The sequence below is a fragment of the Streptococcus sp. k-628 genome (assembly GCF_013277475.1).
Taxonomy (GTDB): Bacteria; Bacillota; Bacilli; order Lactobacillales; family Streptococcaceae; genus Streptococcus.
Map to the genome: position 1 here is coordinate 1 of NZ_VMMZ01000009.1, position 56,930 is coordinate 56,930.

Annotated in this window: 60 protein-coding genes, 1 tRNA gene and 3 pseudogenes (1 of these 64 running past the window's edge); 43 read left to right on the forward strand and 21 right to left on the reverse strand. The window is 41.8% G+C overall.

The window, feature by feature from the left end; translation table 11 throughout:
- Positions 1–361: 361 nt before the first annotated feature.
- Together HT730_RS01510 and HT730_RS01515 are read right to left on the reverse strand one after the other, a co-directional pair.
- Positions 362–434, reverse strand: a tRNA-Lys gene (locus HT730_RS01510).
- A gap of 264 nt (positions 435–698) precedes the next feature.
- Positions 699–1,970 carry a replication-associated recombination protein A gene (locus HT730_RS01515; protein WP_049523920.1) on the reverse strand — a complete coding sequence of 424 codons (1,272 nt, stop codon included), beginning with the start codon at positions 1,968–1,970 and terminating at the stop codon, positions 699–701.
- A 115-nt stretch (positions 1,971–2,085) separates the two neighbouring features.
- Between HT730_RS01515 and HT730_RS01520 the strand changes: the two genes are divergently transcribed.
- The 9 genes from HT730_RS01520 to HT730_RS01560 all read left to right on the forward strand — a co-directional run bounded on the left by HT730_RS01520 (position 2,086) and on the right by HT730_RS01560 (position 9,855).
- Entirely contained in the window at positions 2,086–2,556 is a 471-nt protein-coding gene (locus tag HT730_RS01520) for a DUF3013 family protein (RefSeq protein WP_049523921.1), read from the forward strand.
- A gap of 18 nt (positions 2,557–2,574) precedes the next feature.
- Positions 2,575–3,642 (forward strand): M50 family metallopeptidase, encoded by a 1,068-nt coding sequence (locus HT730_RS01525; protein ID WP_049523922.1) that lies wholly within the window; start codon positions 2,575–2,577, stop codon positions 3,640–3,642.
- Between the two features lies 1 nt (position 3,643).
- Positions 3,644–4,072, forward strand: a complete 429-nt coding sequence (locus HT730_RS01530; protein ID WP_173306585.1) for an NUDIX hydrolase — start codon at positions 3,644–3,646, stop codon at positions 4,070–4,072.
- Positions 4,069–4,542: a GNAT family N-acetyltransferase gene (locus tag HT730_RS01535; protein ID WP_173306586.1), complete on the forward strand. Its 474-nt coding sequence runs from the start codon at positions 4,069–4,071 to the stop codon at positions 4,540–4,542. Before HT730_RS01530 ends, HT730_RS01535 begins: the two co-directional genes overlap by 4 nt.
- A gap of 137 nt (positions 4,543–4,679) precedes the next feature.
- Complete coding sequence (gene prmA / locus HT730_RS01540) at positions 4,680–5,630, forward strand: 50S ribosomal protein L11 methyltransferase (protein ID WP_173306587.1); 951 nt, start codon at positions 4,680–4,682, stop codon at positions 5,628–5,630.
- A 1-nt stretch (position 5,631) separates the two neighbouring features.
- Entirely contained in the window at positions 5,632–6,375 is a 744-nt protein-coding gene (locus HT730_RS01545; RefSeq protein ID WP_173306588.1) for a 16S rRNA (uracil(1498)-N(3))-methyltransferase, read from the forward strand.
- Positions 6,376–6,385: 10 nt separating this feature from the next.
- A complete protein-coding gene (pepF, locus tag HT730_RS01550; protein WP_173306589.1) occupies positions 6,386–8,182 on the forward strand; it encodes an oligoendopeptidase F in 1,797 nt (598 codons plus the stop codon).
- Between the two features lie 19 nt (positions 8,183–8,201).
- Complete coding sequence (locus tag HT730_RS01555) at positions 8,202–9,002, forward strand: deoxyribonuclease (protein WP_173306590.1); 801 nt, start codon at positions 8,202–8,204, stop codon at positions 9,000–9,002.
- A gap of 61 nt (positions 9,003–9,063) precedes the next feature.
- Positions 9,064–9,855, forward strand: a complete 792-nt coding sequence (locus HT730_RS01560; RefSeq protein ID WP_173306591.1) for a DUF2785 domain-containing protein — start codon at positions 9,064–9,066, stop codon at positions 9,853–9,855.
- A gap of 107 nt (positions 9,856–9,962) precedes the next feature.
- Here HT730_RS01560 and HT730_RS01565 read toward each other — a convergent pair whose 3' ends face one another.
- Positions 9,963–10,727 carry a (S)-acetoin forming diacetyl reductase gene (locus HT730_RS01565; protein ID WP_173306592.1) on the reverse strand — a complete coding sequence of 255 codons (765 nt, stop codon included), beginning with the start codon at positions 10,725–10,727 and terminating at the stop codon, positions 9,963–9,965.
- A gap of 255 nt (positions 10,728–10,982) precedes the next feature.
- Here HT730_RS01565 and HT730_RS01570 point away from each other — a divergent pair, with 255 nt between their 5' ends.
- On the forward strand, positions 10,983–11,651 hold the full coding sequence (locus HT730_RS01570) for an aquaporin (RefSeq protein ID WP_173306593.1): 669 nt from the start codon (positions 10,983–10,985) through the stop codon (positions 11,649–11,651).
- Positions 11,652–11,868: 217 nt separating this feature from the next.
- Here the strand turns inward: HT730_RS01570 and queF are convergent, their stop codons facing one another.
- From queF to sstT, 9 genes are all read right to left on the reverse strand, one after another.
- Positions 11,869–12,360, reverse strand: coding sequence for a preQ(1) synthase (gene queF, locus HT730_RS01575; protein WP_000082587.1), 492 nt, complete (start codon positions 12,358–12,360; stop codon positions 11,869–11,871).
- 19 nt (positions 12,361–12,379) lie between these two features.
- Entirely contained in the window at positions 12,380–13,096 is a 717-nt protein-coding gene (gene queE / locus HT730_RS01580) for a 7-carboxy-7-deazaguanine synthase QueE (RefSeq protein WP_023938861.1), read from the reverse strand.
- Entirely contained in the window at positions 13,089–13,532 is a 444-nt protein-coding gene (gene queD, locus HT730_RS01585; RefSeq protein WP_173306594.1) for a 6-carboxytetrahydropterin synthase QueD, read from the reverse strand. Before queD ends, queE begins: the two co-directional genes overlap by 8 nt.
- On the reverse strand, positions 13,532–14,185 hold the full coding sequence (gene queC / locus HT730_RS01590) for a 7-cyano-7-deazaguanine synthase QueC (RefSeq protein ID WP_173306595.1): 654 nt from the start codon (positions 14,183–14,185) through the stop codon (positions 13,532–13,534). Before queC ends, queD begins: the two co-directional genes overlap by 1 nt.
- 201 nt (positions 14,186–14,386) lie before the next feature.
- The gene (trxA, locus tag HT730_RS01595; protein WP_001029579.1) at positions 14,387–14,701 is read right to left on the reverse strand and encodes a thioredoxin; all 315 of its coding nucleotides are present in this window, start codon (positions 14,699–14,701) and stop codon (positions 14,387–14,389) included.
- 15 nt (positions 14,702–14,716) lie between these two features.
- Complete coding sequence (locus tag HT730_RS01600; RefSeq protein ID WP_000570253.1) at positions 14,717–14,938, reverse strand: DUF4649 family protein; 222 nt, start codon at positions 14,936–14,938, stop codon at positions 14,717–14,719.
- A 99-nt stretch (positions 14,939–15,037) separates the two neighbouring features.
- Entirely contained in the window at positions 15,038–15,418 is a 381-nt protein-coding gene (locus tag HT730_RS01605; RefSeq protein ID WP_173306596.1) for a MarR family transcriptional regulator, read from the reverse strand.
- 142 nt (positions 15,419–15,560) lie between these two features.
- Entirely contained in the window at positions 15,561–16,514 is a 954-nt protein-coding gene (locus HT730_RS01610) for an aromatic acid exporter family protein (protein WP_173306597.1), read from the reverse strand.
- Positions 16,515–16,686: 172 nt separating this feature from the next.
- Positions 16,687–17,892: a serine/threonine transporter SstT gene (gene sstT, locus HT730_RS01615; RefSeq protein WP_119943197.1), complete on the reverse strand. Its 1,206-nt coding sequence runs from the start codon at positions 17,890–17,892 to the stop codon at positions 16,687–16,689.
- A gap of 138 nt (positions 17,893–18,030) precedes the next feature.
- On the opposite strand from sstT, the gene HT730_RS01620 reads away from it, so the two are divergent.
- From HT730_RS01620 to HT730_RS01700, 17 genes and pseudogenes are all read left to right on the forward strand, one after another.
- Entirely contained in the window at positions 18,031–18,591 is a 561-nt protein-coding gene (locus HT730_RS01620) for a mechanosensitive ion channel domain-containing protein (protein WP_001168881.1), read from the forward strand.
- 57 nt (positions 18,592–18,648) lie between these two features.
- Complete coding sequence (locus HT730_RS01625; protein WP_173306598.1) at positions 18,649–19,554, forward strand: magnesium transporter CorA family protein; 906 nt, start codon at positions 18,649–18,651, stop codon at positions 19,552–19,554.
- A gap of 16 nt (positions 19,555–19,570) precedes the next feature.
- A complete protein-coding gene (locus HT730_RS01630) occupies positions 19,571–20,098 on the forward strand; it encodes a YqeG family HAD IIIA-type phosphatase (protein ID WP_000963748.1) in 528 nt (175 codons plus the stop codon).
- A gap of 2 nt (positions 20,099–20,100) precedes the next feature.
- Positions 20,101–21,207, forward strand: coding sequence for a ribosome biogenesis GTPase YqeH (yqeH, locus tag HT730_RS01635; protein WP_173306599.1), 1,107 nt, complete (start codon positions 20,101–20,103; stop codon positions 21,205–21,207).
- 212 nt (positions 21,208–21,419) lie between these two features.
- On the forward strand, positions 21,420–21,731 hold the full coding sequence (gene yhbY, locus HT730_RS01640) for a ribosome assembly RNA-binding protein YhbY (protein ID WP_000060169.1): 312 nt from the start codon (positions 21,420–21,422) through the stop codon (positions 21,729–21,731).
- A gap of 50 nt (positions 21,732–21,781) precedes the next feature.
- Positions 21,782–22,411 (forward strand): nicotinate-nucleotide adenylyltransferase, encoded by a 630-nt coding sequence (locus HT730_RS01645; RefSeq protein WP_009729842.1) that lies wholly within the window; start codon positions 21,782–21,784, stop codon positions 22,409–22,411.
- Entirely contained in the window at positions 22,411–23,004 is a 594-nt protein-coding gene (gene yqeK, locus HT730_RS01650; RefSeq protein ID WP_173306600.1) for a bis(5'-nucleosyl)-tetraphosphatase (symmetrical) YqeK, read from the forward strand. Before HT730_RS01645 ends, yqeK begins: the two co-directional genes overlap by 1 nt.
- Positions 23,005–23,358, forward strand: coding sequence for a ribosome silencing factor (gene rsfS / locus HT730_RS01655; RefSeq protein WP_094753151.1), 354 nt, complete (start codon positions 23,005–23,007; stop codon positions 23,356–23,358).
- Positions 23,359–23,469: 111 nt separating this feature from the next.
- Positions 23,470–24,210: a class I SAM-dependent methyltransferase gene (locus HT730_RS01660; protein ID WP_173306634.1), complete on the forward strand. Its 741-nt coding sequence runs from the start codon at positions 23,470–23,472 to the stop codon at positions 24,208–24,210.
- 9 nt (positions 24,211–24,219) lie between these two features.
- The gene (locus tag HT730_RS01665) at positions 24,220–25,317 is read left to right on the forward strand and encodes a nucleotidyltransferase (protein WP_173306601.1); all 1,098 of its coding nucleotides are present in this window, start codon (positions 24,220–24,222) and stop codon (positions 25,315–25,317) included.
- A gap of 237 nt (positions 25,318–25,554) precedes the next feature.
- Entirely contained in the window at positions 25,555–25,809 is a 255-nt protein-coding gene (locus HT730_RS01670; RefSeq protein WP_173306602.1) for a type II toxin-antitoxin system Phd/YefM family antitoxin, read from the forward strand.
- A gap of 3 nt (positions 25,810–25,812) precedes the next feature.
- Positions 25,813–26,067: a Txe/YoeB family addiction module toxin gene (locus tag HT730_RS01675; RefSeq protein WP_173306603.1), complete on the forward strand. Its 255-nt coding sequence runs from the start codon at positions 25,813–25,815 to the stop codon at positions 26,065–26,067.
- Positions 26,068–26,405: 338 nt separating this feature from the next.
- Positions 26,406–26,909 (forward strand): annotated as a pseudogene (locus HT730_RS10650) (KilA-N domain-containing protein); the annotation flags it as partial.
- Entirely contained in the window at positions 26,863–27,003 is a 141-nt protein-coding gene (locus HT730_RS01685; RefSeq protein WP_000899898.1) for a hypothetical protein, read from the forward strand. The pseudogene HT730_RS10650 and the gene HT730_RS01685, both read left to right, overlap by 47 nt.
- A 15-nt stretch (positions 27,004–27,018) precedes the next feature.
- Positions 27,019–27,804: a hypothetical protein gene (locus HT730_RS01690; RefSeq protein WP_173306604.1), complete on the forward strand. Its 786-nt coding sequence runs from the start codon at positions 27,019–27,021 to the stop codon at positions 27,802–27,804.
- Between the two features lie 131 nt (positions 27,805–27,935).
- Positions 27,936–28,196: pseudogene (locus tag HT730_RS01695) on the forward strand (recombinase family protein); the annotation flags it as partial.
- 90 nt (positions 28,197–28,286) lie between these two features.
- Positions 28,287–29,900 carry a ribonuclease Y gene (locus HT730_RS01700; RefSeq protein WP_000404934.1) on the forward strand — a complete coding sequence of 538 codons (1,614 nt, stop codon included), beginning with the start codon at positions 28,287–28,289 and terminating at the stop codon, positions 29,898–29,900.
- A gap of 70 nt (positions 29,901–29,970) precedes the next feature.
- Here HT730_RS01700 and HT730_RS01705 read toward each other — a convergent pair whose 3' ends face one another.
- Positions 29,971–30,783, reverse strand: coding sequence for a DUF4839 domain-containing protein (locus tag HT730_RS01705; RefSeq protein ID WP_173306606.1), 813 nt, complete (start codon positions 30,781–30,783; stop codon positions 29,971–29,973).
- A 245-nt stretch (positions 30,784–31,028) separates the two neighbouring features.
- Here HT730_RS01705 and gmk point away from each other — a divergent pair, with 245 nt between their 5' ends.
- From gmk to HT730_RS01765, 12 genes are all read left to right on the forward strand, one after another.
- Entirely contained in the window at positions 31,029–31,655 is a 627-nt protein-coding gene (gene gmk, locus HT730_RS01710) for a guanylate kinase (protein WP_173306607.1), read from the forward strand.
- A gap of 24 nt (positions 31,656–31,679) precedes the next feature.
- The gene (gene rpoZ, locus HT730_RS01715) at positions 31,680–31,994 is read left to right on the forward strand and encodes a DNA-directed RNA polymerase subunit omega (protein ID WP_173306608.1); all 315 of its coding nucleotides are present in this window, start codon (positions 31,680–31,682) and stop codon (positions 31,992–31,994) included.
- Positions 31,995–32,059: 65 nt separating this feature from the next.
- A complete protein-coding gene (locus HT730_RS01720) occupies positions 32,060–34,456 on the forward strand; it encodes a primosomal protein N' (RefSeq protein WP_173306609.1) in 2,397 nt (798 codons plus the stop codon).
- A gap of 12 nt (positions 34,457–34,468) precedes the next feature.
- On the forward strand, positions 34,469–35,404 hold the full coding sequence (gene fmt, locus HT730_RS01725; RefSeq protein ID WP_173306610.1) for a methionyl-tRNA formyltransferase: 936 nt from the start codon (positions 34,469–34,471) through the stop codon (positions 35,402–35,404).
- Positions 35,397–36,710, forward strand: a complete 1,314-nt coding sequence (gene rsmB / locus HT730_RS01730) for a 16S rRNA (cytosine(967)-C(5))-methyltransferase RsmB (RefSeq protein ID WP_173306611.1) — start codon at positions 35,397–35,399, stop codon at positions 36,708–36,710. The genes fmt and rsmB overlap by 8 nt, the downstream gene beginning before the upstream one ends.
- Before the next feature lie 14 nt (positions 36,711–36,724).
- The gene (locus HT730_RS01735) at positions 36,725–37,465 is read left to right on the forward strand and encodes a Stp1/IreP family PP2C-type Ser/Thr phosphatase (protein ID WP_000406237.1); all 741 of its coding nucleotides are present in this window, start codon (positions 36,725–36,727) and stop codon (positions 37,463–37,465) included.
- Positions 37,462–39,363, forward strand: coding sequence for a Stk1 family PASTA domain-containing Ser/Thr kinase (gene pknB / locus HT730_RS01740; protein WP_173306612.1), 1,902 nt, complete (start codon positions 37,462–37,464; stop codon positions 39,361–39,363). Before HT730_RS01735 ends, pknB begins: the two co-directional genes overlap by 4 nt.
- An 88-nt stretch (positions 39,364–39,451) precedes the next feature.
- Positions 39,452–40,210, forward strand: a complete 759-nt coding sequence (locus HT730_RS01745; RefSeq protein ID WP_173306613.1) for a threonine/serine exporter family protein — start codon at positions 39,452–39,454, stop codon at positions 40,208–40,210.
- Between the two features lies 1 nt (position 40,211).
- A complete protein-coding gene (locus HT730_RS01750; protein WP_119947467.1) occupies positions 40,212–40,661 on the forward strand; it encodes a threonine/serine exporter family protein in 450 nt (149 codons plus the stop codon).
- Positions 40,662–40,829: 168 nt separating this feature from the next.
- Entirely contained in the window at positions 40,830–41,078 is a 249-nt protein-coding gene (locus HT730_RS01755) for a hypothetical protein (protein WP_173306635.1), read from the forward strand.
- A 130-nt stretch (positions 41,079–41,208) separates the two neighbouring features.
- The gene (locus HT730_RS01760) at positions 41,209–42,381 is read left to right on the forward strand and encodes a hydroxymethylglutaryl-CoA synthase (RefSeq protein WP_173306614.1); all 1,173 of its coding nucleotides are present in this window, start codon (positions 41,209–41,211) and stop codon (positions 42,379–42,381) included.
- Positions 42,381–43,655, forward strand: coding sequence for a hydroxymethylglutaryl-CoA reductase, degradative (locus HT730_RS01765; protein ID WP_173306615.1), 1,275 nt, complete (start codon positions 42,381–42,383; stop codon positions 43,653–43,655). Before HT730_RS01760 ends, HT730_RS01765 begins: the two co-directional genes overlap by 1 nt.
- A 36-nt stretch (positions 43,656–43,691) precedes the next feature.
- Here HT730_RS01765 and HT730_RS01770 read toward each other — a convergent pair whose 3' ends face one another.
- Together HT730_RS01770 and HT730_RS01775 are read right to left on the reverse strand one after the other, a co-directional pair.
- Entirely contained in the window at positions 43,692–44,657 is a 966-nt protein-coding gene (locus tag HT730_RS01770; protein ID WP_173306616.1) for a LacI family DNA-binding transcriptional regulator, read from the reverse strand.
- Positions 44,638–46,092: a glycoside hydrolase family 32 protein gene (locus tag HT730_RS01775; protein WP_173306617.1), complete on the reverse strand. Its 1,455-nt coding sequence runs from the start codon at positions 46,090–46,092 to the stop codon at positions 44,638–44,640. The genes HT730_RS01770 and HT730_RS01775 overlap by 20 nt, the downstream gene beginning before the upstream one ends.
- A 379-nt stretch (positions 46,093–46,471) precedes the next feature.
- On the opposite strand from HT730_RS01775, the gene HT730_RS01780 reads away from it, so the two are divergent.
- A complete protein-coding gene (locus HT730_RS01780; protein WP_173306618.1) occupies positions 46,472–48,358 on the forward strand; it encodes a sucrose-specific PTS transporter subunit IIBC in 1,887 nt (628 codons plus the stop codon).
- A 149-nt stretch (positions 48,359–48,507) separates the two neighbouring features.
- A complete protein-coding gene (scrK, locus tag HT730_RS01785) occupies positions 48,508–49,395 on the forward strand; it encodes a fructokinase ScrK (protein WP_000164310.1) in 888 nt (295 codons plus the stop codon).
- Positions 49,396–49,437: 42 nt separating this feature from the next.
- Here the strand turns inward: scrK and HT730_RS01790 are convergent, their stop codons facing one another.
- Both HT730_RS01790 and HT730_RS01795 read right to left on the reverse strand, forming a co-directional pair.
- Complete coding sequence (locus tag HT730_RS01790) at positions 49,438–50,055, reverse strand: TVP38/TMEM64 family protein (protein ID WP_173306619.1); 618 nt, start codon at positions 50,053–50,055, stop codon at positions 49,438–49,440.
- A 379-nt stretch (positions 50,056–50,434) separates the two neighbouring features.
- Positions 50,435–50,716, reverse strand: a pseudogene (locus tag HT730_RS01795) (IS30 family transposase); the annotation flags it as partial.
- Between the two features lie 339 nt (positions 50,717–51,055).
- Between HT730_RS01795 and HT730_RS01800 the strand changes: the two are divergent.
- Positions 51,056–51,949, forward strand: a complete 894-nt coding sequence (locus HT730_RS01800) for an ABC transporter ATP-binding protein (RefSeq protein ID WP_050241923.1) — start codon at positions 51,056–51,058, stop codon at positions 51,947–51,949.
- Positions 51,946–53,145 carry an ABC transporter permease gene (locus HT730_RS01805; protein ID WP_173306620.1) on the forward strand — a complete coding sequence of 400 codons (1,200 nt, stop codon included), beginning with the start codon at positions 51,946–51,948 and terminating at the stop codon, positions 53,143–53,145. Before HT730_RS01800 ends, HT730_RS01805 begins: the two co-directional genes overlap by 4 nt.
- A gap of 477 nt (positions 53,146–53,622) precedes the next feature.
- On the opposite strand, the gene HT730_RS01810 is transcribed toward HT730_RS01805, so the two are convergent.
- From HT730_RS01810 to HT730_RS01825, 4 genes are all read right to left on the reverse strand, one after another.
- A complete protein-coding gene (locus HT730_RS01810) occupies positions 53,623–54,318 on the reverse strand; it encodes an LrgB family protein (RefSeq protein WP_001288952.1) in 696 nt (231 codons plus the stop codon).
- Positions 54,315–54,689, reverse strand: coding sequence for a CidA/LrgA family protein (locus HT730_RS01815; RefSeq protein ID WP_000781325.1), 375 nt, complete (start codon positions 54,687–54,689; stop codon positions 54,315–54,317). The genes HT730_RS01810 and HT730_RS01815 overlap by 4 nt, the downstream gene beginning before the upstream one ends.
- Positions 54,690–54,873: 184 nt before the next feature.
- Positions 54,874–56,421, reverse strand: a complete 1,548-nt coding sequence (locus HT730_RS01820) for an ABC transporter ATP-binding protein (protein WP_173306621.1) — start codon at positions 56,419–56,421, stop codon at positions 54,874–54,876.
- Positions 56,414–56,930, reverse strand: the 3' portion of a protein-coding gene (locus HT730_RS01825) for a radical SAM protein (RefSeq protein WP_173219717.1). 683 nt of this gene lie beyond the right edge of the window; the window shows 517 of its 1,200 coding nt (coding positions 684–1,200); its start codon lies beyond the right edge, outside the window; it ends in the stop codon at positions 56,414–56,416. Before HT730_RS01825 ends, HT730_RS01820 begins: the two co-directional genes overlap by 8 nt.

A 56,930-nucleotide genomic window follows, 5' to 3' on the forward strand; every position in this document is an offset into this window, starting at 1 on the left:
TAAAAATAAATACTCTTCGAAAATCTCTTCAAACCACGTCAGCGTCGCCTTACCGTGTAGATGTTACCGACTTCGTCAGTTCTATCTACAACCTCAAAGCAGTGCTTTGAGCAACCTGCGACTAGCTTCCTAGTTTGCTCTTTGATTTTCATTGAGTATAAGTTATTTCTCCTAAAGAAAAAGTTCTCTTTCTAGCAAAATAGAAAGAGAACTTTTTGTGTTTTGGGTATATAAGCTTAGTTTATAGTATTTGTAAAATTGGTGTTGGATTATGATTTAAGCTAGTTTTCTAAAGAATTTGAAAAAAATTTTATTTAAGCAAAAAAACCTTGGTTCCAAGGCTTTTCCTGTTGTATTTAGATGCCCCCTACAGGGATCGAACCTGTGACCCACGGATTAAGAGTCCGCTGCTCTGCCAGCTGAGCTAAGGAGGCAAAGAAAAAAGCTGTATTGGTGCCGAAACTTCACGGTTTGTATTGAACCCGCGCAATTAAGCAGGTGGGCAACTCGCTCTAACTGAAGCTGTTTCCGTGTGAGACGGCCTACATGCTGTTAGAAGACTTTTGTTTCCCTAATAATACAAAAAATAGTCGGTCAACACTTAAGTGTGAAGTCGTACACCACAGCGTTTCTATGTTTATATGATACCACTTTTTCAAAAAAAATCAAGAGGAAAGTGCAATTTTTTGAAAAGGATTTCAGATTTTTCGCAAACGGTCGATAGCTTCCTTTCTTTGAGCCAAAGCCCGTTCATATTTACCAGTATCTTCTGCTTGGAAATAGTGATGATTACGAATTTTTTCTGGTAGATAGTCTTGTTTAATCCAATTTCCAGGATAGTTGTGAGGATAGAGATAGTCTTGGGCATTCCCCAGTTCCTTGCTTCCACTGTAGTGCCCATCACGCAGGTGTCGCGGAATAGGCAAGTGCCCTGATGTTTTGAGGTCAGCAAGTGCCTTATCCATAGCTACATAGGCTGAGTTGGATTTTGGAGAAAGGGCTAAATCAATTACGACATTGGCAATGAGAATGCGGGCTTCTGGGAACCCAATCTTCTGGGCAGCATCCAGAGCAGTCACGGTATGAATCTGGGCCTCAGGATTGGCCAAACCGATATCTTCATAAGCGATAACAGTCAAACGACGAGCGAGACTTGGCAAATCACCAGCCTCGATCAAGCGGGCAGCATAGTGAAGACTGGCATCCACATCTGAGCCACGGATAGACTTTTGCAGGGCAGATAGAACGTCATAGTGACCGTCTCCATCCTTGTCCATGGTAATGTAGCTCCGCTGCAGGCTATTTTCCATGATGTCTAGAGTGATATGGCGGATGCCCTTATCATTCTCAGGGGTAGAGAGAACTGCCAAATCCAGCGAGTTAAAGGCAGAACGCAGGTCTCCGTTTGTAGAGGTTGCTATGAAATCCAGCGCATCTTCATCTAGTTCTACTGGAAAATCAAAACCACGCTCAGGGTTACTTAGAGCTATCTGCAGGGCTTCTTTGACGTCTTGGTTAGACAGAGGTTCCAACTCAAAAATCTGAACACGGCTACGAATGGCAGGAGTGACAGAAAAGAAAGGATTTTCAGTCGTAGCGCCAATCATGATGACCAGTCCACTTTCCAAGAGTGGCAGGAGGAAGTCTTGCTTGGTTTTATCTAGTCTATGAATCTCGTCTAGTAATAGGACGAGACCACCAGAGAATTTCGCCTCTTCCGCAATTTCTTGCAATCGCTTTTTACTATCAACTGTCGCATTGAAAGTTCGAAAGGCATACTTTGTTGTTCCAGCGATGGCTGAGGCAATACTGGTTTTGCCGATTCCAGGAGGTCCATAAAGAATCATGGAAGACAGGCGGTTGGCTTCCACCATGCGGCGGATGATTTTTCCTTGTCCGACCAGATGTTCCTGACCAATGACCTGATCGAGGGTTTTAGGGCGCATGCGAAGCGCGAGATTGTCTGGCATAGCAGTCCTTTCTAGCGTGGATTTTCTGATGTATATGTGGTAAGATGGTAGTATCTATTTTAGCATATTTTCGAGCAATCGGGGCGATTTAAGAGTCGCATAGAAAGAGGACAAAATGGCAACATATGGATTTTTAGATGTTTTAGAGGAAGAGTTGGAGAAGAACTTTCCCTTTGACTTTGAGATTAGTTGGGACAAGCGTAACCACGCGGTTGAAGTGAGTTTTCTATTGGAAGCGCAAAATGCTGCAGGTGTGGAGATGGTGGATGAAGATGGAGAAGTTTCATCAGATGATATCCTCTTTGAAGAAGCAGTGCTTTTTTACAATCCTGCCAAGTCAACCGTCAATACAGAAGACTATTTGACGGTCATCCCTTACTTGCCTAAAAAAGGTTTTTCTCGCGAATTTTTAGCTTATTTTGCGCTGTTCCTTAAAGATACTGCCGAGGTTGGGCTGGATGCCCTCATGGACTTTTTGGAAGACCCAGAAGCAGAAGAATTCGTCATGGAATGGAACCAAGAAGTCTTTGAAGAAGGAAAAGTGGGCTTGGAAGAGGGAGAATTTTATCCTTATCCGAGATACTAGGGATTATTGGGAGAGTTTATGAAAAAAATTGTGACGTATTTGATTCAGACAGTGTCTGTTCTTGTGATGATGCTAGCTTTTGCTTGTGGAACCATCGCATTTGCAGAGTTGGGGTATTCCGCAGTTTTAGTCTTTACTTTTGGTTATGCCTTCGCTCTTCTAAGTATATATTTAATCTTTATTCTTCATGAGCTGGGACATGCTTTTTGTGGCTACTTGACAGGCTATCGGCTGGTGGCTTTTGGATTAGGACATTTTATTTTGACCAAAAGTTCAGGCAGATTTCATCTTAGTAGAACAGCCATTCTGAAAAATGTTGGTGCTCAATACATTGGTTTAAAAGAGGATGAAAGCGATCAAAGAATCATCCTGATGCTTTCAGGAGGCTTGATGGTTCATCTCAGCTTGATATTATTGGCGATAGTGTTTGGATTTTTGACAAGAAGCTGGTATTTTGCAGGGACTTGGATTTTTCTTAATTTGTCTTTCTTCCTAAATAACATTTTGCCAGTCGGCATCACCGATGGCGCAAAAATTTGGGAATTGCTACAACACCCTGAAAATACGAAATATGCCTACCTGATGTTGAGGCATTCTGCCCAGACCTTGCTAGCTCCTCAAGAATATGATTTAAAAGACTTTATCATGCCTGTTGATGAGGAGGCGAGAGGGAGTTTTGCAGAAAGTGTTCAGACTCTTCAGGGATTGGTATTCATATTGGATGATAATATAGAGCTTGCAAAGCAACAGTTTCAGTCTGTGTTAGAGAAAACAGATAATCCAATGTCTAAAACTATTTGTCAATTATACCTTCTTCAAATTGCTCTGATGGAAGGAGATAATAAGAAAGCGGAAGAATATGCAAGTATTCGAGGGGTCAAATCCTTTTTATCTCTAAAAACAGCAGATATGCAGGTCATTCAAGCTTGGTATCAATTTAAGGTAAAGAAAGATGTAGTTCAAACTCACAAGGTTATGAAGATTGCTAGACAGAAAATGAATAGCAGCCGGATGTTACGGGATGAGAAAAGCTATTATCAAAACTGGTTAGCCGAGCTGGAAAAGGAATTAGCCGAAGGAGTCTAATATGGAAATAGAAATTTCTGATTTCACAGGCTGTAAGATTGCTTTGTTTTGTGGGGATAAGCTCTTGACTATCTTACGCGATGATAAGGCAAGCATTCCCTGGCCCAATATGTGGGAACTTCCAGGTGGGGGACGAGAGGGGGATGAAAGTCCTTTTGAGTGTGTGGCGCGTGAAGTTTATGAAGAACTTGGTGTTTATCTGACTGAGGATTGTCTGCTTTGGAGCAAGGTTTACCCAAGTATGCTCTATGATGGTCGGCACTCTGTCTTTATGGTTGGTCAGCTAAGTCAAGAACAGTTTGACCAGATTGTACTTGGAGATGAAGGACAGGGCTATCAGTTAATGAATGTCGAGGAATTTCTTAGCTCCAGTCAAGTAGTTCCGCAGTTGCAGGGTAGATTGAGGGATTATTTGGAGGAAAGTTTATGATAAGACTTGAACGAGCAGGAGCAGAGGATTTGGAGACCATCATTGCGATTCAAAGAGCTAGCTTTAAGGCTGTTTATGACAAATACCAAGATGAATACGATCCTTATCTGGAGGACCGTGAACGAATTAAGTGGAAACTAGTCGAGCGTCCCAATAGCAATTACTACTTTGTGAAAGAAAACGAAGATAAAATCGGATTTTTACGAGTTCAGACCAATGAAGAGTTGACGGAGGCTTGGTTGGGAACGGCAGCAATTTTGCCCCAGTATCAAGGAAAAGGTTATGGATCTAAAGGTTTAAGCTTACTGGAAAAAGAATTTCCAACCATCACACAATGGGATTTGTGTACGGTATTACAGGATGAAGGTATGGTTGCTTTCTATGAGAAGAACGGCTACCATCAAACCCATATTGAACCTGAAAAAGAAGGTATGGATATGGTTTACATGAAAAAATTGATTGACAAATAGAAAGGATGGTTCAGTTACATTTCTAAACTGAACTCGCCCTAAACACTGTGCCAAAAAGATAAACTTTTCTTAGACACAAGCGTCTTCAGAGAATTTCCTATTTTGGCTTTTTGTTTTACGGGCTTGGTATCTTAAATATGGAAACATGGCAAGAGTTAAAAGTTACAGTGAAGCGTGAGGGAGAGGAGTTGGTTTCCAATCTCTTGATTGAGCTGGGAGCGCAAGGTGTTGCGATTGAAGACAGCATGGACTATGTGGGAAATGTCGACCGCTTCGGTGAAATTTTCCCAGAGGTCGAGCAGCAAGAAGAAATCGTAGTGACAGCCTACTACCCTGAAACGGTTGATATAGCAACGGTTGAGGCGGACTTGCAGGCTCGCCTAGCAGAATTGACAGATTTTATGGATTTGGGTGAGGTCAAGATGGGGACAACTGCCTTGGCTGAGGAAGACTGGGCAGACAACTGGAAGAAATACTATGAACCAGCTCGTATCACTCATGATTTGACCATCGTTCCCTCTTGGACAGACTATGAGGCGAATGCGGGAGAAAAGATTATCAAGCTGGATCCAGGTATGGCTTTTGGTACGGGGACCCATCCAACCACTAAGATGAGTCTCTTTGCCTTGGAGCAGGTCCTTCGTGGTGGCGAAACGGTGCTAGATGTGGGTACTGGATCAGGTGTCCTCTCCATTGCTAGCTCGCTACTTGGTGCTAAGGAAATTTTCGCCTATGACCTAGATGATGTGGCAGTTCGAGTCGCTCAGGAAAATATTGAACTCAACCCTGGTATGGAAAACATCCATGTAGCAGCAGGAGATTTGCTTAAGGGTGTTGAGATTGAGGCAGATGTCATCGTGGCTAATATCTTGGCGGATATCCTCATTCATCTGACAGACGATGCCTATCGTTTGGTTAAGGACGAAGGCTACCTCATCATGAGTGGAATTATTAAGGACAAGTGGGATATGGTGCGCGAGTCGGCTGAGTCAGCTGGATTTTTCCTTGAAACCCACATGATTCAAGGGGAATGGAATGCCTGTGTCTTTAAGAAAACCAAGGATATTTCAGGTGTGATTGGAGGCTAGCATGCAACAGTATTTTGTCAAAGGCAGTGCTATCTCTCCTGTTACCATTAAGGACAAGGAAACCAGCAAGCATATGTTTCAGGTTATGCGCTTGAAAGAAGATGATGAGGTGACCTTAGTCTTTGATGATGGTATCAAGCGCCTGGCGCGTGTGCTGGATGTGGAAGCACGTCAGTTTGAGTTGGTACAAGAATTGGCTGACAATGTGGAACTGCCAGTCCAAGTGACCATCGCATCCGGCTTTCCCAAGGGGGACAAGCTGGAGTTTATCACTCAAAAAGTAACCGAACTGGGTGCCAGCCAAATTTGGGCCTTTCCTGCCGATTGGTCGGTCGCCAAATGGGATGGCAAGAAATTGGGTAAAAAGGTTGAAAAACTAGAAAAAATTGCCCTTGGAGCAGCAGAACAAAGCAAGCGTAATATGGTTCCAAGTATTCAGCTTTTTGAGAAGAAAGCAGATTTTCTAGCCCAACTTGACCAGTTTGACCGCGTCGTAGTGGCTTATGAAGAGTCGGCTAAAGAAGGAGAAGCCGCTGCGCTCTTACAAGCGGTCTCTGGTCTTGAAAAAGGAGCCAAATTGCTCTTTATCTTTGGTCCAGAAGGTGGTCTGTCACCTACAGAAATTGAGAGTTTTGAAGCTAAGGGAGCAGTCTTGGCAGGACTTGGTCCTCGCATTCTAAGAGCAGAAACAGCACCGCTTTACGCCTTATCAGCCCTTAGTGTTTTATTAGAATTAGAGAAATAAGAGGAAGAAAATGGAACAAAAACACCGTTCAGAATTTACAGAGAAGGAACTTTGGGATTTAACAGCCCTATACCAAGACCGTGAGGATTTCTTGCGTGCAATCGAGAAGTCTCGCGAAGACATCAACCAGTTTAGCCGTGATTACAAGGACAATCTTCACACTTTTGAGGATTTTGAGAAGGCCTTTGCGGAATTGGAACAAATCTACATTCAGATGAGCCATATTGGTAACTATGGTTTTATGCCGCAGACGACAGACTATAGCAATGACGAATTTGCCAATATTGCCCAAGCTGGGATGGAATTTGAAACAGACGCCAGCGTAGCTCTGACCTTCTTTGACGATGCCTTGGTGGCAGCAGATGAGGAAGTCTTGGACCGTTTGGGTAAATTGCCTCATTTAACAGCTGCCATTCGTCAGGCCAAAATCAAAAAAGCCCACTATCTAGGGGCTGATGTGGAAAAAGCCTTGACCAATCTTGGTGAAGTTTTCTACAGTCCGCAGGATATTTACACTAAGATGCGAGCTGGGGATTTTGAAATGGCTGACTTTGAAGCTCATGGCAAGACCTACAAAAACAGTTTTGTCACCTATGAGAATTTCTACCAAAATCACGAGGATGCTGAGGTTCGTGAGAAATCTTTCCGTTCCTTCTCAGAAGGACTTCGTAAGCACCAAAATACGGCAGCCGCAGCTTATTTAGCCCAAGTCAAGTCTGAGAAACTCTTGTCAGATATGAAGGGCTATGACTCTGTCTTTGACTATCTTCTAGCTGAACAAGAAGTGGACCGTGCTATGTTTGATCGTCAGATTGATCTCATCATGAGGGACTTTGCGCCAGTTGCTCAGAGATACCTCAAGCATGTTGCCAAGGTGAATGGTCTTGAAAAGATGACCTTTGCAGACTGGAAATTGGATTTGGACAGCGCCCTCAATCCTCAAGTGACTATTGACGACGCCTATGATTTGGTCATGAAGTCAGTAGAACCTTTGGGACAAGAATATTGTCAGGAAGTTGCGCGCTATCAAGAAGAGCGCTGGGTGGACTTTGCTGCCAATAGTGGCAAGGATTCTGGCGGATATGCAGCGGACCCATATCGCGTGCATCCTTATGTTCTCATGAGCTGGACAGGCCGTTTGAGCGATGTCTATACCTTGATTCATGAAATAGGGCATTCTGGTCAGTTCATCTTTTCAGACAATCACCAAAGCTACTTTAATGCCCACATGTCGACCTACTATGTTGAAGCACCGTCAACTTTCAATGAATTGCTTCTCAGTGATTACTTGGAGCACCAATCTGACGACCCACGTCAAAAACGCTTCGCTCTGGCTCACCGCTTGACAGACACCTACTTCCATAACTTTATAACTCACCTCTTGGAAGCAGCCTTCCAGCGTAAGGTTTATACATTGATTGAAGAAGGAGAAACCTTCGGAGCAAGTAAACTCAACAGCATTATGAAGGAAGTTTTGACGGATTTCTGGGGAGATGCCATTGAAATTGACGATGATGTAGCTTTGACTTGGATGCGTCAAGCTCACTACTACATGGGCTTGTATAGTTACACTTACTCAGCAGGGCTAGTCATCTCGACTGCTGGTTACCTTCATCTGAAGCATTCAGAAACTGGAGCTGAAGATTGGCTCAATCTCCTCAAATCAGGTGGTAGCAAGACACCGCTTGAGTCAGCTATGATTATCGGAGCAGATATCTCTACAGATAAACCACTCCGTGATACCATCCAATTCTTGTCTGACACAGTTGATCAGATCATCGCCTACAGTGCCCAGTTGGGAGAGTAAAGGAATTTAGGATAACGATATGAACAGAATTAAAAAATGGCTGGAGCAGGATTCACAAAGAATACGTTTTATCAAAATAGGCCTAGTCTTGTTGGGAATCATTTTATTGATTGCTTTGCCTGCTCTCTATCTAGTTTTGAGTGGAGTTGGTATTTGGTATTTTGTAAAGAAAGCACCAGATATTCGAAAAAGAAATTTAATGATAGGGCTTTTCATTGTTAGTTTTGTTGCAGCTGCTCTTCAAACCCCAACAGTCACCAAGAAAATTTCATCTTCTCAATCAGAAACTAAGCAAACTGCGGCATCCACTGCTAAAGTAGAGTCAACAACCGATGCTTCATCTATTATAGAAGAAGCAAAACGAGTTGAAGAAGAGAAAAAAGTTGAAGAAGAGAAAAAAGCTAAAGAAAAAGCAGAAGAAGAGAGAATTGCCAAAGAAAAAGCTGCAAATGAGTTGCAAGAAAAAGGTGAAACCTTAGTCAAACAATTGGAAGAAAGTCAAGATGCAAGTCAAGTGAAGTCTGCTAAAGAAACAGTTAATCAGATTGAAAATAATGATAAAAAGGTAGAATTACTTGGTAGGATAGATGCAGTTGAGTCTTTCATTTCTCAAAAAGAAGAAGAGCAAAGAATTGCTCATGAAGCTGATACTAAAGCCCAACAGCAAGATAGAATTGTTTACGTCGCTAAGAATGGTCAAGCGAAAGTATATTGGTATAACAAGGATAGAATGCCGTCAAATACTAATAAAGCCAACGTTGTCGAGATGACAGAGGCTGATGCAATTGCAGCAGGCAAACGTCCATCTAAAAAAGAATAAGATAGAAAGTTATCTTGGACTAGCTTTTTGAACAGCTGCTAGAAATGTAGAGGTATTGACCATGTATCAAGAGTTACTTAGAAAAATAGCAGAAGAAAAACCAAGTTATCATGAGGAAGAAATCCAGTGGTTGCTTGACCATTTGGGAGATCCTTCTCCAGAAATTCGTGATGACCTTGTTTTTACAAGCTTTGCTAGAGGGATTCAGGAAGAGCTATTTACACAGGAACAATTTTATTTCATTGCTGAGGGGATTTCATCTGATGGAGGGATAGATAAAGAGATTGATAAGGTAGGCCTGTCAACCCTTGAACGTTCTTTTAGGGCACTTGTTTATACAAATCTCTTGGCTGCAGATGCCAACCAGCAATCGATTTTCTATCAGAGATTAAAAGCAGAAATTCGTAATGTCCTTTTAAATCAAGGTTTGTACTATCTTTCAAAAGAAAAGGATACAACGGGTTTTTCCAGTCAGTATGGTTGGGTTCATGCTTTTGCACATGGAGCCGATTTACTGACAGAGGTAGTTTGTCATCCAGACTTTCCTAAAACCAGAGTTCATGAAGTATTTGACATACTTGGTCAACTATTTAAAAGAATTTCGATTCGTTTTACAGATGATGAAGATTGGCGTTTAGCAAGAGTGATCTATGAACTGATTTTACAAGGGAAGTTAGAGCAAGAGCAAGTAGCTTCTTGGATAAAAGATGTTGACTTTCCGATAGAAGAAAGGGAAGATTTTTATAAATTTTCCAACTTTAGATCTTGTCTGTTGGAAGTCTATGTCCAACTTGACCAGAGAAATAGTTTACAAGATGACTTGAAAGACGCTATCCAGTCTTTTCAATACTAGAGATAAGCTAATATTACTTATTGAAAGAGTTTCTATTGTATCGTCCTAACTAATAATGAAAACTAATAAAAGAGGTTGAATCATTTTCCAACCTCTTTTCCTATATCTTAATGGAATTGCATACCACCATCAACGATAATGGTTTGTCCTGTAATGTAGTTTGAGTCTGGTCCTGCAAGGAAGCTGACGGCAGCAGCTACATCTTCTGGTTCAGATAGACGTTTTAGAGTAATATCTTTTGCAAATGTCTGCATACCCCATTCGTCATCTTTTCCTGCATTTTTACCAACTTCATGAGCGATGTCGTACATCATTGGTGTTTTAACAATACCTGGTGCGTAGGCGTTAACAGTGATGCCTGAGTCTGCTAAATCACGTGCTAATGTTTGTGTAATTCCGCGAACAGCAAATTTGGTTCCACCATAAACAGTTAGATTTGGATTACCGACTACACCAGCTTGAGAGGTTGCGTTGATAATTTTACCTCCGTGGGCAAGTGCTTTAAATTGTGCTTGTGCAGCTTGTGAACCCCAAATGACACCACCAACGTTGATACCGAAAGTGCGTGTAAATTGTTCCTCAGTAATTGTATCAAGAGGAGTAGTGGGAGCAACACCAGCGTTATTTACGACAACATTCAAATCACCAAAATGGTCAACAACCTTTTGAAATGCTTGTGCAACTTCTGCCTGTTTCGAAACATCGGCCACGACAGCGAAGGCATTTTCGGCTGATAATTCGGCAACAGCCTTTTCAGCTGTTTCGGGATTGTAGTCTAAGACTCCTACCTTAAAGCCATCTTGAACCAATCGTTTTGCAATTGCAAAACCAATTCCTTGACCTGCACCTGTGACAATAGCAACTTTAGACATATGATTCCTCCTTGGTATCCACGATACCATTCAAACGTTCATAAAAGAACAGCAAAGTTGTAAAAATTAGTTCAAATTAGGGAATAAATAATTTATTAGAACTATATTGACATTATATACCTTTAGAAAAAATGTTTCAAATAAACACTACCATTTTTATAGAATTTTATCCTGAAAATTTCCAATCAATTTTCTTGAAACCCTTTCCTTCTTTTGATAGACTAGTATCTAGTTTTTGAAAAAAGGAGAAAGAAAATGAAAAAATTTGTTGCTGAGTTAATCGGTACGTTCATGCTTGTGTTCGTTGGGACAGGAGCTGTTGTTTTTGGAAATGGTCTTGAAGGTCTTGGACACCTTGGGATTGCCTTTGCCTTTGGTTTAGCCATCGTGGTTGCAGCCTACTCAATCGGAACTGTTTCAGGTGCTCACTTGAACCCAGCTGTTTCGATTGCTATGTTTGTAAACAAACGTTTGTCATCAAAAGACCTTGTCAACTACATCCTTGGTCAGGTTGTTGGAGCTTTTATTGCTTCTGGCGCAGTCTTTTTCCTCTTGGCTAACTCAGGTATGTCAACTGCAAGTCTTGGTGAAAATGCCTTGGCAAACGGTGTCACTGTCTTTGGTGGTTTCTTGTTTGAAGTCATCGCAACTTTCTTGTTTGTCTTGGTTATCATGACTGTGACATCAGCAAGCAAAGGCAATGGCGCGATTGCTGGTTTGGTAATCGGTTTGTCATTGATGGCCATGATCCTTGTGGGATTGAACATTACTGGGCTTTCAGTGAACCCAGCTCGTAGCTTGGCACCTGCTGTCTTGGTAGGTGGTGCAGCCCTTCAACAAGTTTGGATTTTCATCCTTGCCCCAATCGTTGGTGGGATTCTTGCAGCCCTTGTTGCGAAAAACTTTCTTGGAACAGAAGAATAATTGAAACTTAAAAAACCTTGCTCCTCATCTCGAGGAACAGGGATTTTTCGTATGATACTCTTCGAAAATCTCTTCAAACTACGTCAGCTTCCATCTGCAACCTCAAAACCGTGTTTTGAGCTGACTTTGTCAGTCTTATCTACAACTTCAAAGTAGTGCTTTGGGCAGCCTGCGGCTAGCTTTCTAGTTTGCTTTTTGATTCTCATTGAGTATGAGTTTAACGGTTGTCAATTTTCTCTGGGTAGAGGTCGTGTTGGAAGAGGCGTTGTTCTGCCAAGCCTTCATACTTAGTTCCTGGTTTACCGTAGTTGTAGTAGGGGTCAATTGAGATGCCACCGCGCGGAGTGAATTTTCCCCAGACTTCTAAATAGCGAGGGTCTAGCAAGTTGACCAAGTCTTTCCCGATGGTATTGATACAGTTTTCGTGGAAATCTCCGTGGTTTCGGTAGCTAAAGAGGTAGAGTTTGAGAGATTTTGACTCGACACAGAGCTTGTCAGGAATGTAGGAAATATAAATAGTCGCAAAGTCTGGCTGAGCAGTGATTGGGCAAAGCGAGGTAAATTCAGGGCAGTTAAATTTGATAAAATAGTCATTTTCCACATGACGATTGTCAAAGGATTCCAGGACTTCTGGTTGATACTCGAAAATGTAGTTGGTTTCTTTGTTGCCGAGGAGGCTGAGGTTTTTCATTTCTTCTTGTTGTGACATGATTTTTTTCTTTCTAATTTTAAACACCACGTTGATTATCGTAGAGGAGGGTATGGAGTTGAGGAAGGACGCGGACATTGCCCCAGCTATCGTCAGCAGCGATGCGTTCCCAGAGTTCTTTAAGGCGGTCTAGTTGGTCTTGGACAATATTGCCTGTGGCCTTGGGCTCAGGATTTCCAGCTGATAAGAAGAGAACATCTGGTTGGTAGCGCTCTTGTATGCCTCTGGCAAAGGCTAAATCTGCATCGTCAAAGACAGGAATTTTAAAGGTGACTTTATCTGGATCCAATTGGGAAACGATAAAGTCCAGGGTCTCAAAGTTGACTTCCATCTTGGATGAAGGAGGTTTGGGACTGAGGGTGACCTGGTCGATGTCTTTCAACCAATTTTGCCAGCGGGAGCCTTGGGTCTCAACAGCTAGAGTGACACCACGTTCCTTGAGTTTAGTGACGAGTTCAGCCATGTTAGCTGCTAGGATAGCAGGATTTCCCCCAGATAGGGTGACGTAGTCGTAGCTCCCCAATTTATCCAAGGCAGCAATGACCTCGTCAGCTGTCATACGAGTTGGCTTTTCAGAGCCATCCCAAGTAAAGGCAGAATCGCACCAGTCGCAGTGGTAGTCGCAACCTGCAGTGCGGACAAACATGGTTTTCTGCCCAATAGCACGGCCTTCGCCTTGAAAGGTTGGCCCAAAAATTTCCAGAACTGGTAGTTTGAGGACACGTTCCCTAGTCATCTAACCACTCCCGTCTAAACTCTGCAAAGGCAGTCGGAGTCTCATAGAGGCGAACGTATTCCAAACGGAGACCGCGCTCGTCTGGCAACTCTTGACTCATGGTTTGGAAAATCCAGTAAACCATATTTTCAGCAGTCGTGTTCATATAGGGAAGAGTCTCATTGAGATAGCGATGATCCAAGTGGGGCTCTAAGTAGTTCTTGTAGATCGCTTTGATGTCTCCGAAATCGTAGGTCATACCCCGTTCATCTAAAAATCCACTGACAGTAATCTGCAAATGATAGGTGTGGCCGTGCAGGGATTTGCATTTTCCCTCATAGTGAAAGAGGTGATGGGCAGCATCAAAGGTAAATTCTTTTGATACCAAGGTTCTGTGAGGATTGTAGACAAGAGACTCTCCAGTTTCCTGTTTGATTTCTTTGGGTGCAAAAAACATTAGGCTTCTCCTTTCTGTGAGAGATAAACATCTAAACCATGTTGACGTAGGTGGCAGGCTGGACAATCTCCGCAGCCACTCCCGATAATTCCGTTGTAGCAGGTTAAGGTCTTTTCACGAACATAGTCAAAGGCACCGAGTTTGTCAGCTAATTCCCAAGTTTCAGCCTTGTCCAGCCACATGAGAGGTGTTTGGATAACAAAGTCGTAATCCATGGCAAGGTTGAGGGTGACATTGAGGGATTTGACAAAGACATCCCGACAGTCAGGGTAGCCTGAGAAGTCTGTCTCGCAGACACCTGTCACGATATCTTTAATGCCCCGTTGCTTAGCAAGAACTGCCGCAAAGGATAGAAAGAGGTGGTTGCGACCGTCAACGAAGGTGTTGGGAACCTCTCCCTCTTTTTGCTCAATCTCCAAATCAGAAGTCAAGGCATTTTCAGTGATTTGTCCCAGCAGAGACATATCTAGGATGTGATGGCGAATGCCCTGTTCCTTAGCGATTTCTTGGGCAACTTGAATTTCGAGATGGTGACGTTGACCGTAGGCAAAGGTAACGGCTTCGACTGTTTCATAGTGTTCTTTAGCCCAAAAGAGGCAGGTTGTAGAATCTTGACCGCCACTAAAGACGACCAAGGCAGATTGACGTTTCATAGTACTCCTTCCAAAATGGGAAATGTTCAGAGCACGCAAAAAGCTCCCTTGAGGGAGCTAAAAAATACCAAGTCAAGGTTTTTTTTAGCGATGGCATTTCCCAAACATCGTAATATTCTACTTACAGTCTAGCATATTTTTTGAAAAATGGCAAAGGCCAAGAAAAAAGAGACCAAAGCAAGTACTTGGTCTCTAGTGTGATTAACTCAATTCAGCAACGATAGCCTTGATTTGGTCTGCTGTGTGAACACCAGCAACTTGTTTGACAACTTGGCCGTCTTTTTTGAAGAGAAGAGTTGGGATAGACATGATTCCAAAAGCACGAGCTGTGTTTGGATTTTCATCAACGTCCATTTTAACGATTTTCAAAACATCTTCTGAAAGTTCTTCAGACAATTTGTCCAAGATTGGACCTTGCATACGACATGGACCACACCAAGTTGCCCAGAAGTCTACTAAGACCAAACCGTCTTTTGTTTCTTGTTCGAATGTTGCATCTGTAATTGCTTTTGCCATTGTATTTCTCCTTTTTTAGTTATATTGGCTTAAATCTTGTTTCTTGAGATAGAAGAAGATGTCTCCGTAAGTCCCATGGTAGTCCAAATCATGACCCTTATAGGTTAATTTTTGGACAGGGTAGTAGTCTGCGACGCCGATAAGGCAAGCTTGTTGCGAACGATCAAAGTCTTCATAAGACTCGAAAGTCACAGTTCTTTCGTTCTTGCTGGCATCTAAATAGGTGATTTCAATCATGTTTAAAACTCCTTTGTTTGATGATGACTTTATTTTACTCCTTGTAGAAGAGAATGTCAAGAAAAATGATTGCGCACGCAACTTTTTTCTAAAATCATCTCAAATCAAGAAATCCAAACCAGTTTCCAAGCTTTCTTCGACAGCCTTTTGTAGCGAGGCCAGTGTCTTTTGCCCATCACTTGTCAGGCAGATAAAACTAGAGCGTCGATCTTGATGGCAACACATGCGACTGAGTAGACCGCAATTTTTAGCTTCCAAGCGAGCCACCATCCGAGAAACAGCGCTCGGGCTCAGATGAAGCTTATCTGGCAGGTCAATCTGTCGTAGAGATTTTTCTTCAGCCAAGTCCAGATAGTAGAGCAGATAAAACTCTTTCAAGGTCAGACTTTGTTCGCTTTGCTGGGCAATAGTCTCTTCCAAGAGACTTTCAATTTCTTTCTGACGCCGATTGAAGTCAAACCATTTTTCCAAATAGGTCATAGTATCTCCTTTCTTTTTAGAGTTGTAAATAGAAGAAAGTCCATTCACGGACAGTCTCTGCATCACAAGATGATTGCGCATGCAATAATTATACTACTTTTCAAAAGAGCTGGCAAGCTCTGTTTTTTAGTGGTTTTCTTTTTTACTGTCCATATTTTTGGTAAAAATCAACTTTTACTTGGATGAATGTTTTGGCTTCACGTAGGAGTTGAAGAAGGGTGGCGCGGGTTTCAAATTCGTCTCTTGTCTTGGGTAGACTGCGGTTACGGAAGACTTCCAGATAGCGTTCGATTTCATCTAGCAAATCAGAAGCAGGATTGGTCTGGCTCAGTTGACCTGCAATTTTTGAAAAGAGTTGCGCTAAAATTAGGCTTTCACTGGCAGCTAGGTGACAGGTGTTAATTTGCTGGGCCATATTTCGCAGGATACGACTTTGTCGCTGTCTCATCTCAAAGTAGTGGATATGGTAGTCGGTCTGGTGAAAGAGGTGGTCAGAGTGATCCAAATAGACCAGTCTGAGGGCTTCTTCCAAAAGTGTGTCTAATTCTGCTACCAGCTGTGCTCGGTTGCGTCCGTCTCCTCTGGATAAATAGTATTTGAAGCGCTGGAGGATATCTTTTAACTTTTCTTCCACCAATGTGTGGTAGTGCTGGATTTCCTCTTCTCGTGAAGGCATGTAGAGATTGACCAGTAAAGCAAATCCTGTACCGATAGCAAAGAGAAAGAATTCATTGACTAGAAGGTCTGGGGAGGTTGATTCTTGAATCAAGAGATGGCTAACCAAAACAGTGCTTGGTGTGATGCCAATTTCCCAGCCCATCTTGTAGGCTAGAGGCACATAGAAGGCAAGATAGAGGCCAAGGCTCCAGATATGAAATCCGCTCAAGTGAAAAGCTAGAACACTGAGAGCCAGAGCTAGGAGCATGGAAAAGAGTCGATTGCGAGCCAGTTTTAAGGTACTTCTACGCGTATCAGATAGGCTCAAGAGAGCGATAATTCCGGCCGAAACTGCTGAGGAAAGATTGAGAAAATAAGCAAGAAAACAGGCAAGACAGGTAGCTAAGATGAGCTTGGTCGTACGTTGGCTAATAGACATAAGAATTTCCTGATAATACTCAATGAAAATCAAAGAGCAAACTAGGAAGCTAGCCGTAGGCAGTACTTGAGTACGGCAAGGCGAAGCTGACGTGGTTTGAAGAGATTTTCGAAGAGTATAAGTTAGAATAAAAGAGCAAAAGACAAAACCTGAGCAGGCTTGCCTTTATGAGTTATTTTTTACGGGCTGCTGCGTATTCGGCAACGGCGGTAAAGAGGACATCTGTAGAAGAGTTAAGGGCTGTTTCACATGAGTCTTGGATGACACCAATCACAAATCCAACCCCAACAACTTGCATGGCAATATCGTTAGAAATACCGAAAAGGCTACAAGCAACTGGGATGAGAAGGAGGGAACCGCCAGCGATACCAGAAGCACCGCAGGCTGAGATAGCTGCTACTACACTGAGGACAAAGGCTGTCGCAAAGTCAACAGGAATTCCAAGAGTGTTAACTGCAGCAAGGGTCAAAACGTTAATGGTAATCGCTGCCCCTGCCATGTTGATAGTAGAACCAAGTGGGATAGAAACAGAATAGGTATCTGGGTTTAGTCCAAGGTCATGGCAGAGTTTCATGTTTACAGGAATGTTAGCCGCAGAACTACGAGTGAAGAAGGCTGTCACACCGCTGACACGAAGGCAGTTCCAAACTAGAGGGTAAGGATTGCGTCTCATAAAGAAGAAGGCAATCAAAGGGTTGACCACAAGGGCAACAAAAAGCATAGTCGTTACTAATAGAACCAATAAAATACCGTAGTTGGCAAGGCTTCCGATTCCCTTGTCAGAAATGGTTTTAAAAACAAGGCCAAGGATTCCAAATGGAGCCAGGTTGATGATCCATTCGACAATTTTAGAAGTCACGTCAGCGATAGTTTTTAGCAATTCTTTACTATTTTTGCTGGCTTCTCTCATAGCAATCCCGAAAACAACTGCCCAAGATAGGATACCGATGTAGTTGGCAGTAATGAGGGCATTGACTGGATTGTCAACCAGTTTGAGCAAGAGGTTGCTGAGGACTTGTCCAATCCCATCTGGTGGAGCAATTTCAGTATTGGCACTATTTAGGGTAATTTCAATAGGGACGATGAAACTTGCTAGTACAGCTACAAGAGCAGCGGCGAAAGTCCCTAGGATATACAAGAAAATAACAGTTTTCATATTGCTATCTTGCCCCTTTTGATGTTGGGAAAGGGCATTGGCAACGAGGGCAAAGACTAGGATAGGAGCAACAGCTTTTAGACCTCCAACGAATAAGTCCCCGAGTAGCCCAATCCCTGAGAGATTAGGAAGGGTCAGTCCTAGGATTCCCCCACAAAGCATACCAATCAAGATACGCTTGACAAGGCTTGCCTTGTTCCAAGCATGAATGATTCTTTTCATAATAATCTCCTTTTTGTGTAGTGATTATGATTATAGTATAAATGATAGACAAAATCAAGAATTTTCTGTCTATTTTTTGAATATTTATGGAGAATGAGACTGATGAAAATATGGTATAATGAAATAAAGGAGTTTTATATGCAAAAATTTATTCAAGCTTATATTGAAAAGCTAGATGTGACAACCATTATCGAGAATATTCTAACCAAGATTATTTCTCTTTTACTGCTTTTGATTGTATTTTATATTGCTAAAAAAATGCTTCATACCATGGTACAGAGAATTGTCAAACCTTCTCTAAAAATGTCTCATCATGATGTCGGGCGTCAAAAGACTATTGCGCGTTTACTAGAAAATGTGTTTAATTATACGCTATATTTCTTTTTACTCTACTGTATTTTATCGATTTTAGGCTTACCTGTATCTAGTTTGTTGGCTGGAGCTGGGATTGCTGGGGTGGCGATTGGGATGGGAGCCCAAGGTTTTCTGTCTGATGTCATCAATGGCTTTTTCATCCTCTTTGAACGTCAACTGGATGTGGGAGATGAGGTCGTTCTGACAAATGGCCCCATTACTGTATCGGGTAAGGTTGTCAGTGTGGGAATTCGTACGACACAGCTTCGTAGTGAGGAGCAAGCTCTTCACTTTGTCCCTAACCGAAATATCACGGTTGTTAGCAATTTCTCACGCACAGACTAGCCCTGTTATTTTAAGTAATTTGTGGTACAATAGAAAGAGTTTGGTAAAGGAGAGAAGATGTTTTTAGAAAAACAGTTGGGCAATGGTTGTACCTGGATTAACCTAGATTTAGACAAGTTGAAAAAACTAGAGGACCTTTCTGAAATCTACGGTCTGGACAAGGAAACCATTGAATACGCACTGGATAGGAATGAACGTGCCCACATGGACTACCACCGTGAAAGTGGGACGGTTACCTTTATTTATAATGTTCTTGATTTAGAAAAAGACAAAGAATATTATGAAGCGATTCCGATGACCTTTATCGTTGAAAAACAACGAATGATTACCATCAGCAACCATAAGAATGCTTATGTCATTGATCAGATGTCAGCTTATCTGGATAGCCATGAGTCGCTTTCTATTTACAAGTTTCTCTTTTCTGGTTTAGAGATTATCAGTAACGCTTATTATCCTGTCATTGAAGAGATGGATAAAAGTAAGGACGAAATTAGTGCCTTGCTACGTCAAACTACAACAAAGAAAAATCTATTCGCCCTCTCTGACTTGGAGACTGGTATGGTTTACTTGACAGCAGCAGCAAAACAAAATCGACTCCTCTTGGAACATATCCAGGGCCATGCTCTTTATCGGAGATTTAATGATGTCGAACGAGAGCAGTTTGATGATGCCATGATTGAAGCCCATCAGTTGGTGTCTATGACAGACTTGATTTCTCAAGTCTTGCAACAACTCTCAGCTTCTTACAACAACATCCTAAACAATAACTTGAATGATAGTTTGACAATTTTGACTATTGTCTCCGTCTTACTAGCAGTACTTGCGGTTATTACAGGTTTCTTCGGAATGAATGTTCCTCTACCATTTACAGAAGAGCCAAATGCTTGGATTTATATCTTAATGGCTAGCTTGATTTTATGGGCAGCCTTATCTCAATGGCTGAAGAAAATTACTAGAAAATAAAAGAGAAGGAGCCAGAATGGCGATTGAAAATTACATGCCAGATTTTGCTGTGGAAGCAGTCTATGATCTGACAGTCCCAAGCCTGCAGGCGCAGGGAATCAAGGCTGTTTTGGTCGATTTGGATAATACCCTCATTGCTTGGAATAACCCTGATGGGACGCCAGAGATGAAGCAATGGCTACATGATCTTCGGGACGCGGGCATTCGCATTATCGTAGTCTCAAATAACACTAAGAAACGCGTCCAAAGAGCAGTTGAGAAGTTTGGAATTGATTACGTCTATTGGGCTCTGAAACCCTTCACATTTGGGATTGACCGTGCCATGAAGGAATTCCACTATGAGAAAAGCGAAGTGGTCATGGTTGGCGACCAGCTCATGACAGATATACGAGCAGCCCACCGTGCTGGCATTCGCTCGATTTTAGTCAAACCCTTGGTCCAACATGACTCGATTAAAACACAGATTAACCGAGCTCGTGAGCGTCGTGTCATGCGAAAAATCACTGAAAAGTACGGACCGATTACATATAAAAAAGGAATTTAACTATGGAAGAAATTCTCTGTATTGGTTGTGGAGCAACCATTCAGACGACAGACAAGGCTGGTCTTGGATTTACTCCCCAGTCGGCACTTGAAAAAGGTTTGGAGACTGGCGAAGTCTATTGCCAACGCTGTTTCCGTCTCCGCCACTATAATGAGATCACGGATGTTCAGTTGACAGACGATGATTTCCTCAAGCTCTTACACGAGGTGGGAGACAGTGATTCCTTAGTGGTCAATGTCATTGATATCTTTGACTTTAATGGCTCTGTCATCCCAGGCTTGCCACGTTTTGTATCAGGTAATGATGTCCTCTTGGTTGGGAATAAAAAAGATATCCTACCTAAGTCAGTTAAACCGGGCAAGATTAGCCAGTGGCTCATGGAGCGTGCTCACGAAGAAGGTCTTCGCCCTGTTGATGTCGTCCTGACTTCAGCACAAAACAAGCATGCCATTAAGGAAGTCATTGACAAGATTGAACACTACCGTAAGGGCCGTGATGTCTATGTGGTTGGTGTAACCAACGTTGGAAAATCAACCCTTATCAATGCTATTATCCAAGAAATCACGGGTGATCAGAATGTCATTACGACTTCGCGTTTCCCAGGGACAACCTTGGACAAGATTGATATTCCGCTTGACGACGGCTCTTATATCTACGATACACCGGGAATCATCCATCGTCACCAAATGGCTCATTACTTGACGGCCAAAAACCTCAAGTATGTCAGCCCTAAAAAGGAAATCAAGCCTAAAACCTATCAGCTCAATCCTGAACAAACCCTGTTTTTAGGAGGTCTCGGACGCTTTGACTTCATTACAGGTGAGAAGCAAGGTTTCACTGCCTTCTTTGACAATGAACTCAAACTACACCGTACCAAATTAGAAGGTGCTAGTGACTTTTATGATAAGCACGTCGGAACCCTTCTAACACCACCAAATAGTAAGGAAAAAGAAGAATTTCCTAAACTGGTTGAGCATGTATTTAACATCAAGGATAAGACAGACCTAGTCATCTCAGGACTAGGTTGGATCCGAGTAACAGGCACCGCCAAAGTCGCCGTCTGGGCACCAGAAGGCGTCGCCGTCGTCACACGAAAAGCAATTATTTAAAGTAAAATCGCTGAGCGAACAAAGTGAGCTCATATAGCGATAGTTATTGCCGTGGTGTTTTGCCAATCTGTAGATTGGCAAGGGGCACAATTGAGACCAAGGCTCAATTGTGAGGTCAGGAAATCCATTTTTCAAAGATGAGATCTTTGGAAAATTAGTTCCGACCGTCCCTCACCACCTAAGATAACTATCAAAAAAACAAGGAAGAAATTATGTCATTAACATCAAAACAACGTGCCTTCCTCAACAGCCAGGCACACACCCTCAAACCTATCATCCAAATCGGGAAAAATGGACTCAACGACCAAATCAAAACCAGCGTCCGTCAAGCTCTTGACGCCCGTGAATTGATCAAGGTTACTCTTTTGCAAAATACCGATGAAAATATCCACGAAGTAGCTGAAATCTTGGAAGAAGAAATCGGTGTGGATACAGTCCAAAAAATCGGACGCATCTTGATTTTGTTTAAACAGTCTAGCAAGAAAGAAAATCGCAAGATTTCTAAAAAAGTCAAAGAAATCTAAAAACCTACTCCAAATAACTGTTTATACAGAGAAATAAAGGAGACTAGCCTATGGCAATCGAATTATTGACTCCCTTTACCAAGGTAGAGTTGGAGCCAGAAATCAAGGAGAAAAAACGCAAACAAGTCGGGATTTTAGGGGGGAATTTTAACCCTGTTCACAATGCCCATCTGATCGTTGCGGACCAAGTACGGCAACAGTTGGGATTGGACCAGGTTCTGCTCATGCCTGAATACCAACCTCCTCATGTTGATAAAAAGGAAACCATCCCTGAACACCACCGTCTCAAGATGCTTGAGTTGGCGATTGAGGGGATTGAAGGCTTAGCCATTGAAACAATTGAATTGGAGCGCAAGGGCATTTCCTACACCTACGACACCATGAAGATTTTGACAGAGCAACATCCAGATACGGATTATTACTTTATCATTGGTGCCGATATGGTGGACTATCTGCCTAAATGGTACCGAATTGATGAGCTGGTTGACATGGTTCAGTTTGTGGGGGTTCAGCGCCCGCGCTACAAGGCTGGAACTTCCTATCCAGTTATCTGGGTGGATGTGCCTCTCATGGATATCTCATCCAGCATGGTGCGTGACTTCATTGCTCAAGGTCGGAAACCCAACTTTCTCCTACCTCAGCCTGTGCTGGACTACATCGAGAAGGAGGGGCTCTACTGATGGCCTATCAAGACTATATCAACTGTTCCCGTGAGGCTTTGTTGGAAAAAATGGCAGAGCTTCTACCTGAAAAACGTTTAACCCACTGTTTGGGTGTGGAGCGTGCAGCCATAGAACTAGCAGAGAGATTTGGAGTAGATGGTGAGAAGGCAGGTCTAGCAGGCCTTCTTCATGACTATGCTAAGAAGCTGTCAGATCAGGAATTTTTAGACTTGATTGACCGTTATCAGCTAGACCCTGACCTCAAAAACTGGGGCAATAATGTCTGGCATGGTATGGTGGGTATATACAAAATTCAGGAAGATTTGAATTTGCAAGACTCTGAAATCCTGCGAGCTATTGAAATCCATACAGTCGGTGCTGACCAGATGACAGACCTAGATAAAGTCATCTACGTCGCAGACTATATCGAGCATAATCGAGCCTTTCCTGGAGTAGATGTGGCACGTGAGATTGCTGAGCTATCGCTCAATAAGGCAGTGGCCTACGAAACAGCTCGTACCGTGGAGCATCTAGCTCATCAGAGATTCCCTATCTATCCCCAAACCCTTGAAACCTATAACGCCTTTGTGCACTATTTGAAAGAGGACTAAATGAACGAAAAAGAATTACTAGAACTAGTCGTGAAAGCGGCTGATGAGAAACGTGCGGAGGATATCCTCGCACTTGATGTACAAGATTTGACTAGCGTGACGGATTACTTTGTTATTACTAGTTCAATGAATAGCCGTCAGTTGGATGCTATCGCTGATAATATCCGTGAAAAAGTAGCGGAAGCAGGATTTAAAGGCAGTCATGTCGAAGGCGACGCAGCTGGAGGTTGGGTCTTGCTGGACCTTGGTGGTGTCGTTGTGCATGTCTTTTCAGAAGAAATGCGTGCCCACTATAATCTCGAAAAACTATGGCATGAGGCAGACTCAGTAGATATTTCAGAAGCTCTTGCTTAGAAGATGAACTCAGTTGTAGTCAACTGGGTTTCTTTACTTATTTTAGAAGAAAATGGATAGAAAGGTATAGGGCGAGTGGTGTTTGCCATGGAAGCTCTTGGTATCATGATTATGGCGACTTATGAAACCTTTGCGGCGGTCTATGATGCGGTTATGGACGATAGTTTATATGATAAATGGACGGACTTTTCTCTGCGTCATTTGCCTAAGACCAAGGAGAGAAAGAAACTCTTGGAATTGGCTTGTGGGACAGGAATTCAATCTGTGCGCTTCTCTCAGGCTGGTTTTGATGTGACTGGTCTTGATTTGAGTGCGGATATGTTGAAGATTGCTGAGAAGAGAGCTGCTTCAGCCAAACAAAAGATTGACTTTATTGAAGGCAATATGCTGGATTTGTCCAAGGCAGGTCAATATGATTTTGTCACTTGTTATTCGGACTCAATCTGCTATATGCAAGATGAGGTGGAAGTAGGAGACGTTTTTAAGGAAGTCTATAATGTCCTCAATGAAGACGGAGTTTTCATCTTTGACGTGCATTCGACTTACCAGACGGATGAAATTTTTCCAGGCTATTCCTACCATGAAAATGCGGAAGATTTCGCTATGCTTTGGGATACCTACGAGGATGTAGCGCCTCACTCTATCGTTCATGAGCTGACCTTCTTTATCAAGGAGGCTGACGGTTCCTTTAGTCGTCACGATGAAGTGCATGAGGAGCGGACCTATGAGGTCTTGACCTATGATATTTTGCTGGAACAGGCTGGATTCAAGTACTTCAAACTCTATGCGGACTTTGAGGACAAGGAGCCGACAGAAACCAGTACCCGTTGGTTTTTTGTCGCGCAGAAGTAGGAGATTATCATGACCATCACAGGTATTATCGCGGAGTTTAATCCTTTTCATAATGGGCACAAATACCTGCTGGATCAGGCAGAGGGGTTGAAAATCGTAGCCATGTCTGGGAATTTCATGCAGCGTGGAGAGCCTGCAATTGTGGACAAGTGGAAACGGTCCCAGATGGCGCTGGAAAATGGAGCGGATCTGGTAGTAGAATTGCCCTTTTTAGTCAGTGTTCAGGCGGCAGATTTCTTTGGCCAAGGAGCTGTGGATATCTTGGCTCGGTTGGGCATTGATAGCCTAGTTTTTGGGACAGAAGAAGCTCTGGATTACCAGAAAATCGCTGACTTATACACAGAGCAAGGTGATGAGATGGAGAGTTTTGTGGAAAATCTGCCTGATTCTCTCTCCTATCCTCAGAAAACTCAAGCCATGTGGAAGGAATTTGCAGATCTTGATTTTTCAGGCAATACGCCCAATCATGTTCTTGCTCTTGCTTATGCCAAGGCGGTTGCAGGACGAAATATCAAGCTGCATCCAATTCAGCGTCAGGGGGCAGGTTATCATTCTGTGGACAAGGATGTGGACTTTGCCTCGGCGACAGCCCTTCGTCAGCACCAGAAGGACCAAGATTTCTTAGAACGCTTTATGCCTTCTGTTACCCTTTTTGAGCAGGCCAGTAAGGTGAACTGGGAAGACTATTTTCCCTTGCTCCATTATCAAATCTTGTCAAATCCCGACCTAACTACCATCTATCAGGTCAATCAAGAAATGGTAGTACGCATTAAGGAAGCCATCAAGACAGCCCAGTCTGTGGAAGACTTGGTTAAGGCGGTTGCGACCAAGCGTTACACCAAGGCGCGTGTCAGACGCCTCTTGACCTATATCTTGGTGCAGGCTAGAGAAAATAACTTGCCAGAAGGGATTCATGTCCTTGGATTTACTGAAAAAGGCAGGCAACATCTCAAATCTTTGAAAGGTCAGGTCAGTCTAGTCAGCCGAATTGGCAAAGAACCCTGGGATGTCATGACTCAAAAGGCAGACCAGATTTACCAACTGGGAAAGTCAAGTATAGCAGAGCAGAATTTTGGAAGAGTGCCGATAAGAATAGAAATAAACTAAGTCTACTGAAAGGTAGGCTTTTTGAGATTTTTTACGAATAATACTCTTCGAAAATCAAATTCAAACCGCGTCAACGTCGCCTTGCCGTACTCAAGTACAGCCTGCGGTTAGTTTCCTAGTTTGCTCTTTGATTTTCATTGAGTATAAATAGATAGAAAAGAAAATCTTGTACAAGTTCCTGACAATTTCTTTCTTTTTGTGTATAATAGTGGAAAAGAGGTAAAATGAGGTATGGTTATGGAAACAGTCCTTTACTCAACATTCCGAAATCATTTAAAAGACTATATGAAGAAGGCAAATGATGAATTTGAGCCTTTGACGGTGGTCAATAAAAATCCTGATGAGGATATTGTTGTCCTTTCAAAGAGCGAGTGGGATAGTATTCAAGAAACCCTAAGAATCGCTCAAAACAAGGCACTATCTGACAAGGTCTTGCTAGGAATGGCTCAAGTTCGTGCTGGAAGCACTCAGGTCCATGTGAGTGAGGAGTGATGAATGCTACTCAAGTTTACAGAAGATGCCTGGGCAGATTATTGCTACTGGCAAACTCAGGACAAGAAAACGTTAAAAAGAATCAATAAACTAATCAAGGATATTCAACGTGATCCCTTTACAGGAATAGGTAAACCAGAACCACTCAAGTATGATTACCAAGGAGCCTGGTCACGGCGTATTGATGCAGAAAATCGCTTGATTTATATGATTGATGGAGATAGCATCGCTTTCTTGTCCTTCAAAGATTACTACTAAGTTTACTGAAAAGTAGGCTTTTTTATTTTAGAAATTTTAGCTAGCAAATTGAAGATAAAATTTTTTGGAGAATATCAGATTTCCTAAGATAAAAAAAGAAAAGAAGTTTAGTATAGCGATCACAATTTTTGTCCTTGAATCCGCTTTATAACTCTTATTTTGTGGTATAATGAAGAGAATTGTAAATCATAAAAACAGGGGAAGCAAATGTCTAATTTTAAAGAAAAACTACCGATATTCCAGTCGAACGATGTTCAGATTTCAAATGTAGTCAATGCAGTTTGGTCGATTGCGAACACCTTACGTGGAGCTTATCGTTCGGATAAGTATCGAGTGATGTAATTAAAAATTGGATGAGAAGAAAAGATACAATTGAGTTTCTTGGTTTATGGAAAAGCTTAAACAACATGAATTTCAATTCGGTCGAATTCGACCGAATTAAATCGGAAGCTGGATATAATTCATTTACATTGTCTCCTAAGAAATGGGTAGAGAAAACTGGAGCAATCGGAATTATCTCAAAAGGTGGAAGATATGGCGGTGCATTTGCACATACAGATATTGCCTTTGAATTTGCTTCATGTATTTCTGCTGAATTTAAGATGTATGTAATTCAGGATTACAAAAGACTTAAGTCAGATTAAAATTCTAAGATATCATTAGGCTGGAATTTGAATAGAGAAATTTCTAAGATTAACTACAAAATTCATACAGATGCAATCAAAGAATATCTCTTAAAAGATCTTACCAACGAACAGTTGTCTTACAAGTATGTAAGTGAAGCAGATATGATCAATGTTGTTTTATTTAACAAAAGAGCTAAACAGTGGCGTGAAGAAAATAGGAACAATTAGTACAACACTTGTAGTAGTTGCGGGAGTAAGTGCGGGTGTGCTTGGAGGAAAATTTGACTTTAAATTTCCTAAAAAGATTTAATGGAGAATAATAAATATGAAGTTTAAAAATTATCTATTTGATTTATATCCTTATTTTCCCAAAGGTTTTTCATTATATAATAGAAAGGATCCTGATGTATGTAGTAAGGCGTTGTACGATGATTTATGTAAGATGTTTTTTGATGATGATTCAAAAGAAAAACTTAAAATAACATCTGTATGTAATAAATGCCAAAACTTTGGAAATGGAGATTTTTATACTTTATTTATTGATAAGGATAAGTATTTATTATCAAGTGATTATATAGGAGCCTCTATTTATTGGGCACAAAAGGCAGGATTAAATGACAGAATAATTTTAGATCATTTGAGTATTTCAAGAACAATAGGTGGATACATTCTTTTCCCTAGAGGTGGTGGAAAATCAGAAACCGTTAATACAGCTAGAGGTGGAAAACCTAGAATCAAGAATGGAATTTATAAAGGATATTATGATCGTTTTGATTTAACACTATATGCTATAAAAGAATGGTTTGCGGGAAATAATAATTCAAAAATAGATTATGCTATAGAGAATTACCGTGAATGGTTTGAACTATTTTTTGATGATGATAATTGTAAAAATGGATTTGAGAAATTTGTCGAGTTTTTTAAGTTAGAAGGATTTATATATGAGCAAAATAAAATTATAGATTTAATTAAATCAGATTTAGAGAACAATCAGGTTGTCTTTTTAGATAAAGAAGATATTAGGATTGCTAGGAGAGAAGAAGAATATATAAGATATATGAAAAATCTTAATATCATTATTCTAGAAAGAACTAAAAAAATGTTATTATAAAGATTTCAGCACCAGTTAAATAAAATGTGCTTTTTCTTTATCAAAAAAATTAATAAAAGAGCTTACCAAGAGGGATAAATTTTCACTATTAAAGTGTAGGGGAAATTTATCCTTTTTGCTTTTTGGAGGTAGAAGAGAAATCTATTGAATTATCCTATGAATATGTAGATGATGGACATAGTGGTTCTAATTTTGAGCGACCAAATTTTAAGAATATGATTGATGACCTGAATAAAGGAAAGTTTTCTATCATTATGGTAAAAGATTTATCTCGTTTCGGCAGAGATTATATCGAGTCAGGAAAGTACTTACAAAAGATATTTCCTGAAAAAGGTATTCGCTTTATATCTGTAAATGATAACTATGATAGTGATAATGCGGATGTTAGCGATATCCATTTTAGGTTTGTGAAAATCACTTTTTTATGGTAGAATGTAAAAGAATGTATGTCATTCGGAATAACAATAAAATGAGGTAAAAACATGGAAATCATGTCGCTTGCGATTGCTGTTTTTGCCGTCATCATTGGTTTAGTCATTGGATATGTCAGCATCTCAGCCAAGATGAAATCATCTCAGGAAGCTGCGGAGTTGATGCTTTTAAATGCTGAACAAGAAGCAACTAATTTACGTGGACAAGCTGAGCGTGAAGCAGATTTACTTGTTAATGAAGCCAAGCGTGAAAGCAAGTCTCTTAAAAAAGAAGCACTATTGGAGGCCAAAGAAGAAGCCAGAAAATACCGTGAAGAAGTGGACGCTGAATTCAAATCAGAACGTCAAGAACTCAAACAAATCGAAAGTCGTTTGACCGAGAGAGCTACTAGCCTCGACCGTAAGGACGACAATTTGACGAGTAAAGAACAAACACTTGAACAAAAAGAACAAAGTATTTCTGATAGAGCGAAAAACCTTGATGCGCGTGAAGAGCAATTAGAGGAAGTCGAAAGACAAAAAGAAGCAGAGTTAGAGCGTATTGGTGCTCTGTCTCAGGCAGAAGCACGAGATATTATCTTGGCACAGACAGAGGAAAACTTGACCAAGGAGATTGCCAGCCGCATTCGCGAAGCCGAGCAAGAGGTTAAGGAACGTTCTGACAAAATGGCCAAGGACATCCTGGTTCAAGCTATGCAACGTATCGCTGGTGAATATGTAGCGGAGTCAACAAACTCAACAGTTCATCTGCCAGATGATACTATGAAGGGACGCATTATTGGTCGTGAAGGTCGTAACATTCGTACCTTTGAAAGTTTGACAGGGGTCGATGTGATTATCGACGATACACCAGAAGTGGTGACCTTGTCAGGATTTGATCCGATTCGTCGTGAGATTGCTCGTATGACTATGGAAATGTTGCTCAAAGATGGTCGTATCCACCCAGCTCGTATCGAAGAGTTGGTTGAGAAAAACCGTCAAGAGATTGACAATAAGATTCGTGAATACGGTGAGGCTGCTGCCTATGAAATTGGTGCGCCAAACCTTCATCCAGACTTGATGAAGATTATGGGACGTTTGCAGTTCCGTACCTCTTATGGACAAAATGTCTTGCGTCATTCGATTGAGGTTGCTAAGTTGGCTGGTATCATGGCGAGCGAGCTTGGTGAAAATGCAGCTCTTGCCCGTCGTGCAGGTTTCCTTCATGATATTGGGAAAGCTATTGACCGTGAGGTTGAAGGTAGCCACGTTGAAATCGGTATGGAATTGGCACGTAAGTACAAGGAACATCCAGTTGTGGTGAATACGATTGCTAGTCACCACGGCGATGTTGAAGCAGAAAGTGTCATTGCAGTGATTGTCGCTGCAGCAGATGCCTTGAGCGCGGCACGTCCAGGTGCTCGTAGTGAGTCTCTTGAAAGCTACATCAAGCGTCTTCATGATTTGGAAGAAATTGCGAACGGCTTTGAAGGGGTACAAAATAGCTTTGCCCTTCAAGCAGGCCGTGAAATCCGTATCATGGTCAATCCAGGACAAATCAAGGACGACAAAGTCACAATCTTGGCTCACAAAGTTCGTGAGAAAATTGAAAACAATCTCGATTATCCAGGAAATATCAAGGTAACCGTGATTCGCGAGCTTCGTGCAGTAGATTATGCTAAATAATAAAAAACTGAGGTCAGTGCAATCTGACTTCAGTTTTTTTGAATAAATTATTTGAAAATAATTCGTTATATTATCGAGGTGAAATCTCAATTGGGGATATATAGATTAAATCTTGAGTAGTGTTATAATTTCCGATTTTTGCTTTTATATGTATATTCTGCCCTATCTTAATATCGTCACCATTAAATGAATTAAATATAGGGTTTGATATTATAGTAATTTGAGGAATTTTGAAATTAGGACCTGAAGCTTCATCAGGATGATAATCTCCAGAATGTATGAGAACATCATACTTTGATTTTAATTTGGATAGATAGGCAATATTTCCATCGAATTCAATAGTTTGATTTTTATGTTTTTGAACAAAATCTGTTATTGTGTTTGAATCTTCAGTCTGCAATAGTGCTTTAAATTCCTCATTATTTTCAGTCGTGATGACAGCTGATTGGGATGGACTTGTTGACGAGGATTCGGTAGAACTTGATGAGGTACTAGTTGAACTAGAGGAAATAGATGTAGAACTTTGTGATGTAGATGATGCCTCATTTGTTTTTTCGACGGATTTTTCCACAATGGAACTAGTTTCTGTAGATGTGGAAGTTGGAACAGAAGTTGACTTATCTGAGTTTCCTCCAAATAGCACCAACAAAAGAATAATAAATATTACAGCAACACCAATTAAATATGGAATTAGTTTTTTTACCTTCAATTCCAGTGGGCTTAATGGTGTAATTTCAACCTCAGCTTCTTTTTCAAAAAAACCAAATACTCCAGCATTTCCTTCTTCAATAATATTGATTTTAACCTCATTTTTTTTGAGATTGAGTTCATACAAGCCATTTTCAATAGCTTCATCGACATTTTTTCCTTTATAAATTGGCATAAATCTCTCCTTTTATATTAGTAGTTTCATTATCTCTTAAATGGAATAAAAAGGCAAGTCTTTTTTAAAGGGGCTACATTGTATAAATCATAGATTATGCTAAATAAATAAGAAAGAGCAGTTGAAAAATTACTGCTTTTTTGTTACACTAGATAGAAAGACTGTAGAAGGATAGTTTGTGTAAAATGCTACTATCTGAAGGAAAATTTTATTTTATTTTTACAGACTGACTAAAAGGAGATACAATGGCAGACCGAGGCTTACTAATCGTTTTTTCTGGTCCTTCAGGGGTTGGAAAAGGAACGGTTAGAAGAGAGATTTTTGAGAGTTCTGAAAACCAATTTCAATACTCTGTATCGATGACGACGCGCGCACAACGTCCTGGAGAAGTGGATGGTATTGACTATTTCTTCCGTACTCGTGAAGAGTTTGAAGAGCTGATTCGTCAAGGTCAGATGTTGGAATATGCAGAATATGTCGGCAACTACTATGGAACTCCTCTGACCTATGTCAATGAAACCTTGGACAAGGGAATCGATGTTTTCCTTGAAATTGAGGTTCAGGGCGCTCTTCAGGTCAAGAAAAAGGTTCCAGATGCTGTCTTTATCTTCCTGACACCACCAGATTTGGATGAATTGCAAGATCGTTTGGTAGGTCGTGGAACAGATAGTGCAGAAGTGATTGTCCAACGAATCGAAAAAGCCAAGGAAGAAATTGCCCTCATGCGTGAGTATGATTATGCGATTGTCAACGATCAGGTGCCCCTAGCTGCTGAGCGTGTCAAACGTGTGATCGAAGCAGAGCACTTCCGTGTGGATCGTGTCATTGGTCACTATCAGGAGATGTTACCAAAATCTCCAACTACCCGATAAAATTTAGAAAATAGGTACAAGCAAATGATGTTAAAACCCTCTATTGATACCTTGCTCGACAAGGTTCCTTCAAAATATTCACTCGTAATCTTGGAAGCAAAACGTGCCCACGAATTGGAAGCAGGTGCGCCAGCAACTCAAGGTTTCAAATCTGAAAAATCAACTCTTCGCGCTTTAGAAGAAATCGAATCAGGAAACGTTACGATTCACCCAGATCCAGAAGGAAAACGTGAAGCAGTGCGTCGCCGTATCGAAGAAGAAAAACGCCGCAAAGAAGAAGAAGAAAAGAAAATCAAAGAGCAAATCGCTAAAGAAAAAGAAGAAGGTGAAAAAATTTAAGGTTGGGGGGACTCAATCTTATTTTTTCTATTGCAAGAATGTACTGACAAGGAGGAGGTGAGAAGATGGCTATAGCCAAGATTATCGTAGATGTGCCTTTGATGCAGACGGACCAGCCCTATAGTTACAGGATTCCTGAGGAGTTTGAGGGAATGCTGGAAGTTGGGATGCGGGTTCATGTGCCCTTTGGTAAGGGCAATCGCCTGATTCAAGGGATTGTTCTTGGTTTGGAGTCCCAACCAGATGAAGAAGAGATGGAGCAAGATTTAAAAGATATTGCAGAGGTGCTGGATTTTTCTCCTGTTCTCACGCAAGAACAACTCTGGCTGGCTGAGGAGTTACGCAAATCTGTCTTCTCCTATAAAATTTCCATCCTCAAGGCTATGTTGCCGGGATTTCTGAACTCCAGCTATGACAAGATTCTCTATCCTTTGGAAGGTTTGAGTCAGGAAGATCGAGAGCGTCTATTTGGCTCAGAAGATTCGCTTGCCTTTTCTTCTCTGGATTTAGGTAAGCAAGCCGAAATGATGCGTTTGACTAGAAAAGGTCTACTTGGCCTGGAATATCAGGCTGTCGATCAGAAGAAGGTCAAGACCCAGTCTTGGTATGAGGTTGACCTTGTTCAGTTAGAAGGTGTAGAGATTTCTGCACGCGCCAAGAAAAAGTTAGAACTGAGAGACTATCTGCTGTCTCATCCAGAGAGTGATTCCTTGGCTAGTTTGTTAGATTCCTACTCGCGGGAGCAAGTTAACTTCTTTGTGGAACAAGGTGCTGTGACCATAGTCAAAAAGGAAGTGCAACGCTCGGCTGCTTATTTTGAAGGCATTGAGGCAAGTCAGCCTTTGGAGTTGAATCCAGAGCAAAGACAGGCGCGTGATGCGGTTGTCAGTGCTATTGGTAGTCATCAGCCCCCCTTCCTCCTTCAAGGGATTACAGGAAGTGGGAAGACCGAGGTTTACTTACAAATAATCCAAGGAGCTTTGGACAAGGGCAAGACAGCTATTTTGCTGGTGCCTGAGATTTCCCTGACTCCTCAGATGACGGAGCGTTTTATAGCACGTTTTGGTGAGAAAGTGGCTATTCTTCACTCAGGCTTGTCCAATGGTGAAAAGTATGATGAATGGCGCAAGGTAGAACGTGGAGATGCTCAAGTTGTGGTTGGTGCCAGATCTGCCATCTTTGCTCCGCTGAAAAATCTAGGTGTTATGATAATCGATGAGGAGCATGAAGCGACTTATAAGCAGGACAGTAATCCCCGTTACCATGCCAGAGAGGTGGCTATTTTACGGGCCCAATATAATCAAGCGGCATTGGTTCTTGGTTCCGCGACACCGAGCTTAGAGAGCCGGGCGCGTGCTGGCAAAGGCGTCTATCAACACTTGCGTCTGACCCAACGCGCCAATCCTCAGGCCACTATTCCCAAGGTTCAAGTGATTGATTTTCGGGACTATATCGGACAAAACGAGACGTCAAACTTTACGCCCCCTTTGCTAGAAGTCATTCAGGACCGTCTGGCTAAAAAAGAGCAGGTGGTTCTCATGCTCAATCGTCGTGGCTATTCTAGCTTTGTCATGTGTCGGGAGTGTGGGACCGTGGATACTTGTCCCAACTGTGACATTTCCTTGACCTTGCATATGGATACCAAGAACATGAACTGCCATTATTGTGGTTTTTCGAAAGACATTCCTCAGGTCTGTCCTAACTGTAAGAGTCGCAGTATTCGTTACTACGGGACGGGAACCCAGAAGGCTTATGATGAGCTGGCAGAACTCTTTCCGCAGGCCCGCATTTTGCGGATGGATGTGGACACGACTCGTAAGAAAGGTAGTCATCAAGCTCTGCTTGACCAGTTTGGCCGAGGGGAAGCAGATATTTTACTAGGTACTCAGATGATTGCCAAGGGATTGGATTTTCCCAATGTTACTCTAGTTGGAGTTCTCAATGCAGATACAGCCTTGAATCTGCCTGATTTCCGTTCTTCTGAGAGAACCTTCCAACTTTTGACTCAGGTGGCAGGTCGGGCAGGTCGTGCCGAAAAAGCTGGGCAGGTCTTGATACAGTCCTACAATCCTCAGCACTACGCTATTCGATTTGCAAAAGACCAGGACTACGAAGGCTTTTATGCCTATGAAATGGGTATTAGACGACAACTTGGTTATCCACCTTACTATTTCACGATTGGCATTACCCTTTCTCACAAGAAAGAAGAAGAGGTTGTCAAACGTGCTTATGAAGTCATGAATATTTTGCGGTCAGGTTTGTCTGAAACTAGTCACATTCTTGGTCCAACGCCCAAGCCCATTGCCCGTACCCACAACCTCTATCATTACCAGATTTTAATTAAATACCGTTTAGAAGATGAGCTTGGGCCGACCCTCAACCAGGTCTTGGCTCTGACTCAAGAACGGGAAAATAGTGAGCTCCGTCTCAGCATTGACCATGAGCCGCAGCAATTTTTATAAGAAGGAGAAGATATGACAAAATTAATCTTTATGGGGACACCCGACTTTTCAGCAACAGTCTTAAAAGGACTTTTGACAGATGACCGTTACGAAATTCTAGCCGTTGTGACCCAGCCAGACCGTGCTGTCGGCCGTAAAAAAGTGATCCAAGAAACCCCAGTCAAGCAGGCTGCCAAGGAGGCTGGACTTCCTATCTACCAACCTGAAAAATTATCTGGAAGTCCAGAAATGGAAGCGATTATGAAACTAGGAGCGGATGGAATTGTGACTGCTGCATTTGGGCAGTTTCTTCCAAGTAAACTACTTGATAGCATGGATTTTGCGGTCAATGTCCACGCCTCCCTCCTTCCTAAACACCGTGGTGGTGCGCCTATCCATTATGCCTTGATTCAAGGGGATGAGGAAGCTGGTGTGACCATTATGGAAATGGTTAAGGAAATGGATGCAGGGGATATGATTTCTCGTCGCAGTATTCCTATCACAGATGAGGACAATGTTGGAACCTTGTTTGAGAAATTAGCTCTTGTTGGTCGCGATTTGCTTTTGGATACTTTACCTGCCTACATTGCTGGTGACATCAAACCTGAACCACAGGATCCGAGTCAGGTTACCTTCTCGCCAAATATTAAGACAGAGGAAGAAAAACTGGACTGGAACAAAACTAATCGTCAACTCTTCAACCAGATCCGTGGCATGAACCCCTGGCCTGTTGCCCATACTTTCCTTAAGGGCGACCGCTTTAAGATTTATGAAGCTCTACCAGTAGAAGGTCAGGGAAATCCAGGAGAAATCCTCTCTATCGGCAAGAAAGAATTGATTGTCGCAACGGCTGAAGGGGCTTTATCCCTCAAACAAGTGCAACCAGCTGGTAAGCCTAAGATGGACATTGCTTCCTTCCTCAACGGAGTTGGACGTACATTGACTGTAGGAGAACGATTTGGTGACTAAAGTAGAAACGGCTAGAAATTTAGCCCTAGCAGTATTAGAGGATGTTTTTATCAATCAAGCATACTCAAATATCGCCTTAAATAAGCATCTCAAGGGAAGTCAACTTTCGGCAGCAGACAAGGGCTTGGTGACCGAGCTAGTCTATGGAACGGTAGCCCGTAAACTGACTCTGGAATGGTACCTATCCCACTTTATCGAGGACAGAGACCAGTTAGACAGCTGGCTTTATGTCCTACTTCTCATGAGTGCCTACCAGCTCCGCTATTTGGACAAAATTCCAGACCATGCTGTGGTCAATGAAGCAGTAGAATTGGCCAAAGTCCGTAAAAAAGGCAGTGAAAAATTGGTCAACGCCGTCCTTCGTCGTATTCTACGTGAAGGCTGGCCAGATATCACCAGCATCAAACGAAAAAACAAGCGTGACTCCATTGCCTATTCTCTTCCGGTTTGGTTGGTGTCTAAACTTAAGGAAGAATACGGAGAGGAGCGAGCACAGGCTATTTTTGAAAGTCTCTTGGTGCGAAACAAGGCCAGTATTCGTGTAACAGACCTAAGTCGAAAAGAGGAAATCCAAGCCTTGTTGGAGGCGAATAATTCCCTTTTAGCAACCACTGGTCTGGTTAAGGAGCAAGGGAATTTTGCAGGGCATAATTTATTTGCGGATGGAGCCATTACCATCCAAGACGAGTCCAGTCAGCTGGTTGCTCCGACGCTTGATTTACAAGGTGATGAACGAGTGCTTGATGCCTGTGCGGCTCCGGGTGGGAAAACAGCCCATATAGCCTCTTATCTTACGACAGGTCAGGTTACTGCTCTGGACTTGTATGACCACAAGTTGGACTTGATTCAAGAAAATGCCCAACGTCTGGGAGTTGCAGATCGGGTTCAAAGGCAAAAATTGGATGCCAGAAAGGTACATGAGTTTTTTGGTCAGGATTCATTTGATAAGATTTTGGTGGATGCTCCCTGTTCAGGAATCGGTCTTTTGCGCCGAAAACCAGACATCAAATACAATAAAGAAACGGCAGATTTCGCGTCCTTACAGGAAATTCAGCTAGAAATATTAGGTAGTGTTTGTCAAACACTAGGCAAAGGTGGTATAATAACGTATAGTACCTGTACTATTGTCTCAGAGGAGAATTTTCAAGTCGTTGAGGCGTTTTTAGAAAGTCATCCTGAGTTTGAGCAGGTAAGACTAGAACATGAATGTAAGGATATCATGAAAGATGGCTGTATCCTCATTACACCTGAACTGTATGGAAGTGATGGATTCTTCATCAGTCAATTTCGCAAGATATCGGATTAGGAAGGAACTGACACATGGAAATTTCATTATTAACAGATGTTGGTCAGAAACGAACAAATAACCAAGACTATGTCAACCACTATGTCAATAGAGCTGGACGTACCATGATTATTTTAGCTGATGGGATGGGAGGTCATCGCGCAGGGAATATCGCTAGTGAAATGGCGGTAACAGACCTAGGTATAGCTTGGGTTGATACCCAAATCGATACAGTCAATGAAGTGCGTGAATGGTTCGCCCATTACCTAGAAATTGAAAATCAAAAGATTCACCAGCTTGGTCAGGATGAAGCTTACAGAGGCATGGGAACTACTTTGGAAGTCCTTGCTATTATTGATAATCAGGCTATCTATGCTCATATTGGTGATTCGCGTATCGGCTTGATTCGTGGAGAAGAATACCATCAGTTAACGAGCGACCATTCCTTGGTCAATGAATTGCTCAAGGCTGGTCAATTGACACCAGAAGAGGCAGAAGCTCATCCGCAAAAAAATATTATCACCCAGTCTATTGGGCAAAAAGATGAAATTCAGCCTGATTTTGGGACAGTGATCCTTGAGTCAGGTGACTATCTCTTGCTCAATAGTGACGGCTTGACCAACATGATTTCAGGCAGTGAGATTCGTGATATTGTAACCAGTGATATTCCTTTGGCAGATAAAACGGAGACACTTGTTCGTTTTGCTAACAATGCAGGAGGTTTAGACAACATTACGGTTGCCCTTGTTTCTATGAACGAGGAGGATGCAGAATGATCCAAATCGGCAAGATTTTTGCCGGACGCTATCGGATTGTCAAACAAATTGGTCGAGGAGGCATGGCGGATGTCTACTTGGCCAAAGATTTGATTCTGGACGGGGAAGAAGTGGCAGTGAAGGTTCTGAGAACCAACTACCAGACAGACCCGATAGCTGTGGCTCGTTTTCAGCGTGAAGCGAGAGCTATGGCAGATTTAGACCATCCTCATATCGTTCGGATAACAGATATTGGCGAGGAAGACGGTCAACAGTACCTAGCTATGGAGTATGTGGCTGGACTTGACCTTAAACGCTATATCAAGGAACATTATCCTCTTTCTAATGAAGAAGCCGTCCGTATCATGGGACAAATCCTCCTAGCCATGCGTTTGGCCCATACCAGAGGAATTGTTCACAGGGACTTGAAACCTCAAAACATCCTCTTGACACCAGATGGGACTGTCAAGGTTACAGACTTTGGGATTGCAGTAGCCTTTGCTGAGACGAGTCTGACTCAGACTAACTCGATGCTGGGTTCAGTTCATTACTTGTCACCAGAGCAGGCGCGTGGTTCGAAGGCGACTGTACAAAGTGATATCTATGCAATGGGGATTATTTTCTATGAGATGCTGACAGGCCATATCCCTTATGATGGGGATAGTGCAGTGACCATCGCCCTCCAGCATTTCCAAAAACCACTGCCGTCCGTTATTGCTGAGAATCCATCTGTGCCCCAGGCTTTGGAGAATGTTGTTATCAAGGCAACTGCTAAAAAATTGACAGATCGCTATAAATCAGTTGCTGAAATGTATGTAGATTTGTCTAGTAGTTTGTCTTATAATCGTCGTAATGAACCAAAACTGGTCTTTGACGATGCGACTAAGGCGGACACCAAGACTCTACCAAAAGTATCCCAGAGCACCTTGACTTCGATTCCTAAGGTTCAAGCGCAGACAGAACACAAACCAATCAAAAAAACAAGCCAGGCTGTGACAGAGGAAACTTACCAACCACAAGCACCGAAAAAACGTAGATTTAAGATGCGTTACCTGATTTTTTTGGCTAGCCTTGTATTGGTGGCAGCCTCTCTGATTTGGATCTTATCCAGAACTGCTGCAACCATTGCCATTCCAGATGTGGCAGGTCAGACAGTTGCGGAGGCCAAGGAAACCCTCAAGAAAGCCAATTTTGAGATTGGCGAGGAGAAGACAGAGGCTAGTGAAAAGGTGGAAGAGGGGCGGATTATCCGTACAGATCCTGGCGCTGGAACTGGTCGAAAAGAAGGAACGAAAATCAATTTGGTTGTCTCATCAGGCAAGCAATCTTTCCAATTGAGTAACTATATCGGCCGTAAATCGACAGATGTTATCGCAGAACTCAAGCAGAAGAAGGTTCCTGAAAATCTCATCAAGATTGAAGAAGAGGAATCAAGTGAGAGCGAAGCAGGAACCGTTCTCAGACAGAGTCCAGTTGCCGGAACAACCTATGATTTGAGCAAGGCCTCAACGATTACCTTAACCGTTGCTAAGAAAGTAACCAGCGTTGCTATGCCAAGTTATATAGGATCTAGTCTCGAATTTACTAAAAATAATCTCGTTCAAATTGTCGGTATTAAAGAAGCCAATATTGAAGTTGTAGAAGTGTCGACAGCTCCCGCTGGAACTGCTGAAGGTACAGTCGTTGAACAGAGTCCAAAAGCAGGTGAAAAGGTTGATTTGACTAAGACGCGTGTCAAGATTTCAATCTACAAACCAAAAACACCGCCGTCAACGTCATCATCAGCACCAGCCCAACGTGGAAACCAAGGTTCTACTACAACACCAAGTCAGGGGAACCAACAAGGAAATCAACGAGAGAATGCACCTGGTCCTACTCAATCAAGTAGTGAAGGCAACCACGAAAATTCTCGTGATTAAATGAATCTTTGTCATGATTTCATGGCAAAGATTTTTTTTGAGTCCAGATTTGTGATAGAATAGAAAGAGTTGATAAAAGGAGGAAAGCATGGAAGAGTCAAAAGAATTAAACGCTGTTATCGATGTGATTATGCTAGCAGGAACCATTCTCCTTAAAAGTGGTTCAGAGATTCATCGTGTAGAAGATACCATGATTCGTATTGCGCATTCGCAGGGGATTGTGGATTGCAATGTTCTTGCCATGCCTGCTGCTATCTTTTTCTCCATTGAAAACACCAATATTTCGCGCATGAAGCGAGTGACCTCCTCTTCTTATAACATCGAAAAAGTCTGCGATGTCAACCAGATTTCTCGTCAGCTGGTTGGGGGGCAGATTGATTTAGAGACGGCCTTCAAGCAATTGACGGCTTTACAAGCTCAACCCCTTCCTTATACCAAGTTGCAGGTGACTATGGCTGCGACATTTAGTGCCCCTTTCTTCTCAATTATGTTTAGTGGAAATATCTACGATGCAATCGGGGCAGGAGTGGCGACCTTATTTGGTTTTGCCTTTTCCCTCTATGTGGAGAAGTTTATCCGAATTCCCTTTGTGACAGCCTTTGCTGGAGCCTTTGTCTTTGGGATGATTGCCCAGTTTTGGGCTCGCTACACAGGCTTTCCTTCAACAGCAGATTTGATTATAGCTGGTGCGGTCATGCCGTTTGTTCCAGGAATTGCCTTGACCAATGCGGTTCGTGATATTATGACCAACCACATAAACTCTGGTATGAGCAAGATGTTTGAATCCCTGCTCATTACCCTTGCTTTAGGGGCAGGAACTTCTGTCGCCTTGGTATTGATGAACTAATATGACACTAACAACCTTTTTATTACAAGCAGTAGCAAGTCTTCTTGCTATTATCACTTTTCTAATCGTACTCAATGTGCAACGCTCTATGCTCTTACCAGGAGGAATTTTGGGCATGGCTGTCTGGCTAGTCTATCTCTTGCTCAAGGAACCGACCAATGTTATTGTGGCTACCTTTATTGCCGCCATAATAGGTTCTTGTGTCAGCCAGATTTTAAGTATTCTTTATAAGACTCCTGCTGTAGTCTTTATCTTAGCAATCTTGGCACCCTTGGTTCCGGGTTACCTCTCCTATCGGACAACTGCCTTTTTTGTGACAGGGGACTATAATAAAGCGCTGGCAAGTGCGACCTTGGTTGTCATGCTGGCTTTGGTAATCTCTATTGGAATGGCTAGTGGGACAGTGATTCTCAGACTGTATCATTATATAAAAACACATCGAGTATCGTAGACTTTACAACTTTGCAGAAATAAAAGAATTTTCTGAAAAATGAGATAAATATAGTGACAAGGCTTTCTATGTATGCTATTCTATATATAGAAAGGAGGAAAAATCATGAAAAAATCACTATTTTCCTTATTGTCTGTAAGTCTACTGACCTTGTTGGTTATCCCAGTCATGGTGTCTAGTTCAGGCTCAGAATTTCAAAGTAGATGGCAAGAGCATCAGTTGATTGCCGAAAAGGTTAGTAAAACACTTGACAAGACATTTGATAAGGATGTCAGAGAAATTCCGACCAGTCAGTTTTATCAAGAATTTGTAGATGAGATGGGAAGGACTTACTCAGGAGATTTGATCCTCCAGGAACTGATAACTGAGAATGGGGCTTATAAAGCTACTTATATCGGTGAACTCTATAGCAACTAATCATTCTTTAAAATTATGACCAATAAGAGGCTTGATTTGGTGAATCAAGTCTTTTTTCTCTCTTTTACTGCCATTTGTGATAAAATAGTACTGAACGATTTTTTACATGAATGATAAAACAGAGGTAAATATGACAATCGGTATTGATAAGATTGGTTTTGCGACCAGTCAATATGTCTTGAAGTTACAAGACTTAGCAGAAGCGAGGGAAATTGACCCTGAAAAATTAAGTAAAGGACTCTTACTCGAGGAATTGAGTATTGCGCCCCTAACTGAGGACATTGTGACCTTGGCGGCCAGCGCAAGTGACTCTATTTTAACTGAGCAAGAAAGATCAGAAATTGACATGGTCATTGTGGCGACCGAGTCAGGAATTGATCAGAGTAAGGCTGCGGCCGTCTTTGTGCATGGCTTGCTGGGCATTCAGCCCTTTGCTCGTAGTTTCGAAATCAAAGAAGCCTGCTATGGAGCGACAGCTGCCCTTCATTATGCCAAATTGCATGTGGAAAATTCTCCACAGTCCAAGGTCTTGGTCATTGCCAGTGATATTGCCAAATATGGTATTGAAACTCCAGGAGAACCAACTCAAGGTGCCGGCAGTGTGGCCATGTTGATTACACAAAATCCGCGCATGATGGCCTTTAATAATGACAATGTGGCTCAGACCCGTGACATCATGGATTTCTGGCGACCAAATTACTCAACAACCCCTTATGTAAATGGTGTTTATTCTACCCAGCAATACTTGGATAGTTTGAAAACGACTTGGCTTGAATACCAAAAACGCTACCAGCTTACTTTGGATGATTTTGCGGCGGTTTGCTTCCACTTGCCTTACCCTAAATTAGCGCTAAAAGGCTTGAAAAAAATCATGGATAAGAACTTGCCTCAGGAGAAAAAAGACCTCTTGCAAAAGCACTTTGACCAGTCTATTCTCTACAGTCAGAAGGTGGGGAATATCTACACAGGATCCCTCTTCCTTGGGCTTCTGTCTCTCTTGGAAAATACAGATAGCTTGAAGGCTGGGGATAAAATTGCCCTTTATAGTTACGGAAGTGGGGCTGTGGCTGAGTTCTTTAGTGGTGAATTGGTTGAAGGATATGAAGCTTATCTGGATAAAGACCGTTTGAATAAGCTCAACCAACGAACTGCCCTGTCCGTTGCAGACTATGAAAAGGTCTTCTTTGAGGAAGTAGACTTGGATGAAACAAACTCTGCCCAGTTTGCTGGCTATGAAAATCAAGATTTTGCCTTGGTTGAAATTCTCGACCACCAACGCCGTTATAGCAAGGTTGAAAAATAATGAAGATAAGTTGGAATGGATTTTCTAAAAAATCATACCATGAGCGCCTTGAGTTGTTGCAAGCTCAGGCACTCCTTAGTCCTGAGAGACAAGGGAGTTTGGAGCAGGATGAACAGATGAGTGTGACTGTGGCAGACCAGCTGAGTGAGAATGTAGTGGGAACTTTTTCTCTACCTTATTCGCTGGTCCCAGAGGTTCTCGTTAACGGTCAGGAATACACAGTTCCCTATGTGACAGAAGAACCGTCGGTGGTTGCTGCGGCCAGCTATGCCAGTAAAATCATCAAGCGAGCAGGTGGCTTTACTGCTCAGGTTCATGAGCGTCAGATGATTGGGCAGGTTGCCCTTTATCAAGTTGATGATCCAGATCTAGCGCAAGAGAAGATTTCCAGCAAGAAGGCTGAGCTCTTAGAACTTGCCAATCAAGCCTATCCTTCTATCGTTAAACGTGGAGGTGGGGCGCGTGATCTGCATGTAGAACAGATTAAAGGCGAAACAGACTTTCTTGTTGTTTATTTCCATGTCGATACCCAAGAAGCTATGGGAGCTAATATGCTCAATACCATGCTGGAAGCCTTGAAACCAGTCTTAGAAGAACTCAGCCAGGGACAGAGTCTCATGGGAATCCTATCTAATTACGCGACCGATTCTTTGGTGACTGCAAGTTGTCGTATCGCCTTTCGCTACTTGAGCCGCCAAAAGGATCAAGGACGAGAAATTGCGGAGAAAATAGCTTTGGCTAGTCAGTTTGCGCAGGCTGATCCTTATCGAGCCGCTACTCATAATAAAGGGATTTTTAATGGTATTGATGCTATTTTGATTGCTACTGGTAATGACTGGCGTGCCATTGAGGCTGGAGCCCATGCCTTTGCTAGTCGAGATGGACACTATCAAGGTCTTAGTCAATGGACGCTGGACCTTGATAGAGAAGAATTAGTTGGTGAGATGACCCTGCCCATGCCTGTAGCAACCAAGGGTGGCTCTATTGGTCTCAACCCTCGTGTAGCCCTCAGTCATGAACTACTGGGAAATCCTTCTGCCAAAGAATTAGCCCAGCTTATCGTTTCTATCGGACTTGCCCAAAACTTTGCTGCCCTCAAAGCCTTGGTGAGTACAGGAATCCAGCAAGGTCACATGAAATTGCAGGCCAAATCCTTGGCTCTCCTAGCAGGTGCTAGTGAGTCCGAGGTAGCTCCCCTAGTCGAGCGCCTCATCGCAGATAAAACCTTTAACCTAGAGACAGCCCAGCGCTACCTAGAAAATTTAAGATCATAAAAAACTCAGACGAATTCGGTCTGAGTTTTCTTGTGTTTAAATACTTTTTCCTGGTAAAAGAGTGACTGGTAAGAAGTAACCAGTTGTCGCAACTTCCTTGCCTTCAATCTTTTGTAAGAGAAGATCAACAGTGAGACAAGCAATCTCTTCCAAGGGTTGCTTAATAGTAGCCAGTTGAGGATAGTAATTCTCGATAAAGTAGGTCCCATCATAGCCGATGACCTTGAGCTCTTCAGGGACATAAATGCCCAGCTCCTGAGCGATTTTAATGACTAGAATAGCAGTTAAGTCATCTGAAGCAAAGATGGCATCTGGTTTTTGACGGGTCAAGATATTCTTGATTTCCATTTCCTTTCTGACTGGAGAAAAATCACTGGAAACATTGATAATAGGAGCTTTTGGGAGTACGGATGCAAAACCAGCGTGGCGCAGTCCGGTTGGTGAGTTAGAATTGTCATTCCCTGTAATCATGATGATAGACTGGGCACCTGTCTTAACCAAGGTCTGGGCGGCTAGGACCCCACCAGCATAGTTGTCAGAGGAAACGACAGGAATGTCTGGTGACAGGTTGCGGTCAAAGGAAATAATCGGCGCTGTCACACGATTGTAGTCTTCGATTCCTAGGTTGTGGCTACCCGAAATGATGCCGTCCACCTGATTGGCTTCCAACATTTCGATGTATTCGCGTTCCTTCTCAGAATCGTGCTCACTGTTGCAGATGATGGTCTTGTAACCATTTTTGAAGAGTTGGTGTTCCAGTTTATCAATCAATTCTGCATAGAAAACGTTGGAAATATTGGGGAAAATCAAGCCGATTAACTTAGCTGATTTTCCTTGCAGACTACGAGCCAGGTTGTTGGGTTTATAGCCCAATTCTCGCATGGCTTCATTGACCTTTTGAATGGTTTTTTCAGATAGATACCCTTTTTTATTGATAACCCGAGAAACGGTAGTAGGGCTGACGCCTGCAAGTTTGGCGACATCAGTTAGTTTTGCGACCATAATCTAATTCATAGTAAGTTCCAGTTGGGTTTCCAGATTTGATCAGGATCCCATTTTGGTCCGCATGTGGGAAGACACGACCAGAAAATACTTTTTCTCCTTTATTGATGAAAATTTCAAAGACAGAGTTATCGATGAAGATTGTAGCAGTAGTAGCCTGATTATCGATTGGGCAAGAACGAGTTGTCCCAAATTCTTGAGCATACTGTTCACCAGCCTGGCTACGATCCACTGTCACTTGACCATTTACAAGGTCAAAGTTGATTGCAAGTCCCTTGCCTTCTTTGTCAGCAAGTAAGACAATCTCGCTCTGGCTATTAGCTTCCAAGTTGAGCTCGAGTTCGTAGGTGTTATTGGTTTGAGCACGGTTTGAGAAGACTTCTTCAGAAGCACGAAGGTCCTTGATAGCTGCGACTGGGTATTGGTAGAGTTTGCCGTCTTTGATAGTCAGTTCTTTGACCAATGAGAAGGTTCCTTGGTGGTCAAAACGGTCAGATGGGTAAGAAACATCTGGCAAACCAAGCCAGCTAACTGCTAGAGCACGTCCATCAGGAGCGTTGAAGGCTTGAGTTGCATAGGCTTCGAAACCATAATCCATGTTTTGAAGTTGAGATACATCTACCATTTTGGCGTTTTCAGGGTCAAAGGAAGCCCCAATTTTGTACATATTTGGATAGATATTGTCGTAGTCTAGAACTTTCTTATCCAATCCTTGTGGGCAGTAGAGAAGGACAGGTTGCTCTCCTACAAAGACTAGATTTGGGCATTCCATCATGTAGGCAGTGCGGTCGTTAGCAAAGTCAAGGTCGCCAACTGCTTGCCAGTTTGTGTAGTCGTTGTCCACAGCCTTGTAGAGACGGACGAAGCCTTTTTTCTCCAAGTCCTGTCCTCCGACGATAGCATAATATTGACCTTTAAAGTTAAAAATTTGCGGATCGCGGAAGTGGTCAGTAGAGTCTGCTGGCTGGTCAATCAAGATCTTGTCAATCTTCGTAATCTTGCCATCCTTATCCATCAAAGCACCGATCTGGTAAGGGTGACGGATCCAGTTTTCATCACGGACATTTCCTGTATAGAATAGGAATAAGTTATCGCCAAACTGCATGGCAGAACCAGAGTAGGCACCGTGGCTATCTAATGGAGTATCAGGCAAAACTTTGACTCCAGTTTCTGTGAAATGAACCAAGTTCTCACTTTCCAATTGAACCCAAGATTTCAAACCGTGGGCTGCACCAAAAGGAAAGTTCTGATAAAAAACAATCCACTTTCCATCAAAGTAAGAAAAGCCATTTGGGTCGTTAAGAAGTCCTGTTTTTGGCTCAACATGATAATGAGTATGCCATGGAGATTGTGCCATATTTTCTTTAATATTCTTAATTTCTTCTTGCGTCCAATCTTGATAAAGTCTGTAACGACGCTCAGTTGTCCATTCCATTCTTCTATTCCTCCAAAAATCTTATCACTTTTAATAGTAACCGTTTTCGGAAAAAAAAGCAAGACTTTTATGTTAAAAAAGAGAAAAAACTGTCAAACGTTTATCATAAAATAAATGCAGGAAATCAATCAAATTTTCACAAAAATATGAAAGAGAATGAAATAAAACCCTTTTAACCAAGATTTTAAACTTATTTTTTTAAGGAACACCTGATAAAACAGTTAAAATCAATCAATCTAAAGCGAGCAAACTAAGTGGATAGAATATTTTTTCTGCAAAACGCTTGACATATTTCTAAAACATGATAAAATAATAGTCGTAGGGCGAATAAAATCGCTTTCAAACAAGAACAAAATTTTATATAAGGAGATTTTTGCAAATGAACAATCAGGAAATTGCAAAAAAAGTCATCGATGCCTTGGGTGGACGTGAAAATGTCAACAGTGTAGCTCACTGTGCGACTCGTCTTCGTGTCATGGTCAAAGATGAAGGAAAAATCAATAAAGAAGTGATTGAGAACTTGGAAAAAGTTCAAGGTGCTTTCTTTAACTCAGGTCAATACCAAATCATCTTTGGTACTGGTACAGTAAACAAAATGTACGATGAAGTTGTTGCACTTGGTTTACCAACATCATCTAAAGATGACATGAAAGCAGAAGCTGCTAAACAAGGGAACTGGTTCCAACGTGCTATCCGTACTTTCGGTGACGTTTTCGTTCCAATCATCCCAGTTATCGTAGCGACAGGTCTCTTCATGGGTGTGCGTGGTCTTTTCATTGCTCTTGAAATGCCACTTCCAGGAGACTTTGCAACTTACACACAAATCTTGACAGATACAGCCTTCATCATCTTGCCAGGTTTGGTTGTTTGGTCAACCTTCCGTGTATTCGGTGGTAACCCTGCCGTTGGTATCGTTCTTGGTATGATGCTTGTTTCTGGCTCACTTCCAAACGCTTGGGCAGTTGCTTCAGGTGGTGAAGTAACAGCTATGAACTTCTTTGGTTTCATCCCTGTTGTTGGTTTGCAAGGTTCCGTTCTTCCAGCCTTCATCATCGGGGTTGTCGGAGCTAAATTTGAAAAAGCTGTCCGCAAGGTCGTTCCAGATGTCATTGACCTCTTGGTAACACCATTTGTGACACTTTTGGTCATGTCTATCCTTGGACTCTTTGTCATCGGACCAGTCTTCCACATTGTTGAAAACTATATCCTTATTGGTACAAAAGCAATTCTTGGCTTGCCACTTGGTCTTGGTGGTTTCTTGATTGGTGGGGTTCACCAATTGATCGTCGTGTCAGGTGTGCACCACATCTTCAACTTGCTTGAAGTGCAATTGCTTGCTGCTGACCATGCTAACCCATTCAACGCTATCATCACTGCGGCTATGACAGCTCAAGGTGCTGCGACTGTTGCGGTTGGTGTTAAAACTAAAAATCCAAAACTGAAAACACTTGCTTTCCCAGCTGCTCTTTCTGCCTTCCTCGGTATTACAGAGCCTGCTATCTTCGGGGTGAACTTGCGCTTCCGTAAACCATTCTTCCTCTCATTGATTGCTGGTGCAATCGGTGGTGGATTGGCTTCTATCCTTGGACTTGCTGGTAATGGTAGTGGTATCACCATCATCCCTGGTACAATGCTTTATGTTGGTAACGGACAACTTGCCCAATACCTTCTTATGGTAGCTGTATCATTTGCACTTGGTTTTGCTCTTACTTACATGTTTGGTTATGAGGATGAAAAAGAAGTTGCTACTGAAGTAGCGACAGAACGTTTGGTCCAAGAAGAAACAACTGGTAACATTCCAGCAGCTCTTCAAAATGAAACACTTGTAACTCCTATCGTTGGTGACGTTGTAGCTCTTGCTGATGTCAATGACCCAGTCTTCTCAAGTGGAGCTATGGGACAAGGTATCGCTGTGAAACCTAGCCAAGGTGTGGTCTATGCACCAGCTGATGCGGAAGTTTCAATCGCCTTTCCAACAGGACACGCTTTTGGTTTGAAAACAACTGATGGTGCTGAAGTCTTAATCCACGTTGGTATCGACACTGTAACAATGAACGGTGAAGGTTTTGAAGCAAAAGTTGCTCAAGGTGACAAGGTGAAAGCAGGAGATGTTCTTGGAACATTTGACTCAAACAAAATCGCTGCAGCTGGACTTGATGATACAACAATGGTTATCGTTACAAACACAGCTAACTACGCTTCAGTAGCTCCAGTCGCAACAGGCTCAGTTGCGAAGGGGGATGCTGTGATCGAAGTGAAAATCTAATCAATCCTCTCTAATGCGAAAACGAACAAATGACATGTTTGTTCGTTTTTGCTTGAATGGTAAGATTTACAGAGGAAAATCTAAAAAATAGAGAAATTTAGACTTTCGAAATATGCTATAATAAAGAAAATAAAAACAAGAGGTTTATCATGACAAAATTATATGGAAGCTTGGAAGCGGGCGGTACAAAGTTTGTCTGTGCTGTCGGTGATGAAAACTTTAACGTTGTAGAAAAAACACAATTTCCAACAACAACTCCAATCGAAACAATCGATAAAACCATTGAGTTCTTCTCGAAATTCGATAATCTTGCTGGTCTTGCAGTTGGTTCATTTGGTCCGATTGATATTGATAAAAACTCAAAAACCTATGGCTTTATCACAACGACTCCAAAACCAAACTGGGCAAATGTGGACTTGCTTGGTGCCCTTCGTCGCGCCCTCAACGTGCCAATGTACTTCACTACAGACGTAAACAGCTCTGCTTATGGTGAAGTGGTTGCCCGTAATAATGCTGGTGGTCGTATCGAAAACTTGGTTTACTACACAATCGGTACAGGTATCGGTGCAGGTGTCATCCAACGTGGTGAGTTTATCGGTGGTGTGGGTCACCCTGAAATGGGTCATTATTATGTTGCTAGACACCCAATGGATATTGAAAAAGAGTTTAAGGGTGTTTGTCCTTTCCATAAGGGATGTCTGGAAGGCTATGCAGCTGGTCCAAGTTTGGAAGCTCGTACAGGTGTTCGTGGGGAAAACATTGAACTCAACAACCCTGTTTGGGATGTCCAAGCCTACTATATCGCTCAAGCTGCGGTTAATGCGACAGTGACTTTCCGCCCAGACGTGATTGTCTTTGGTGGAGGGGTCATGGCTCAACAACACATGCTGGACCGTGTCCGTGAGAAATTTACATCTCTTCTCAATGGTTACCTACCAGTACCTGATGTGCGTGATTACATTGTAACGCCAGCAGTAGCAGGAAATGGTTCTGCTACTCTTGGGAACTTTGTTCTTGCAAAAGAAGTTTCAAAATAAAACACAAAATCCGCTTGGGAAACCAAACGGATTTTTTACATGTCAAAGCATTTGCCAGAAAAAGTCAATAATATAGGTCAGACCGTAGGTATAAACCACGAGGGTAAAGGGTTTGGTCAGAATGATGATGGTCATATAGCGCTTGAAGCTCATCTTGGTCAGGGCAGCCAGCATACAGAGAAAGTCAGCTGGACTAATGGGCCAAATCATCATAAAGATAAAGAAACGGTCAAAACGATTGCCCTTATCCAACCAACCGATATACCTGTCATAGGTGCGCTTGCTGACGACAGACTGGACAAAGGTAGCTCCGTAGAGGCGCACCAGATAAAAGATAATGGCACAGCCAATCACGATGCCGATATAGTTGTAGATTGTCCCGATGATGTGGCCGTAGATAAAGACCCCAGCCACCGAGGTCAAGGCCCCAGGAATGATAGGGACGACCGTTTGTAAAATCTGTAAAAAGATAAAGAGAGGTGGCCCCCAGATACCTGCCTGCTGGATAAAGGCAGAGAGGGTTTCCTTGGACTGTAAAATCCCAGCCTGATAAGCCCAAATACAGAAAATCAAACTCCCAACCCCACCGACAATCGATGAGATGTTGATAACTCGCTGCAGAAGGGGAGAAACAGCTTTCATTTGTTTATCCTGTGACATGTAAACTCCTCATAGATAGTATATTTCTACTATACCATATTTTGGAGGAGAAAGGGGGAATGAGTGTTTTTGATGATGAATGGATAGTGAATAGGCTTGTTTCCTAAAGTTTATGTGTATTCTAGGTTTAGAATAAGCGTGATTCCATAAATTTAAAAGCATTCTGAGTTTCAAATAGCTTATCTGAGATAATTTTGAGGCATTCGCGCTTTCGAATAGTCATCTTCTCTAAAGTTTAGATGTATTCTGAAGCTAGAAAAGCTAAAATCTAAAAATAATAAGAGTCTCTCTGATGGACGTAATTTATGTCTAGTATGAACTCTTTGAATCGTTAGTTAATTTTAATATTGATCAGTTCTGAAATAATTACTAAATATAGTTAGATGGTGAATGAATTATTGCTAAATTTCAAGTTCAAGTTAGTCATCAAGAAGTTTTCTCTGAGCGACTTGTAGCTCAGGCATTTTTTAGGATAGTTGTTCATCCACTTTTCGATGAATGCGACTTCTTTGGGAGTCGTTTTCTTAGTTCCCTTAGGTAACCATCTACGAATGAGCCTGTTGTGATTATCATTGGTTCCCCTTTCCCAAGAGGCATAGGGATGTGTATAGTAGATATGTTCCTTAGAAAACACATCAGACAAGCGATTGAATTCCGTTCCGCCCATTAGTGGATAAAGGATTACTCCTTCTTGAAATGACAGATGAACTTGTTTCTTATAAAAAATGTTGTCAAGAAATTATTCGCTTTTTTCCAGAAGTTTTAGAGGAAGAGAACTTTATGGGGAAAAAGAACTTACTCAAATAACAATTCAGGATCAAAAACTGACAGTTGAGGAGCAGAGTGGATAAATTAAGTTTGCTACTGTATAATGGATTTATCACTAAAAACGCTCCATGCCATATTTTACATAGCATTAGTCTTCTAAAAATGGACAGAAATCATTGTAAAGGCTATCAAAAAGGAGTATAATGAGTGAAAGAAATTTCGGAGGTTAAAGATGCTAGAAGTAAGAAGTCTAGAGAAAAGTTTTGGATCCAAGCAAGTTTTGTTTGGTATTGACTTTCAAGCGCGACCAGGTCGTATTTTGGGACTAGTCGGAAAAAATGGTGCTGGGAAGACAACGATTTTCCACAGTATTTTGAAGTTTTTAGAATATCAAGGAGAAATCAGTCTGGATGGTCAGGATATTCGTCAGGAGACCTATGCTCGGATTGGTTATCTGCCTGAAGAACGCAGTCTCATGCCTAAATTGACAGTTCTTGAACAAGTTCGCTACTTGGCGACTCTAAAAGGTATGGATGCCAAGGAGGTCAAGGAAAAACTCCCTCAATGGATGAAGAGGTTGGAAGTGAAAGGGAAGCTGACTGATAAAATCAAGAGCCTGTCAAAAGGAAATCAGCAGAAGATTCAGCTCATCATTACTCTGATTCATGAACCAGACTTGATTATCTTGGATGAGCCTTTCAGTGGATTGGACCCAGTCAATACAGAATTGCTCAAACAAGTCATTTTTCAGGAAAAAGAACGTGGGGCAACCATTATCTTTTCTGACCATGTCATGACTAACGTCGAGGAGCTTTGTGACGATATTCTCATGATCCGAGATGGTCGTGTGGTCTTGCATGGACCCGTTCAGGATGTTCGCAATCAATACGGGAAAACACGTCTCTTTGTTTCAAGTGAACGAAGCAAGGAAGAATTGGAAAAACTTCCTCATGTCAAACAGGTGAGCTTGACCAAGCAAGGCAGTTGGAAATTGATTTTGGAGGATGAGAGCGCTGGAAGGGAACTTTTCCCAATCTTGACTCAGGGGCAGTATATCGCAACCTTTGATCAACAAGCGCCAACAATCGATGAAATCTTTAAACTAGAATCAGGGGTGGAAGTATGAGAAATATGTGGGTTGTAATCAAGGAAACCTATCTTCGACATGTAAAGTCATGGAGTTTCTTCTTTATGGTGATTTCACCATTCTTGTTTATCGGTCTCTCTGGAGGAATTGGCTATCTCCAAGGCTCTTCAATGGCTAAAAATGATAAAGTGGCAGTAGTGACAACAGTGCCATCTGTAGCAGAAGGACTGAAGAATGTAAATGGTATTAACTTTGACTATAAAGACGAAGCAAGTGCAAAAGAAGCGATTAAAGATGAAAAATTAAAAGGCTATCTGACCATTGATCAAGAAGATAGTGTTCTAAAGGCAGTTTATCATGGCGAAACATCGCTTGAAAATGGAATTAAATTTGAGGTTACAGGTACACTCAATGAACTGCAAAATCAGCTTAATCGTTCAACGGCCTCCTTGTCTCAAGAGCAGGAAAAACGCTTAGCGCAGACAGTTCAATTCACAGAAAAGATTGATGAAGCCAAGGAAAATAAAAAGTTTGTTCAAACAATTGCAGCAGGCGCCTTAGGATTCTTTCTTTATATGATTCTGATTACCTATGCGGGTGTGACAGCTCAGGAAGTTGCCAGTGAAAAAGGCACCAAAATTATGGAAGTCGTCTTTTCTAGCATAAGGGCTAGTCACTATTTCTATGCGCGGATGATGGCTCTATTTCTAGTGATTTTAACGCATATTGGGATTTATGTTGTAGGTGGTCTCGCTGCCATTCTGTTCTTTAAAGATTTGCCATTCTTGGCTCAGTCTGGTATTTTGGATCACTTGGGAGATGCTATCTCACTGAATACCTTGCTCTTTATTTTGGTTAGTCTCTTTATGTACGTCGTCTTGGCGGCCTTTCTAGGTTCTATGGTTTCTCGTCCGGAGGACGCAGGAAAAGCCTTGTCGCCTTTGATGATTTTGATTATGGGTGGTTTTTTTGGAGTGACAGCTCTAGGTGCAGCCGGTGATAATCTTATCTTGAAGATTGGTTCTTATATTCCCTTTATTTCGACCTTCTTTATGCCATTTAGAACCATTAATGGCTATGCAGGGGGAGTAGAAGCATGGATTTCACTTGCGATTACAGTGATTTTTGCAGTGGTAGCAACAGGATTTATCGGACGCATGTATGCCAGCCTAGTCCTTCAAACGGATGATTTAGGAATCTGGAAAACCTTTAAACGTGCCTTAGCTTATAAATAGAAGAGCCTCGCGAAAGCGAGGTTTTTTAGAGATAAAAAGAGTGGAATTACGAACCTAATTATTCACACATTATGTAAACAGGTTGCTTGAAAACTCAATTGTATAGTGAACTGAATCTGGAATAGGATAATATTGCTTCTAAAACATTCTTATAAATTGATTTGAATTCCAAAATCCCATCGTTCCGTTCTTATTTCATTTTGCGATATAGTGAAAGGAAATAAGTCAGCTCACAAAAAATGCATACTACCAGGATTTTTCAAGACTTAGTAGTATGCGTTTTTTGATTGTGAAGACTTTTCATCCAGCCTCTTTATGTGATAAAGTATCGTTAATAGTCAATGAAAATCAGACTGGGAAGTTAGCGGAAGGCTCCTCGAAATATAGTTTTGAGGTTGGGGATAGAACTGACTAAGTCAGTAACCATACCTACGGCAAGGCGACGTTGACGCGGTTTGAAGAGATTTTCATTGAGTATTAACTCAATATCAAACTGGCTACAATAGGGCTGACAAAGACATAGAGAATACCGGTAACACCGATAGCCAAACCACCCATGGCTCCTGCTACAGAGCCGTATCGGAAGGCTGTCCCTGTTCCGACTGCATGACCTGTTCCTCCAAGGGAAAGACCAACAGCTACTGGATCATCTATTTTCAACCACTTCAAAAGGGTTGGTCCGATGACACTGGTTAAAATCCCAGTCGCCACCACAACCACCAAGGTCACGGTTGTCAGACCTTGCAATTTTTCTGTAATTCCTACTGCCATGGCGGTTGTTACTGACTTGGGAAAGAGAGAAATGGCTAGGAAAAAGTCCATGCCAAAAATCTTTGCTACAAGAGCCGTGAAAGATGTATTGACCACTACCGCTAACAGACTACCAAAGAGAATACTCCGTGCATGGTGCTTCATCAAGTGAAAACTCTTATAAAGCGGAATCCCTAGAGCCACGGTCGACGGGACAATCAAGTTGTTCAGATAAACTCCACCTTGGTAGTAATCTTGGTAAGAAATACCTGTTACCTTTAGAAAGATGATAATGAAAACAGCTGACAAAAGCAAGGGCGTTGTCAATGGATGGGGAAAACGTCTGTAAATCAGCATTCCCACTAGATAAGCTAGGATAGACAGGGCAAGCCCAAACAAGGGATTGGAAACAAATTCACTCATTTGGCATCTCCTTTCTCATAATCTCCCTCAAACCGTCTCTTGATGAACTGAACTACCAAGGCTATGAGGATAATATTGATGACTGCTGCAAAAAAGACAATCAAAACAATGGGCAAAAGATAGGGAGCAATCACATCAAACTTCTCCATGATTCCCACTGCTGGCGGCAAAAAGAGAATGGTCATATTGGCCAGCAAGAAGTTTCCCACCATGTTGACGTGCCTGGTCCTTAGCCACTTGAACTGCAGGGCTAGAAAAAGAATAATCAAACCGATAATACTGCCCGGGATGGGCAAATGAAAGAAACTGGAAATTCCCTCTCCGATTAGAGAAATCACAAAGAGAATCATTAATTGAACATATAATTTCATCCTAAACTCCACGAAATAGACTTCTTGAATACCAGTTTACTCTTTTTTCAGAAAATTTCAAGGAAATGCACAAAGGTTAATGAAAATTAAAGAATAAACTAGGAAGTCAGCTGCATGTTGCTCAAAGCAAAGTATTGGGTTTGTAGGTCAAACTGACATAGTTTGAAGCGATTTTCGAAGAATATTACTTTTCTTTGTTTAAGTGAATGACTTGGTCATAGTGTTTTAAGTCTTCTTCTGTGTAGTGGTGAATGACTTCTATGACTGTTTGAGGTAGGGAGAAGAGCAAGTCACTGATCTTTCTACTATTTTCCAAGTCAAGATTGGCCTTAATCTCATCAGCTAAGATGAGTTGGCTATCGTGATAGAGGGCACGAGCAATTTCTAGTCGTTGTTTCTCGCCACCAGATAGACTGTCATTGCTAAGGGGTCGATTTTTCAAATGTTCTAATCCTGTTTTTTTGAGGATATGATTTAAAGTCTCTTGTTTTTTATCCAGTCCTAGAAGAATATTGTCTTCCAGAGATAGCGTGTCAAAGTAATGGCTATCTTGAAGGATATAGGAACTAATACTTGTGATTTCTTGACGTGACAGGTTTTGACCAGCAAAGCTAATCTGGCCACTTGTTGGTGTCTCTTCTCCATGAATGATATTAAGGAGGGTTGTCTTACCAGAGCCACTTTCCCCGATAATGGCAATTTTTTCTCCTTGATTGATGTGCATGGAAATCGGAGACAGGAGGATATTCCCCTCTTTTTCTAGGGAGATGGTGTCAAGCTGGATAGGGAAAATATTTTCTATGCTTCTAGGCGAGATGGAATCAGGTTGGCTCAAAAGTTTTTGGTATTTGTTGAGAAGAGTTTGAGTCGCTTTTCGGGTGTTGGTAAAGTAAGCCAACTCTTGGAATTGATAGCCGATATTATGGGAAACCAGATAGATGGCCACAAAACTAGCCGCATCTAAATAATTATAGTAGGTCATAAAGCCACCGATGACGATAGGTGTGACAGAACAAAAGGCATCGATGCTATTGATAAAAAGACTGTTTAAAGTGCGTTGTTTTTCATAGTTGATTTCGGCATCCAGACTGGTTTGTAATTGCTTTTGGTAGCGAGCAAAAAAGAAGTCTTGCCCCTGATAATGGCGAATTTGCTGGCTGCCACCAATAAAATTTGTCAAGCTTGATAAGTAGCTCTGGTTACTAGTTGACCGCTTTTCAGAAAGTGCGTCCAAACGCTTGGATCCGATAGCACTGCAGAGGACAGGAAAGGAGTAGAAGAGGATGAAAATTAAGCCCAGGTAAAAATTGGTCCACAGGGCATAGAGAATGGACACCGTGGTAAAGCCGAGAGAAGAAATAATGATAACCGTTGGCTCAATATAGCTTTCTTCTACTTGCTTGACGTCGTTTTCTAGGTCGGACAAAATATCCTTTTCATCAATCTCATAATTGTTTAAAAATCGCTTGAAAATAGCACTCTTGATTCCATATTTGAAGTCAGTAATCAAACGAGAGTAGTAATAGCGTTTCCCAGCCAAACCCAGTAAGAGGATGAGGTTTCCAAGGATTCCTAAAATCAAAACTTTCCAAAGAAGGTCTAGTTCTTGATTGGTAAAACTAGCAACAATATTCTGAACAAGGGCTGGCGTGATAATCGCTTCCAGCCAAGTAATGGCAATAGAAAAGAAGTAAAGTATGAGGTGTTTCTTGGAAAAGAAATTTTTAAGCATAGCGGATAAACCTTTTGAAATTATTAACGAGTTTAGATATTTTGGATTGATCTTGTGAAAGATAAATGATTTCTTTAATACAATATTCCATTAATTCAGGCTTATGACATTCTATAAATTGTCCATCTTCGTTAATTACTGAAGAATAACCATCAATGATATTAGCAACGCATTCAAGACACATACCTTTACACCAACAATCTTTACATTGTTGGAAGTATTCTTTATTATTAAATAGCTCTGCTTTAGAGCTATTATGAGTTCCCCAAAATCTAAAACACAATTTTTTGCTACCATCAACATCAAAAGTTATGGTATTTGAAGGATCTATATCGTCGCAGAATGTATGATTAGTACTCTTATAAATCATAGAAATTAAAACATCATATAGGATGGGACTTATAAAAGCTTTTTCATTATTTTCAACAATATTATTTATAGAATCAGTAATGAATTTTTTCCTATCTACTAAGCTTTTTTCCATTTCTTTAACCACAAGCACCTTATTT

Coding starts and splice junctions, on each gene's coding strand:
- HT730_RS01515 (WP_049523920.1), bottom strand. CDS start 1,970: ATGCCAGACAATCTCGCGCTTCGCATGCGCCCTAAAACCCTCGATCAG.
- HT730_RS01520 (WP_049523921.1), top strand. CDS start 2,086: ATGGCAACATATGGATTTTTAGATGTTTTAGAGGAAGAGTTGGAGAAG.
- HT730_RS01525 (WP_049523922.1), top strand. CDS start 2,575: ATGAAAAAAATTGTGACGTATTTGATTCAGACAGTGTCTGTTCTTGTG.
- HT730_RS01530 (WP_173306585.1), top strand. CDS start 3,644: ATGGAAATAGAAATTTCTGATTTCACAGGCTGTAAGATTGCTTTGTTT.
- HT730_RS01535 (WP_173306586.1), top strand. CDS start 4,069: ATGATAAGACTTGAACGAGCAGGAGCAGAGGATTTGGAGACCATCATT.
- prmA (WP_173306587.1), top strand. CDS start 4,680: ATGGAAACATGGCAAGAGTTAAAAGTTACAGTGAAGCGTGAGGGAGAG.
- HT730_RS01545 (WP_173306588.1), top strand. CDS start 5,632: ATGCAACAGTATTTTGTCAAAGGCAGTGCTATCTCTCCTGTTACCATT.
- pepF (WP_173306589.1), top strand. CDS start 6,386: ATGGAACAAAAACACCGTTCAGAATTTACAGAGAAGGAACTTTGGGAT.
- HT730_RS01555 (WP_173306590.1), top strand. CDS start 8,202: ATGAACAGAATTAAAAAATGGCTGGAGCAGGATTCACAAAGAATACGT.
- HT730_RS01560 (WP_173306591.1), top strand. CDS start 9,064: ATGTATCAAGAGTTACTTAGAAAAATAGCAGAAGAAAAACCAAGTTAT.
- HT730_RS01565 (WP_173306592.1), bottom strand. CDS start 10,727: ATGTCTAAAGTTGCTATTGTCACAGGTGCAGGTCAAGGAATTGGTTTT.
- HT730_RS01570 (WP_173306593.1), top strand. CDS start 10,983: ATGAAAAAATTTGTTGCTGAGTTAATCGGTACGTTCATGCTTGTGTTC.
- queF (WP_000082587.1), bottom strand. CDS start 12,360: ATGTCACAACAAGAAGAAATGAAAAACCTCAGCCTCCTCGGCAACAAA.
- queE (WP_023938861.1), bottom strand. CDS start 13,096: ATGACTAGGGAACGTGTCCTCAAACTACCAGTTCTGGAAATTTTTGGG.
- queD (WP_173306594.1), bottom strand. CDS start 13,532: ATGTTTTTTGCACCCAAAGAAATCAAACAGGAAACTGGAGAGTCTCTT.
- queC (WP_173306595.1), bottom strand. CDS start 14,185: ATGAAACGTCAATCTGCCTTGGTCGTCTTTAGTGGCGGTCAAGATTCT.
- trxA (WP_001029579.1), bottom strand. CDS start 14,701: ATGGCAAAAGCAATTACAGATGCAACATTCGAACAAGAAACAAAAGAC.
- HT730_RS01600 (WP_000570253.1), bottom strand. CDS start 14,938: ATGATTGAAATCACCTATTTAGATGCCAGCAAGAACGAAAGAACTGTG.
- HT730_RS01605 (WP_173306596.1), bottom strand. CDS start 15,418: ATGACCTATTTGGAAAAATGGTTTGACTTCAATCGGCGTCAGAAAGAA.
- HT730_RS01610 (WP_173306597.1), bottom strand. CDS start 16,514: ATGTCTATTAGCCAACGTACGACCAAGCTCATCTTAGCTACCTGTCTT.
- sstT (WP_119943197.1), bottom strand. CDS start 17,892: ATGAAAAGAATCATTCATGCTTGGAACAAGGCAAGCCTTGTCAAGCGT.
- HT730_RS01620 (WP_001168881.1), top strand. CDS start 18,031: ATGCAAAAATTTATTCAAGCTTATATTGAAAAGCTAGATGTGACAACC.
- HT730_RS01625 (WP_173306598.1), top strand. CDS start 18,649: ATGTTTTTAGAAAAACAGTTGGGCAATGGTTGTACCTGGATTAACCTA.
- HT730_RS01630 (WP_000963748.1), top strand. CDS start 19,571: ATGGCGATTGAAAATTACATGCCAGATTTTGCTGTGGAAGCAGTCTAT.
- yqeH (WP_173306599.1), top strand. CDS start 20,101: ATGGAAGAAATTCTCTGTATTGGTTGTGGAGCAACCATTCAGACGACA.
- yhbY (WP_000060169.1), top strand. CDS start 21,420: ATGTCATTAACATCAAAACAACGTGCCTTCCTCAACAGCCAGGCACAC.
- HT730_RS01645 (WP_009729842.1), top strand. CDS start 21,782: ATGGCAATCGAATTATTGACTCCCTTTACCAAGGTAGAGTTGGAGCCA.
- yqeK (WP_173306600.1), top strand. CDS start 22,411: ATGGCCTATCAAGACTATATCAACTGTTCCCGTGAGGCTTTGTTGGAA.
- rsfS (WP_094753151.1), top strand. CDS start 23,005: ATGAACGAAAAAGAATTACTAGAACTAGTCGTGAAAGCGGCTGATGAG.
- HT730_RS01660 (WP_173306634.1), top strand. CDS start 23,470: ATGGCGACTTATGAAACCTTTGCGGCGGTCTATGATGCGGTTATGGAC.
- HT730_RS01665 (WP_173306601.1), top strand. CDS start 24,220: ATGACCATCACAGGTATTATCGCGGAGTTTAATCCTTTTCATAATGGG.
- HT730_RS01670 (WP_173306602.1), top strand. CDS start 25,555: ATGGAAACAGTCCTTTACTCAACATTCCGAAATCATTTAAAAGACTAT.
- HT730_RS01675 (WP_173306603.1), top strand. CDS start 25,813: ATGCTACTCAAGTTTACAGAAGATGCCTGGGCAGATTATTGCTACTGG.
- HT730_RS01685 (WP_000899898.1), top strand. CDS start 26,863: ATGTTGTTTTATTTAACAAAAGAGCTAAACAGTGGCGTGAAGAAAATA.
- HT730_RS01690 (WP_173306604.1), top strand. CDS start 27,019: ATGAAGTTTAAAAATTATCTATTTGATTTATATCCTTATTTTCCCAAA.
- HT730_RS01700 (WP_000404934.1), top strand. CDS start 28,287: ATGGAAATCATGTCGCTTGCGATTGCTGTTTTTGCCGTCATCATTGGT.
- HT730_RS01705 (WP_173306606.1), bottom strand. CDS start 30,783: ATGCCAATTTATAAAGGAAAAAATGTCGATGAAGCTATTGAAAATGGC.
- gmk (WP_173306607.1), top strand. CDS start 31,029: ATGGCAGACCGAGGCTTACTAATCGTTTTTTCTGGTCCTTCAGGGGTT.
- rpoZ (WP_173306608.1), top strand. CDS start 31,680: ATGATGTTAAAACCCTCTATTGATACCTTGCTCGACAAGGTTCCTTCA.
- HT730_RS01720 (WP_173306609.1), top strand. CDS start 32,060: ATGGCTATAGCCAAGATTATCGTAGATGTGCCTTTGATGCAGACGGAC.
- fmt (WP_173306610.1), top strand. CDS start 34,469: ATGACAAAATTAATCTTTATGGGGACACCCGACTTTTCAGCAACAGTC.
- HT730_RS01735 (WP_000406237.1), top strand. CDS start 36,725: ATGGAAATTTCATTATTAACAGATGTTGGTCAGAAACGAACAAATAAC.
- pknB (WP_173306612.1), top strand. CDS start 37,462: ATGATCCAAATCGGCAAGATTTTTGCCGGACGCTATCGGATTGTCAAA.
- HT730_RS01745 (WP_173306613.1), top strand. CDS start 39,452: ATGGAAGAGTCAAAAGAATTAAACGCTGTTATCGATGTGATTATGCTA.
- HT730_RS01750 (WP_119947467.1), top strand. CDS start 40,212: ATGACACTAACAACCTTTTTATTACAAGCAGTAGCAAGTCTTCTTGCT.
- HT730_RS01755 (WP_173306635.1), top strand. CDS start 40,830: ATGGTGTCTAGTTCAGGCTCAGAATTTCAAAGTAGATGGCAAGAGCAT.
- HT730_RS01760 (WP_173306614.1), top strand. CDS start 41,209: ATGACAATCGGTATTGATAAGATTGGTTTTGCGACCAGTCAATATGTC.
- HT730_RS01765 (WP_173306615.1), top strand. CDS start 42,381: ATGAAGATAAGTTGGAATGGATTTTCTAAAAAATCATACCATGAGCGC.
- HT730_RS01770 (WP_173306616.1), bottom strand. CDS start 44,657: ATGGTCGCAAAACTAACTGATGTCGCCAAACTTGCAGGCGTCAGCCCT.
- HT730_RS01775 (WP_173306617.1), bottom strand. CDS start 46,092: ATGGAATGGACAACTGAGCGTCGTTACAGACTTTATCAAGATTGGACG.
- HT730_RS01780 (WP_173306618.1), top strand. CDS start 46,472: ATGAACAATCAGGAAATTGCAAAAAAAGTCATCGATGCCTTGGGTGGA.
- scrK (WP_000164310.1), top strand. CDS start 48,508: ATGACAAAATTATATGGAAGCTTGGAAGCGGGCGGTACAAAGTTTGTC.
- HT730_RS01790 (WP_173306619.1), bottom strand. CDS start 50,055: ATGTCACAGGATAAACAAATGAAAGCTGTTTCTCCCCTTCTGCAGCGA.
- HT730_RS01800 (WP_050241923.1), top strand. CDS start 51,056: ATGCTAGAAGTAAGAAGTCTAGAGAAAAGTTTTGGATCCAAGCAAGTT.
- HT730_RS01805 (WP_173306620.1), top strand. CDS start 51,946: ATGAGAAATATGTGGGTTGTAATCAAGGAAACCTATCTTCGACATGTA.
- HT730_RS01810 (WP_001288952.1), bottom strand. CDS start 54,318: ATGAGTGAATTTGTTTCCAATCCCTTGTTTGGGCTTGCCCTGTCTATC.
- HT730_RS01815 (WP_000781325.1), bottom strand. CDS start 54,689: ATGAAATTATATGTTCAATTAATGATTCTCTTTGTGATTTCTCTAATC.
- HT730_RS01820 (WP_173306621.1), bottom strand. CDS start 56,421: ATGCTTAAAAATTTCTTTTCCAAGAAACACCTCATACTTTACTTCTTT.